The sequence below is a fragment of the Actinokineospora sp. NPDC051303 genome (assembly GCF_055586285.1).
Genome location: NZ_JBVJIN010000021.1, coordinates 57,315 through 114,985, shown reverse-complemented (window position 1 = coordinate 114,985; position 57,671 = coordinate 57,315). Strand labels below are relative to the sequence as shown.

Here is a 57,671-nt window from a genome sequence, read left to right as displayed (position 1 = left end):
TTCCGCCGCCGAACGGCCCGCACGGCGACCACAACCGCCCCCACGACGACCAGGGCGCCCAACAACTGAAGCCCCGGCGAGTCGTCAGCTTCCCCGTACACGACGCCCGCAAGACCTATCGCGATGGCAAGGGCGGCAAGTAAGTACCTCATCCATCGAGCCTCGCTGACTATCTATCGAATGTCAATAGATCTCGGGGTCACCAGCCGCGCGAACGCCACTCGTCGAGCTTGGGGCGCTCGGCTCCGAGGGTGGAGTCGTCGCCGTGGCCGGGGTAAAACCAGGTGTCGTCCGGCAGTTCGCCGAAGACTCGGGACTCCAGGTCGTCCATGAGGCTGGTGAAGTCTTCGGGGCTGGTGGTTCGGCCGGGGCCGCCGGGGAACAGGGAGTCGCCGGTGAACAGGTGAGGGGCGCCCTCGGGGTCGCGGTAGAGGAGGGCGATGGAGCCGGGGGTGTGGCCGCGGAGGTGGATCACCTCACACGTGACCTCACCCACCTCGATCGTGTCGCCGTGGGTGACGAGGCGGTCGGGAGGAACCGGGAGCGGGGCTGCGTCGGCGGGGTGGGCGATGGTGTTCGCGCCGAAAGCGCCCGCGACGGCGCCGAGGGCCTGCCAGTGGTCGCCGTGCTGGTGGGTGGTGACGATGGTGCGCAGGGTGGGGCGGTCCTGGCCGTAGCCGATGACGTCGGACAGCCGCTCCGGGTCGTTGGCCGCGTCGATGAGCAGGGCTTCCCGGGTGGTCCTGCAGGTGAGCAGGTAGGCGTTGTTGTCCATGGGGCCGACGGACACCTTGGTGATCGTCAGCGCGCCCAGGGTGCGGCGGGCGGCCGGGCCGCCGGGGTCGACATGGCCGGAGTAGTCGAGAAGGTCCACGGTCGCTGACGGTAGTCTGCGCGCCACCGCTTGTCCGCACCCAGGCCTGCGGGGCGCGCCGTGAGGCCCTACCCTGTTACCCGAGCGTGACCTGAACCGACCCCCTGTCGCCCAACACCTGTGAGCTCGTGCAGACCACTGAGACAGCGAACCAGAAGCGGTCCCCGCGCAAGATCAGCTGGGACGTGATCCGGGTGCTGGCCGTGTACTCGGTCGTCATCCAGCACATCACCCACCAGTCGCCGATCAACCACGCCGAGTTGGGGCCGTACCCGTTCGTGCTTCCGCTGCAGTTCGGCGCGAGCACCCTGTTGGTGATCTCCGCCTTCTTCATCTGCGTGACCGTCCGCAGAGGACGGACCGGACACTGGCTGTGGAGTCGGCTGGCCCGGCTGCTGCCCGCCTACCTGGTGGCGGTGGTGGTCACCTACGGCGTCTCCCGCGCCGTCGCGCCCGCCTTCGGCTGGTACCTGCCCACGCACACCGACCTGCTGGCGAACCTGACCCTGGTGCAGGCCTGGTCGCCGCGGTTCCACTGGATCGACGCCTCGTACTGGACGCTTCCGGTGCAGGTCATGGCTTTCCTGGTCGCCGCGCTGCTGTGGCCGAGGGGGTGGGTCCGCGGCTCCCGGATCCCGGTGCTGCTGTGGACGCTGCTGCTCACGCCGCTGGTGATCCGGTTCCTCTGGCGCCAGGACGACGCGCAGCAGTGGGTGAAGTCGGTGTTCGACGGGCTCGCCCTGCACCGGGTCGCGCTGTTCGGGGTGGGCGTGGCGATCTGGCTGTGGACCCGCAAACGCCTGTCCGGCAAGCATCTGGCCGCCTACCTCGTCGCCGCGCTGGTCGCCCAGGACGCGCATTCGTACTTTGTGGACACTCCGTCGACCATCGCGTTCGGGGTGATCCTGGCGGGCATCGTGGCCGCAGCGGGCGGGCCGGACTGGGACATCCCCGGCCTGCGCTCGCTAGCCCGGCCGATCCGGTGGCTGGGCGGGATCTCGTTCGGGGTCTACCTGGTCCACCAGGAACTCGGCTTCGTGCTCGCCCGGTTCCTGCTCGACGCGGGGGTCGGCGCCTGGAGCAGGCTCGTCCTGTGCGTGGCGATGGCCGTGCTGCTCGGCTGGGCGATGACCAGGCTGGTGGAGCGGCCAGCGCACCGCTGGCTCACCGAGTCCGGGCCTGTCGTGGCGCGGCGCGTGCTGAGCACGCTCGCCGCGACCCGCGAGGCGATCCGCGAGTTGCCGCAGGTGCCCGCTCAGCCCCAGGCGGCTAGCTCGGGCGGCGTGCCCACCAGGCCGGTGCCGTCGCCCCGGCCGGTCAGCCAGCCCAGGACCGCCGCGGCCGACCCGCTCAGCTCCCGCGAGCTGGAGTGGGTGGCGATGGCCAGCTCCCAGGTCCGCTGACGCCCGTCGGGCAGGTCGGCGGCCAGCCGCAGCGGCTCGCCGTCCGCGCGCGCCCGGTGCGGTCGCACGGCCAGGTCGAGCAGCCGGTCGAGGTGCGCGGCAGGCACGTCGTCAAAGGTGACGCCCGCGTCCAGGTCGACCAGGTGGTTCCACGCCTCGAACAGCGCCAGCTCGGGCACCTCGGCCGCGGGGAACCAGCGGCCGGACGTGTGCATGATCTGGGCGTCCCAGTCCGAGTCACTCAGACGTGTGATCGCGGTGTGAAACCGGTCACAAGCTGCGTAAAGATCCTCCCGGATGACCTGAGGCAGACGCTGCGCGCCCGCCTCGATGTCGGCGTCCCGGTCGGCGAGACTGGCGTACGCCGCGTGCTCGATTCCGGTCCGCGCCCAGGTCAGGAGGTTGACGAGCGCGTCGGCGTTGCGCGCGAGGTGGCTCACCACGTGCCCGCGCGTCCAGCGGGGCAGCTTGCTCGGCGCGGCGTAGTCGTCATCGGCGAGACCGGCGACCCGCTCGTGCAGCACGACCCACGCCGCCCGCACCGCCTGGTGCGCCGCCGCGGCCCGGGCCGCGCCGCTGGAGCGGCGCTGACCAGGCAGACTCGCCTGGTCTACCGGCGCGTTGGCGGCCGTGCCCGAACCACTCATGCTGACTCCCGGCCTTGGGGGAAGTGAACGGCGGCGATGTGCTCCGACCCCCAGCGTAGGCTGGTCTGGTTACTGGCGGGTACCGCTTCGTGGGTGCATCGCTGTTCCCGCGCCGTCGAGAATTGTCGGTGGCCCGTCCTAGCATGAGCGGTGCCATCGCCGTGGCCGCTCACCCAGCCAAGCAACCCGGCGCACCGCCGCCGCGCCCTGCTCGGCTGACGCCACGCCCGGCAGGCCCGCACGACCCATCAGCACCACCGCGACACCAGCAATGCCAGCGATACCAGCGATACCCCAGCACCAGGCGATACCCGAATACCAGGCAACCCGAGCAACACCGCAGTACCCGCACAGCCTCATGGGCGTGCGACCTCAGCCGTAGCACCGCACAAGAGAGCACTACCGAAGGGACTTCAGTGGCCGACCGCCTCGTCGTTCGCGGCGCCCGGGAGCACAACCTGCGCGGAGTCGACATCGACCTGCCCAGGGACAGCCTGATCGTGTTCACCGGCTTGTCCGGCTCGGGCAAGTCCAGCCTCGCGTTCGACACGATCTTCGCCGAGGGCCAGCGCCGCTACGTCGAGTCGCTGTCGGCCTACGCCAGGCAGTTCCTCGGCCAGATGGACAAGCCGGACGTCGACTTCATCGAGGGCCTCTCGCCAGCGGTCTCGATCGACCAGAAGTCGACCAGCCGCAACCCGCGTTCGACGGTCGGCACGATCACCGAGGTCTACGACTACCTGCGACTGCTTTACGCGCGCGCGGGCAAGCCGCACTGCCCCACCTGCGGCGAGCCGATCAGCAAGCAGACCCCGCAGCAGATTGTCGACCAGGTCCTCGCCATGGAGAACGGCGTGCGCTTCCAGGTCCTCGCGCCGGTCATCCGCGGCCGCAAGGGCGAGCACGTCGACCTGTTCGCCAGCCTGCAAACCCAGGGCTACTCACGCGCTCTAGTCGACGGCACCGCCTACTCGCTGGCCGACCCGCCGAAGCTCAAGAAGCAGGAAAAGCACCACATCGCGGTGATCGTGGACCGGCTCGCGGTGAAGGCGAGTTCCAAGCAGCGCCTCACCGACTCGGTGGAGACCGCGCTGCGCCTGGCAGACGGCCTGGTGGAGCTGGACTTCGTGGACCTGCCGGAGAACGACCCGCACCGGGTGCGCGGCTTCTCCGAGAACCTGGCCTGCCCCAACGGGCACGCCCTCGGCCTGGAAGACCTTGAGCCGCGCTCGTTCTCCTTCAACTCGCCCTACGGCGCGTGCCCGGAGTGCACCGGCATCGGCGTGAAGAAGGAGGTCGACCCGGAACTGGTGGTCCCCGACGACGAGCTGTCCCTTGCCGATGGAGCGATCGCGCCGTGGGCGGGCGGGCAGACCGCCGAGTACTTCGTCCGGCTGCTCACCTCGCTGTCCGAGGCGCTCGGGTTCCGAATGGACACCCCCTGGCGCAGGCTGCCCGCGAAGGCGCAGAAGGCCGTGCTGCACGGCGTGAACGAGCAGGTGCACGTCCGCTACAAGAACCGCTACGGCCGCGAGCGGTCGTACTACGCGGCCTACGAGGGCGTCATCCCGTTCCTGGAGCGGCGCCAGGAGCAGACCGACTCCGAGTACATGCGCGAGAAGTACGAGGGCTACATGCGGGAGGTCCCGTGCCCGGCGTGCCGGGGCAGCAGGCTCAAGCCCGAGATCCTCGCGGTGACCCTGGAGCACGCCGAGCACGGCGACAAGTCGATCGCCGAGGTGTCGGCCATGTCGATCGGGGAGTGCTCGGCGTTCCTCGACGGCCTGACGCTGGGCAAGCGCGAGGCGATGATCGCGGGCGCGGTGCTCAAGGAGATCCAGGCGCGCCTGCGGTTCCTGCTCGACGTCGGCCTGGACTACCTCTCACTCGACCGCGCGTCCGCCACCCTGTCCGGCGGCGAGGCGCAGCGCATTCGGTTGGCCACCCAGATCGGCTCCGGCCTCGTCGGCGTGCTCTACGTGCTGGACGAGCCGTCGATCGGCCTGCACCAGCGCGACAACCACCGGCTCATCGAGACGCTCACCCGGCTGCGCAACCTGGGCAACACGCTGATCGTGGTCGAGCACGACGAGGACACCATCCGCGCGTCCGACTGGGTGGTCGACATCGGGCCGGGCGCGGGGGAGCACGGCGGCAAGGTCGTGCACAGCGGCACGTTCAAGGACCTGCTCAAGAACAAGGACTCGCTGACCGGCGCCTACCTCGCGGGCCGCAGCGAGATCCCGATGCCCGCCGTCCGCCGGGGCGTCGACAAGAAGCGGCAGCTCACCGTGGTCGGCGCGCGGGAGCACAACCTGCGCGGCATCGACGTGGCGTTCCCGCTTGGCGCGCTGGTCGCGGTGACCGGGGTGTCCGGGTCGGGCAAGTCCACCCTGGTCAACGACATCTTGGCCACCGTCCTGGCGAACAAGCTCAACGGCGCCCGGCAGGTCCCCGGCAGGCACACCCGGGTCAAGGGCCTGGAGCACGTCGACAAGCTCGTCCAGGTCGACCAGTCGCCGATCGGCCGCACCCCCCGGTCCAACGCGGCCACCTACACCGGCGTGTTCGACCACATGCGCAAGCTGTTCGCCTCCACCACCGAGGCCAAGGTGCGCGGCTACCTGCCGGGCCGGTTCTCGTTCAACGTCAAGGGCGGCCGCTGCGAGGCGTGCGCTGGCGACGGCACCATCAAGATCGAGATGAACTTCCTGCCGGACGTCTACGTCCCGTGCGAGGTCTGCAAGGGCGCCCGGTACAACCGGGAGACCCTGGAGGTGCACTACAAGGGCAAGACCATCGCCGAAGTCCTCGACATGCCCATCGAGGAGGCGGCCGAGTTCTTCGAGCCGATCAAGGCGATCCACCGGCACCTCAAGACGCTGGTCGACGTCGGCCTCGGCTACGTCCGGCTCGGCCAGCCCGCGCCGACCCTGTCCGGCGGCGAGGCGCAGCGGGTGAAGCTCGCGAGCGAGTTGCAGAAGCGCTCGACCGGCCGCACGGTCTACATCCTGGACGAGCCGACCACCGGCCTGCACTTCGAGGACATCCGCAAACTCCTCGGCGTCATCAACGGCCTGGTCGACAAGGGCAACACGGTCATCGTCATCGAGCACAACCTCGACGTGATCAAAACGGCGGACTGGATCATCGACATGGGCCCGGAAGGCGGCTCCGGCGGCGGCATGGTGGTCGCCGAGGGCACCCCGGAGGACGTGGTGAAGGCCGAGGGCAGCTACACCGGGGAGTTCTTGGCGCACGTCATGTGACCAGGGCACATGACCTCTGGACAGGGTGTATCCCGGTCCGCGAAGCTCGCTCCTACCTCGTAGGCGCGGGTAAGCGCGCACGTGGACGAGGAGGACGACGACATGCCCGACCCCAGGCGTCCTGAGGCCCGGACACCGCGCCACGACTTCGTGGCGCGGCTCAGCGGGCGGGTCGAGGGCGCTGCCGAGAAGATCGGTTCGGTGCGTGGGGCTTGATCAGACGCCGGACCGCACGGCCCGGACTGCCGCACCACAGGCGGCAGCCCTCGTCCGCGACCGGCTCAAGCAGGAGTTCGGCGACGAGGTGGCAGTTTTCGCGGGCCCCGGCCGTCCGCTCGCGCCGACCGTCCGGCTGGCGGTGGCGGTGGGGGAGAGCCGGGAGTTCGCCCGCTGGGCCCGCGCGGCGAAGCTGACCGCCCTGACCGTGGTCCTGGGCGGCGACACCGCCCCGGACACGGTCCTCGTCGGCCCCCTCGCCGTCCCCGGCAGGCCAGGCTGCGCGGAATGCGCCCGCGCCCGCAGAGTCGCCGCCGCGGCCCTCGACGCGACCTCGCCCGCCTGCTCCTTCCACACGGGCGTGACGTCCGCCCCCGGCACCCTGAAACCGGCGATCACACCCAGCCAAGCCTGTGACCCCGGCCCTCAGGACCCCCGCCTACTCGCGGCGGCCGTTTCCCCAGCCAAGCCGCCCGCGACTGTCCCGACGCCCGACGCCGACGACACGATGCGACTGAACCCAAGGGCCGCCAACGGCACCAGCGAACCGTCGCCCACTCGGCCGCCGCGAGCGGCTTCGGCGTCGGGCAAGGATGTCCGGAATCGGGTGCCGTCGTCAGGTGATGCCGAGGACACGACTCGGGGTGACGCTGCGGTCGCGGAAGGCATGAGCGAACCGGGGCTTGGCGGTCAGTCGCTGCGTGCGCCTTCGGTGGCGGTCGAGGACGTCCGGAATCGGGTGCCGTCGTCAGGTGACGATGCTGAGGACACGACTCGGGTCGGTGCTGCGGTCGCGGAAGGTGCGAGCGAGCCGGGGCCTGCTCGGTTGCCGGGGGCGGCTTTGGTGGCGGGCGAGGATGTCCGGAATCGGGTGCTGTCGTCAGGTGACGATGCTGAGGACACGGCTCGGGTCGATGCGGTGGTCGCGGAGGGTACGAGCGAGCCGGGGCTTGGCGGTCAGTCGCTGCGGGCGCCTTCGGTGGCGGGTAAGGATGTCCGGAATCCGGAGCTGTCGTCAGGTGATGCCGAGGACACGGCTCGGGTTGACGCTGCGGTCGCGGAGGGTACGAGCGAGCCGCGGCCTGCTCGGGTGCCGGGGGCGCCTTTGGTGGTGGCCGAAGGGGCTCGGAGCTCGGTGCTGTCGTCAGGTGATGTTGAGGTCACGGCTCGGGTGGAGGCGGTGGTCGTGGAGGGCGCCTGCGAGCCGGGGCCTGCTCGGTTGCCGGGGGCGGTTTCGGTGGTGGCCGAAGGGGCTCGGAACTCGGTGCTGTCCTCCGCTGACGTGGAGGACACGACCCGGGTCAACGCGGCGGTCGCTGGAGGCGTAGGCGAACCGGTGTCCGGTGGTCGGTCGGTGCGGGCGGCTTTGGTGGCGGGCGAGGACATCCGGAGCGCTCGGAACTCGGTGTTGTCCTCCGGTGATGGTGAGGACACGACCCGGGTCGACGCTGGGGGCGTAGGCGAACCGCCTGCGGCCGTGATCGGGCGGGCGCTTGATCAGCTTGTCGTGCTGGTGCGGGACTTTCTGCGCGCGGACGCCCGCGAACTCATCGACCACGTCGCCGAGTTGGGTGGGGTGGAGCCGGTGTGGCACCGGGTGATCCCGCTGCCCGCCTGCGACGTGTGCGGGGGTGCGACCGGTGGCGGCGCGGTGGCGCTGCCCGACACCGACGACGACCCGGCGGCGTTGCTGGCGGCACTCGCGGGCTGGGTCGACCCGGTGACCGGTGTCATCCCCTGGGTCGAGTTGCACCAGCCCCTGGGGGAGTCCGGGCCGCACACCGCCACCGCCGCGGCTCCGCACCTGCTCGACGCCGACGGGGTGCCGCGGGCGATGCCGATCGGGTGGGGCAAGGGGATGACCCGCTGCGCGGCGATCGAATCGGCGGTGGGGGAGGCGATCGAGCGGTACTCGGCGTCGCTGCCCGACGCGGATCGGCTGGTGTGGGCGCGGCCGGCCGACCTCGACGGGGAGATCCTGGACCCGCGCGAGTTCGCCCTCTACGAGCCCGAGCAGTACGCCGCGGCCGGGTTCCCGTGCGTGCCGTTCGACCGGCGGGTGGACCATCCGTGGGTGCGCGGCGTCTGGCTCGGGACCGACACCCCGGTCTGGGTGCCCGCCGTGTTCGCCTACCTCACCATGACGGTGCTCCCCGAGCACGTGATCTGCCAGGGCACCTCCAACGGGCTCGCCGCGGGCGCCGACGTCGACACCGCCGCCGTGCGGGCGACCCTCGAACTGGTCGAACGCGACGCGATGATGGCCGCGTGGCTCACCGGGGAGCGCGGCCGGTTCGTGGAGTTGGACGAGACCCTGGACGACGACGTCCACGCGGTGATCGAGGCGCTGCAAGCGCAGGGGCCCTCGGTCGAGGTGTACCTGCTGCCCACCTCCACCTACGGCGCCACCGCCGTCGCGCTCGCCATCGGCGACGGTCGGCGCTGGCCCGGGGTCGCCCTCGGCCTCGGCGCCGACCGCTCGCCGCGCGCGGCCATCCGCGCGGCCGTGCTCGAACTCGCCCAGACCGCCCCGCACCTGGCGACCCTGCTGCGCGAGCGCGCGCACCCGGTGCCAACGCGGCCGCACGGCGTGCGGGAGATGCTCGACCACGCCGCCTACTACTTCCCCGTCGAGCGCATCGACGCGTTCGACCGGCTGCGCTGCGGCGGCACCTCCCGGTTGCGCGACCTGCGCGAGCCCGCCCTGGACACCTCCATGACCGACCTGTCCGGCACGCTCGGCGCGACCGGGGTCCGGGTGGCCGTGGTGGACGTGACCAGCGCGGACGTGGCGACCGGCCCGTTGCGGGTGGTCCGCGCGGTGAGCCCGGACCTGCAGCCGCTCAGCTACGGCCACGGCAATGACCGCGCGCTGGTCGCCCGGCTGCGCCGCCGCGGCGTCCGCACCCGGGCGCTTATTCACCCAATCTGGTGATCAAAAGACGTTCACTCACAGTCCAGGCCACCGTCATCCGCACTCGGCAGGCTGCCGCGCATGCGCGTGACAAAGATCGCTTCAGCCGCCTTAGGCTCCCTGGTCCTGCTCGCTCTCGCCGTGGCCCCGGCCGAGGCGAGCCTCCCCTCGGTCACTGCCGAGTACGAGACGCCCCCCAACTTCGATGACGACGAGGGCGGCAACGCCGACGCCGACGACCCGGCCATCTGGGTCAACAAGGCCCGGCCGGAAGGCAGCGTCGTCGTCGGCACCCTCAAGAACGGCGGCCTCGCCGTGTTCGACCTGCGCGGTCGGGAGATCCAGCGCTTCGCGACCCCGCCAGCGCCCACCCCCGAGGCCGAGGCGGGCCGCTTCAACAACGTCGACATCATCCAGGGCGCGCGGATCGGCGGTCGGACCCTCGACCTCGCCGTGGTGTCCGACCGGGGCCGGGACCGGATCAGGGTCTACGCGATCGACGCCCGCGGCGTGCTCACCGACGTCACCACCGCCACCCCGCCGCGGGTGTTCAGCGCCTCCGAGCCCGAGGTTGACGAGCAGCGCACCGCCTACGGCCTCGCCGTCGCCGCCGACCCGGCGGGCGGCGCCCCGTGGGTGGTCGTGAGCAGGCGCCACGAGACCCGGCTGGGCGTGTTCCGCCTAGCCGACGACGGCGCGGGCCGCGTCACCTATGTCCCGGCCGACACCGTCGACCTGCCCGAGTCCTTCCCGGTCGACGGCGGCACCTGGACCCCCTGCGCCGAGCCGGGCGAGCGCCCGCAGGTCGAGGGCATGGTGGTCGACCCGGCCGCGGGCGTGCTCTACGCCGCCCAGGAAGACGTCGGCATCTGGCGCGTCCCGCTGCGCGCGGGCGCGTTCGGCGCCCCGGCGCTGGTGGAGCGGGTGCGCGAGTTCGGCAGGCCAGCGGTCTACGACGAGGCCACTGAAGAGTGCGTGTTCACCGGACCGCCCTCCGCCTCGGCGGGCGAGCACCTGTCGGCTGACGCCGAGGGGCTGACCATCGCCAACAGCGGCGGCGAGAAGCTGCTGCTGGCCTCCAGCCAGGGCGACAGCACGTTCGCGGCGTTCGAGATCGAGCGCGGCGGCATCGACCACGAGGGCGGCTTCGCGGTGGCCGACCGGTCCACTGTGGACGGCGTCCAGCACAGCGACGGCGCGGCGGTCGTCACCGTCCCGCTCGGCCAGGACTTCCCGCGCGGCCTGCTCGTCGTCCACGACGGCGAGAACGTCCCCGCGGGCGACCGGGAGAGCACCAACTTCAAGCTGCTCCGCTGGGACCGGGTGGCCGCCACGATCGACTAGCCGGGCCGCAAGGCCCCGATAACCGACTGAACCGCCCGACCGGGGGCATCGGAAGGGCGGTTCAGCCGGTTCAACGACCGTCACGGCCGTCGGCTTGGGGGTTACTTCTTCGGTTGCTGGTCTCCTGAGATCGGCTGTTCGTGCAGCGTGCGCTGCTGGGGGATGGCGACCGGCCCGGCGGCCGGGGCGGTGCTCGGGCTGGGCGAGTGGTCGTCGGTGAGGGTGGCCTCGTCAAACGGGGCCCGGCCGGTGAGCACCAGCCCAGCCTGGGCGCGGTCGAACTGCCTGGTCCAGGTGCCGATGAGGACGGTGGCCACCGCGTTGCCCGCGAAGTTGGTCAGCGCCCGCGCCTCGGACATGAACCGGTCGATGCCGACGATCAGCCCGACGCCGTCGACCAGGTCCGGCCGGTGCGATTGGAGGCCGCCCGCCAGGGTGGCCAGGCCCGCGCCGGTGACCCCGGCGGCGCCCTTGGCCGCGATGACCATGAACAGCAGCAGCGAGACCTGCTCGCCCAGCGAGAGCGGGTCGCCGGTCGCGTTCGCCACGAACAGCGTCGCCATCGTCAGGTAGATCGCGGTGCCGTCGAGGTTAAACGAGTACCCGGTCGGGACGGTGATGCCGACGACGGTCCGGCTCACCCCCAAGTGCTCCATCTTGGCGATGAGCCGGGGCAGCGCGACCTCCGAGGACGAGGTCGACAGGATCAGCAGGAACTCCCGGCCCAGGTAGCGCAGCAGGGAGAACAGGTTGACCCGCGCCACCGCCCACAGCAGCAGGCCCAGGACCGCGACCACGAACACCACGCAGGTCGCGTAGAAGCCGAGCATGATCACCGCGAGGCTGCGCAGCGCCGTCAGGCCGGTCTCGCCGACCACGGCGGCCATCGCGCCGAACGCGCCAAGCGGTGCCACCCACATGATCATCGCCAGCACCCGGAACACGAGCTTCTGCAGGTGCCCGATGCCGCGCAGCACCGGCTCGGCCTTGGCGCCCATGGTCTGCAGCCCGAACCCGACCAGCAGCGCCACCAGCAGCGTCTGCAGGACCTCACCCTCGGTGAACGCCGAGACGAGCGTCGTCGGGATGACGCCGAGGACGAACTCGATCGTGCTCTCACTGCCCGCGGCGGCTTGCCTCTCGCCGCTGGCGCGCGCTGCCTCGGTGAGTTGCAGGCCGTCACCGGGGTGCAGGAGGTTGCCCACGACCAGGCCCGCGACCAGGGCGATGGTCGACATGACCAGGAAGTAGCCCAGCGCCAGGCCGCCGATCTTGCCCACGCTCTTGGCCTTGGCCACCGCGCCGACGCCGAGCACGATCGTGCAGAAGATGATCGGGCTGATCATCATCTTGATCAGGGCGACGAAGCCCGTGCCCAGCGGCTTGAGCGCCGACCCCGCCGACGGGAACAGCAGGCCGACACCGATGCCGAGGACGACCGCGACGATGACGGCGAGGTAGAGGTAGCGGGTCCGATCCTGGCGTGGGGACTTGGTAGTCGACACTGGGCCTCCGGGGAGGGGACCGCGACACCGCGATCCCGGATCGCCGCCGAGTCTCCGGTACCGCTGTGGCCCCGGTCACGATTGCGTTCATTACGTTCATGGGCCCCGGCCGTCACACTTACCGGCATGACCGGTCGCAGACAGTGGAGTTTGGCCCACCAGCTCTTGGTGCTCCAGGTGGTGATCGTCGGCGTGCTGGTGACTGGCGGCGCGGTCTTGGTCTGGATCGATGTCGCCGAGCGGGCCAAGGAGTCCAGCGCGGCCACCGTGAAGACGCTGGCCAGGGCCATCGCGGACTCGCCGTCGGTGGTCGAGGCGGTCACCGGCCCGGACCCCAGCGGCGTGTTGCAGCCCTACGCGCACACCGTGCTCGCCGACACCGGCGTCGACTTCATCACGATCATGGACGTGGACGGCCTCCGCTACACCCACCCGAACTCGGCGGAGATCGGCAAGAAGTTCATCGGGAACACCAAAGAAGCCCTCGCCGGTCGCGCGTTCACCGAGATCTACGAGGGCACGCTGGGGCCGACGGTCCGCGCGGTTGTCCCGGTCTTCGACGCGGAGCACCGGGTGGTGGCGCTGGTCAGCGCGGGAATCAAGTTATCGGCCATCAGCGAGCAGGTGGCCGAGCGGGTGATCCCGCTGATCGGCGTCGCGCTCTTGGCGCTGGCGGTCGGCGGGCTGGGGACCTACCTGGTCAGCAGGCGGCTGCGCAGGCAGACCGGCGGCCTCGCCCCAGCCCAGCTGACCCGGATGATCGAGTACCACGAGTCCATCCTGCACGCCGTCCGCGAGGGCCTGGTGCTGGTCGACCCCCAGCACCGGGTCACCCTGTGCAACGACGGCGTGCGGGTGCTGCTCGACCTGCCGTCCGACGCGGAGGGCAAACCGGTCACCGAGCTGGGGCTGCCGACCGGGCTGGTCCAGCGGCTGCTCTCGGGCACGGAGATGCGCGATGAACTGCATCTGACCGACACCCGCGTCCTGGTGGTCAACTCCTCCACGGTGCGGTTCGACGGCCGGGTCCTGGGCACGGTGGTGACCGTCCGCGACCACACCGACCTGCAAGCGCTCACCGGCGAGCTGGACACCGTGCGCGGCTTCGCCGAGTCGTTGCGCTCGCAGGCGCACGAGGCGGCCAACCGCCTGCACACCGTGGTCTCGCTGGTCGAACTCGGCCGCGCCACCGAGGCCGTCGAGTTCGCCACCGGCGAGCTGGCCATCGCGCAGCGGCTCACCGACCAGGTGGTGGCCGCGGTGTCGGAGCCGATCCTGGCCGCGCTGCTGCTGGGCAAGGCGGCCGACGCCAGCGAGCGCGGCGTCGAGCTGCTGGTCAGCCCGGACACCGAGATCGCCGACTACGCCTTGGGCGACGACGGCCCGGTGACCCCGCGCGACCTGGTCACCATCCTCGGCAACCTGATCGACAACGCCGTCGACGCCGCCGTCGAGGGCGCGGACGCGCACCGCCCCACGGTCGAGGTCTCCGCGAAGACCAGCCCCCGCGAACTCGTGCTGCGCGTCGCCGACAGCGGCCCGGGCATACCGCCGTCCGCCCTGGACAACGCCTTCCGCCGCGGCTGGTCGACCAAGGGCGGCGCGGGCCGGGGCCTCGGATTGGCCCTGGTGGGTCAAGCCGTCCGGCGGGCAGGTGGCACGATCGATGTGGGCCGCGATGTCGGCGCGGTGTTCACCGTGCGGCTGCCGGTGCGGATGGGGGAGCGCGGGTGATCAGTGTCCTGGTGGTGGAGGACAACCCGGTGGCGGCGGACGCCCACCGGCACTACGTCGAGCGGGTGCCCGGCTTCCGGGTCGCGGGCGTGGTCCACTCCGGCCGCGACGCGCTGCGTTTCCTCGACGCGACCACCGTCGACCTGGTCCTGCTGGACCTCTACCTCCCCGACGGCCACGGCCTCGACGTCGTCCGCGCCCTCCGCGCCGCGGGCCGCACCGCGGACGTGATCACGGTGACCTCGGCCAGGGACCTGGCGATCGTCCGCGCGGCCGTCTCCGCTGGCGTCGTCCAGTACCTCCTCAAGCCCTTCACCTTCGCCACCCTGCGCGACAAACTCAACGGCTACGCCAAGTTCCGCGCCCGAGTCAGCGGCCACGGCGAAGCAGCGGGCCAAGCGGAAGTGGACGAGGCCTTCGGCGCGCTCCGCAGCACCGAGAACCTGGCCCTCCCCAAGGGAATGAGCAGGCAAACCCTCGACGCCGTCATCGAAGCCGTCCGCACCTCCGACGGCGGCCTCTCCTCCGGCGCCGCAGCCGACGCGGTGGGCGTCTCCCGCGTCACCGCCCGCCGGTACCTGGAATACCTGGCGGACACCGGTTTAGCCGCCCGCCGCCCCCAATACGGCGCCGTGGGCAGACCCGAAGTCTGGTACCGCTGGGCAGGCTGACCGCCTCTGGCCGATGGCTGCGCCCGCCAGGTCCCACCCGGCGGGCGCGAGCGGCCAAGGCTAGTCGGCATTCGGCTGGGCGTACCCCTTCAAACCACCGAAGTCGATGATCGTGCAATCCTCGTCACCAAGAGTCCACGCATCGTGACCAGGCGGAATATGGACCGCGTCACCAGGCCCGACCTCGCTCTCCCGGCCATCGTCCATGACCACCTTCATCCGCCCGGACAACACATAGCCGATGTGCTCCACCTGGCAGCTGTCCGTGCCAGCCAACGGCTTCACATCATTCGACCACCGCCAGCCAGCCTCGAACGTCCCGAGACCAACCGGCCCACTGTCCAGATTCACCAGATCCACATGCCCGTGCCCAGGAAACGGCCGGACCTCGTCAGGTGCTGTGAAGTTCTTACTCTGCAACTCGCTCATCTGTGGCACTCGCTTCCACTGTGAGGTATTCCGGCGACCCTCTTCAGCTGCGCTGACACCAGAACAAGCAACGGTAATAACCACCACAGCCCCGGACTAGAGCACTTCTGCTCTGTACGCCCAGTCACCCCACGTGTCCACTGTGGTCAAACCGACCAGCCAGGCCGCATCCGGGCCAAACCGCCCTCCACGAGGGCCGAACCAGCGCTCGCCCAGTGCTCGATGGGGTGGAGTGGTTTCTTTGGGGGAGAAGGAAGATCCCTAAACTTGCCGTGGTCGTGGGGCCGAAGGCTCCCCACCCGTCTTTCCCACGACGGGATCTTCCTTCGTAGGGGCCCCAAAGAAACCACTCCACCCCATCGAGCAGACCCCGGAACCCAGCCCGGGAGCCACTCCGCCCCACCGAGCAACCCCCAGAACCGACCCCTCAGTACACCGGCCCCGTGTACTTCTCCCCAGGCCCCTGCCCAGGCTCATCCGGAAACGCCGACGACTCCCGAAACGCCTTCTGCAACGACTGCAACCCGTCCCGAATCGGCGCGGCATGCGGCCCCAGGTACTCCACCGACGCGGTCACCAGCCCAGCCAGAGCCGTGATCAGCCGCCGAGCCTCGTCCAAGTCCCGATGCGGGCTGCTGTCCGGATCGGGATCAGCCAACCCAAGCCGCTCAGCGGCGGCGGACATGAGCATGACCGCGGCCCGGCTGATCACCTCCACACTGGGAATATCAGCGAGGTCGCGGCTGTTGAGATCGTCGCCGGTGGCGGATCCGGGCGTTGCGGAAGCTTCGTTCACGGTCTGCTACCCTTGCACGTGCGACCAGCCCCCGTTAGCTCGGGGGCGGCAAAGTGGAGCCCCCGCTCCCACCCGAGTCACCTGACGGCGGCCGGGTCCGGTTGCCAGGGCCTCACTGTCGTGGGGTCATGGTGTCTCGGCGCTTGTTGTCGGGCAATCGGTCGGAAGCGGGCCCCGTGTGCCATCAGGCAGCGGGGCTCGAAGCAGTTTTGGGGACCTCACGTGCCGCGCACGTCAGGCGAGTGACCGCATTCGCCGGGCGCGTCTGCCCGCCTGGGCAGGCGAGGATCGCAAACGGACCAAGGAGGCCCCATCAGCACGGAGACACGCATCAACGACCGCATCCGCGTGCCGGAGGTCCGACTCGTCGGACCCAATGGCGAGCAGGTCGGGATCGTCCGCATCGAGGACGCGCTCCGGCTCGCGCAGGAAGCGGATCTTGATCTCGTCGAGGTCGCACCACAGGCACGCCCGCCGGTTTGCAAGCTCATGGACTTCGGCAAGTTCAAGTACGAGAGCGCGCAGAAGGCCCGCGAGTCCCGGCGCAACCAGGTGCTCACCGTCATCAAGGAGCAGAAGCTCCGGCCGAAGATCGACTCCCATGACTACGAGACCAAGAAGCGCAACGTGGTGCGCTTCCTTGAGCACGGGAACAAGGTCAAGGTCACCATCATGTTCCGCGGCCGCGAGCAGTCCCGCCCCGAGTTGGGCTTCCGACTGCTGCAGCGGCTCGCCGAGGACGTGCAGGAGCTGGGCTTCGTGGAGTCGTCCGCCAAGCAGGACGGCCGTAACATGATCATGGTCCTGGCGCCGCACAAAAACGTGAAGCCGAAGCCGAAGACGACCGCGGCGAGCGCGAACTCCGACGAACCGAGCGAGAGCTCCACCGAGGAGTGACCGGACCGGGGGCCACTCGCCCCCGGTCGAAGAACACCCCCGAATGCCGCCGTGGGCGCCACTGGCCCTCCGGCGGCACGAGACGAGGATCGAACATGCCGAAGATGAAGACCCACTCCGGGACCTCGAAGCGCGTCCGGGTCACCGGCAAGGGCAAGCTTCGCCGCCAGCAGGCGGGTCTGCGCCACAAGCTGGAGAAGAAGCCGACGTCGCTGACCCGCAGGCTCTCGGGTACCGCCGAGGTGGCCAAGCCGGACGTCGCGCGCCTCAACAGGCTTCTCGGCCGCTGAGGCCACCCCACCCCGATGACCACCCGGGCGCGGTGTTGCACCGCGCCCACTAGATCGACAGGACGGACCCGTGGCACGCGTCAAGCGGGCGGTAAACGCCCAAAAGAAGCGCCGCACGACTCTTGAGCTCGCCAGCGGTTACCGCGGCCAGCGCTCGCGGCTGTACCGCAAGGCCAAGGAGCAGGTGCTCCACTCGCTCAACTACGCCTACCGGGACCGTCGTGCCCGCAAGGGTGACTTCCGCAAGCTGTGGATCCAGCGGATCAACGCCGCTGCCCGGCAGAACGGCATGAGCTACAACCGCTTCATCGAGGGCCTGCGGGTCGCCGGTGTCGAGGTCGACCGCAAGATCCTCGCCGAGCTCGCGGTGAGCGACCCGACCGCGTTCACCGCGCTGGTCGACCTGGCCCGCGCGAACGCGGGGACCCAGGGCAAGGCCGCTTCCTGAGCACGCGCTCCCAGCGACCCGGGGCAGAGCCGTTCACCGAACGGACGCCCCGGGTCGCTGCCGCTCGGCACCTGACCCGCCGCCCGGGCCGGGAGAAGGCGGGCCGGTTCCTGGCCGAGGGCGCCCAGGCCGTGCGCGAGGCCCTGACGCACGGGCGCATGCACGAGCTGTTCGTCACCGAGGCCGCCGCAGCCCGCAACCAAGACCTCATGCTGCGCGCCGACGAGCGCGGGCTGCCGATCTCCGTGGTCACCGACAAAGCCGCCTCCGGTCTGTCGGAGACGATCACGCCGCAGGGGATCGTGGCGGTGTGCGACCTGGTGGACCGGCCGCTGGCCGAGGCGTTGGCCGGGCCGCCGAGGCTGGTGGCCGTGCTGGTCGGCGTGTCCGACCCGGGCAACGCGGGGACTGTCACCCGGGTCGCCGACGCGGCCGGGGCTGGGGCTGTGCTGTTCGCGGGCGACACCGTTGACCCGCACAACGGCAAGTGCGTGCGCGCGTCCACCGGCAGTGTCTTCCACCTGCCGATAGCCCGCTCCCGTGACATCGCCGAAGTGTTCGCCGCGTGCCGGGCGGCCGGTCTACGGCTGGTCGCCGCCGATGGTCACGCGAAGGCCGACCTTGACGACGCGGCGGACGCGGGCGAACTCGCGGCTCCGACGGCCTGGGTGTTCGGCAGCGAGGCGCACGGCCTCGCCGACGACGTCCTGTCCGCTGTGGACGCCGTGCTAAAGGTCCCGCTTTACGGCGCGGCGGAAAGCCTCAACCTCGGCACCGCCGCCGCCGTGTGCCTCTACGCCTCCGCGCGAGCCCAGCGCCGATAAAGCCGATAAACCCGACGCCGCTGGAGCCGCTGGTCAGCGGTCCAGGTGGGTCGTGAGCGAGCGGATCACGGGGTCGGTGTCGACGGGCTTTCCCTGTTCCTCCAGCGTCCGCGCAAGGGTGCCCAGGATGGAGCCGATCATGGCCGCGTCCGACTCCTCGGTCACCAGGGCCGCGGCCCGCCGGGCGTCGGACTCCGCGCCCGCCACGTCGTCCAAGTCCAGGCGCAGGCGGGCGGCGCGGCCCGCCAGGAACGCGTGCCAGTCGCTGTTGCCCAGGCACACGGCGTACTCCTCGGCGAGCTGGTTCATGGCCAGCGCCTCGCTGAACTGCTCGTGGTGGGCCAGCAGGGCGACCCGGAAGCCGACCACATCGGCCAACTGGTCCAGCGCGCCCGGCGCCGACTCGTCCGCGAGCAGCGCCCCGGCCTCCTCCAGCGCCGCCATGCCCGCGGCCAGGTCGTCAAGGCCGATCGCGTGCGCCAGCTTGACCAGCGACTCGCTGGCCGCGACCGGTGTGTCCGCGGCCAGCCAGTTGTCCGCCGACGCGCGGAACGCCGCGGCGGCCTCGGCGTAGTCGCCCAGTTGCAGTCGGGAGTCGCCCAGCTGGAACAGCAGATGCCCGCGCAGCCCGTGGTCGTCGTCGGCCGAGGCCGAGGCCACCGCGGCGAAGTGCGCGGCCGCGGTCTGGTGCTCGCCAAGATTGCGGCAGGCCAGCCCAAGTCGGTAGCGGATATCCGACACAGCTTCCTGGTAGTCGGCAGGCATCAGCCGCAGCGCCTCTTCCAGCGTCTCGGCGGCCTCCAGGTCCCGACCGGTGGCCAGGTAACCCGCCGACAGGTGCAGGCACGCTTGCGCGACCCCGCCCGGTGGCAGGTGCCTGCGCGCCTCGGCGACCGCGTCGAGCAGCACCGGCAGGTGCTCGCCCGCGATGCCCGCCTGGTCGACCAGGCTCGCGTACTGCATCAGCGCCTCGGCGACCCACGGGCCGGGGTAAGTGCGCGCCAGCGCCACGAACCGGTCGAACTGGGCCAGCGACTCCGTCACCCGTCCCAGGTTGGCCAGCAGCCGGGCGTGGTGTCCGCTCACCGCGAGCCGGGTCGACTCCGGCCACGGGCCGGTCTCCTCCAGCTTCACCACGATCGCCAGGGCCGTCTCCAGCTCGCCCGCGTGGCCGTGGATCTCCGCACGGGTGTTGCCGACCGCGCCCAGCCGCTGCGGGGCCCGCTCGGCCGCGATCCGCTCGGCCACGTCCACCTCGGCGAGCGCGGCGGCGATGTCGGTGTGCACCAGCAGGTCCGCCGACGCCAGGTGTCCGCGCAGCGTGGCGACCGGGTCGTCCAGCCGCCGCGCGCCGATCCGGGCGAGTTCGGCGTGCGCCGCGGCCCGTTCGGACTCCTCCGCGGAGTCGAGCAACTCAGCCAGGAAAGCGTGCAGGCGGACCGTGGCGGCGTCCTCGCCCGCCGTGGCCAGCCGGTCCAGCAGCGGCAGCAGCGCCTCGGCCAGCTCGGCGGGCGCGCCCCGCTGCACCAGCCAGACGCGGTGCACGGCCAGCCGGGCGGCGAGGCCGTCGGGCAGCACCGCGTCCAGGTCGGCGGGCAGGGTGGCCAGCAGCCGGGCTCCGGTGAACAGCTGCCCGTCGTCCAGCGCCGCGCACGTTCGCCGGGCCACCTCGACCGGGTCCCCGACTGGTTCCGGCGTCGCGGCGACGGGCTTGGCCGCCGCGGTGGCGGGCACGGCCACCAGCACCGGATCGGCGTCGGCCAACGCCAGCGTGGCCGCCACCCGGCCGCTCACCGCGTCCGTCCCGTTGCGACGGTCGAACTCCGCGGCGGTCGCCAGCGCCGTCGCGACGCAGTGCGCCCGCAGCGCCTCGCCGTCTATGCGTCGCGCGCCCAGCGTGAACGACAGCGTCTCGCGGTCCGGCAGCCTGCTCAGCAGCAGCGCGGCCGCGGCGGCGAAGTCCTGGCCCACCCTCGGGCTCGGCGGGTCGGTGAGCACGTCGAGGTTGTCGGCGAGGATTTCCAGCCCGCGCTGCCCGTTGCCGGTGACCGCGCAGAACCGCAGGTGCGCGTGCAGCGCGGACTTGCCCTGCGGGGTGCCGCGCACGACCCGGTAGGCCACCAGGTGCGCCCGGGCCGCCTCGGCGAGCTTGCCGGTGGCCAGGTAAGCCTCCAGCAGCGAGGTCAGCACCCCGTGCGGCTGCTCGGCGCACTCCGACGGCGCGTCGAGCACCGGCTGGGCGACCGCGATCGCGTCCTCGAACCGGCCGCGCGCGACGAAGTAGCCGACCTGGCTGTCCACCACGCACGCCGGGCAGTCGCTCATGTCGTCGGGCTCCGCGGCCCGCCACGCGGCGAAGTGCGCGTCGGCGGCCGCGGTGTCGCCGACGTGGTGGGCGAGCGCCCGCCGCTTGTCGTGCACCGGATGCAGCGAATAACCGTGCAGCCGGTAGCGCTCTTCGAGCTGGTCCACCAGCGCGGTGATCTGCGCCAGGGTGAACCGGGGATCGCCGAGCAGGCCGGTCGGCAGCCACTTGTGCATCCAGCTGAACTGGTGCACCGCCCACGGGTCGAACGCCTCCGGCGCGCGCCGCTCGGCCGAGCGCAGCCAGGCGAACGGGGCGAGCATCAGGTCGTACCGGCGGATCTCCCGGTAGGCGTTGATCAGGATCAGCCGCGCCGCAACGCCCAGCTCGGCCAGCCCGGCGCCGTCCGCGGTGCGCACGGCGCGCTCCAGCGTCTCGCACTTCGACCGCCCGGCTGGCAGGTCGTCGGCCTGGTGCAGCAGGTGCGCCAACCGCTCGCGCAGGTCGTCCGGGTCCGGCGTCGGCTCCGACACGGCGTGTTCCTTCCGGGGAGTGGTCAGCGCCCGATGGCGCGGTCGAGCAGGTCCAGGAACGACCCGGTCAGGGCAGCGGTGTCGACGGGGCGCAGCGGCCGGTGCGACTGGAGCAGCGCGTGGACGTAGAGCGCCCGCACCGCTGACTCCAGCAGCCCGGTGTCCGACACCGCGGCCAGCCGCGCCACCAGCGGGTTGCGCGAGTTGAGCACCAGCGTCTGCGCGGCCCCGGACCCCGCGTCGACCAACTGCCCCAGCATCTCGCTCCACAGTGGATCGGCGTCCGCGCGGGCCTCGGCCGCGTCCCGCCTGCGCGCGCCGTCGGCGTCGGCGACCAGCAGCGCGGGCAGCGACCCCGGGTCGAACTCGCGCAGCGTCGGCTCGCAGTCGTGCGCGTCGAGCACCGCCGCCGCCGCGGCCATCGCGGCGGCCAGGGCGAGCTCGGTCTCCGCGCTCGGGCGGCCCAGCGCGGCCAGCAGCTCGCGCGGGTCGACCCGGCGGGCGGTGTCCGGGCCGTCGCGCTCGGCCAGTCTGCGCAGCAGGTCGGTGTCGTAGGCGTAGCCCGCGTTGACCAGGCCGATGTTCTGCGCCCGCGCGACCGGGGCGAGCTGGCGGAACTCGTCAACGTCCGGGGTGTAGAGCACGGTCGGGTGCGTGCGGCGGAACTGGCGCAGCGGCAGCGCGCCGCGCGTGGTCTCGTACGGCAGCCACCGCTCGGCCAGCCGCAGCAGCTCGTCGTCGACCAGCGCGAGCGACTTGATCCCCAGGTGGTGCGCGGCGAGCAGCGCGCCCGCCCGGTCCGGCTCGGTGGCGTCCAGGCGCACCAGCCAGTCCCGCAGCCGGGTCCCCAGCGCGTCGCGCACCGCGAGCAGCGTCTCGTCCTCGTAGAGCGCCTCGCGGCTCGCCGTGGGCCGCAGCGCCGAGGTGTCCACCACGCACCGCACGAAGTACGCCCAGTCCGGCAGCAGCCCCTCGACGGATGTGCCGACCAGCATCCGCTTGAGGTACACCCGGTGCGACTGCCGCCCGCCCGGGTGCGCCCCGGCGGGCAGCACGAACGCGGCCCCGGTGAGCCCGGCCGCGCCGAACTCCAGCGGCACCACGTCGAACGGCTCGAAGCCCAGGGTCTCGCGGCAGTACGCGGCCAGCCGCGCGCGGTGCCCGTCCACCGGCTCGCCCGGCGCTCGGGTCCACGGCAGCCCGTCCCCGGTGACCACCCGGCGCCCGGAGCCGCCGACGACGCGCACCTCGTAGGGCAGCAGCGAGCCGAACTCCTCGGCCAAGGCGGCCACCGTGTCGTGCTCGGTCCAGTGGTCGCAGTCGCGGCGCGGGACCAGGGTCACCGTCGTGCCGACCGCCGACCGCGCGGACTCGTCCACCTCGACGGTGTAGGTGCCGTCGCCGCGCGCGGCCCAGGACACCGCTGGCCCGCCGTGCGCCGACCGGCTCACCAGCCGCACCTCATCGGCCACCAGGAAGCAGGACAGCAGACCCACGCCGAACTGGCCGAGGAAATCCCGCCGGGCGAAGCCCAGTTCGTCCCGTTTGGACGTGCCGCCCAGCGTCGAGAGCAGCGCGTGCACCTCGGCCTCGGTCAGGCCGACGCCGGTGTCGGTGATCCGCAGCGTGCCGTCGCCGGTGTGCTCGGGGCACTCGATGGCGATCTCGGCGGGCGCGGCCGGGTCGAGCAACCGCCGCGCGGTCACCGCGTCGACCGCGTTCTGCAGCAGTTCGCGCACATACACCCGGGGGCTGCTGTAGAGGTGGTGGCTGAGGAGATCGATGACGCCGCGCAGGTTGACACCGAATGTCTGGGCCAAGGTGTGCACCTCTGCGCGGGAGACTGGGCGGGCGAGCGGAAAGGCGGCCACGGCACGATCGACCTGCCGGTGTCACCGTACATGTGTCCTGTTGGGCCGGTGCCCCCTTCACCCGCCCGAGCCAAGGCGTGCCGCCACATGGCGCAGCGCCGGGGCGGGCGCGGGGAAACCCGCGCCCGGGGACCCGCCGCGCCGTGGACGTAACTCGCTGCGGGCGCGGAGGGGGGATCACCTAGGATCGACCTGTTCACCCGGCCCGACCGGGTGTGCCGCCTGGCCGCCACAGGACCCCCGGGGAGCTGTCCACCAACCATGTCCGGAGCCAACGACTCGTACGACCCCAAGGAGGTCGCGGCGCTCGCGCCGGACCTCCTCCAGGCCGCGGTCGAGAAGGCCCGCGAGGAGTTCTCCTCCGCGGCCGACCTCGACGCGTTGGCCGCGGTCAAGCCCGCGCACCTCGGCGAGAAGTCGCCGCTGCTGCAGGCCCGCCGCGAGATCGGGGCGTTGCCGCCGAAGGCGCGCGCCGAGGCGGGCAAGCGGGTGAACGAGGTCCAGCACCTGGTCAAGGCGGCCTTTGACGAGCGCCGCGCGCAGTTGCAGGCCGAGCGCGACGAGCGGGTGCTGCGCGACGAGGGCGTCGACGTCACCCTGCCGTGGGATCGTCAGCCCGTGGGCGCCCGGCACCCGCTGACGATGATCTCCGAGCGGATCGGCGACGTGTTCGTCGGCATGGGCTACGAGGTCGCCGAAGGCCCCGAGCTGGAAGCCGAGTGGTTCAACTTCGACGCGCTGAACTTCAAGAAGGACCACCCGGCGCGCACGATGCAGGACACCTTCTACGTCGCGCCCGAGGGCTCCGGCCTGGTGCTGCGCACGCACACCTCCCCGGTCCAGGTCCGCGCGCTGATCGAGCGCGACCTGCCGGTCTACGTCGTCTGCCCCGGCCGCACGTTCCGCACCGACGAGCTGGACGCCACCCACACCCCGGTGTTCCACCAGGTCGAAGGGCTCGCCGTCGACAAGGGCCTGACCATGGCCAACCTCAAGGGCACCCTCGACGCGTTCGCCAAGGCGATGTTCGGCGAGCAGGCGCACGTGCGGCTGCGCCCGTCGTACTTCCCGTTCACCGAGCCCTCCGCCGAACTCGACGTGTGGTTCGAGGAGAAGAAGGGCGGCGCGGGCTGGGTCGAGTGGGGCGGTTGCGGCATGGTCAACCCCAACGTGCTGCGCGCGTGCGGCATCGACCCCGAGGTCTACTCGGGCTTCGCCTTCGGCATGGGCCTGGAACGCACCCTGCAGTTCCGCAACGGCATCCCGGACATGCGCGACATGGTCGAGGGCGATGTCCGGTTCACCCTTCCCTTCGGCACGGAGGCGTAGTGCGGATCCCCGTCAGCTGGCTGGTCCAGCAGCTTGAACTCACCGAGCAGTACCGGGAGCTGTCCGCCCAGCAGGTCGCGGACGCCTTCGTGCGGGTCGGCATGGAGGTCGAAGAGGTCACCGACCTCGGCCCGGTCACCGGCCGGGTCGTGGTCGGCCGCGTCGCCGAGATCGAGGAGCTGACCGAGTTCAAGAAGCCCATCCGCTTCTGCACGGTCGAGATCGGCGAGCCGGAAGACCCCGACGACGCCGAGCCGGAGACCACGCAGGTCATCTGCGGCGCGACGAACTTTGTCGAAGGCGACCTGGTCGTGGTGGCGCTGCCCGGCGCGGTGCTGCCCGGCGGCTTCGCCATCTCCGAGCGCAAGACCTACGGCCGGATCAGCCGCGGCATGATCTGCTCGGCGCGCGAACTCGGCCTCGGCGACGAGCACGCGGGCATCCTGGTCCTGCCCACCGGCGAAGAGGCCGCGCCCGGGGACGACGCCATCGACCTGCTCGGGCTGACCGACTCGGTCATCGAGCTGTCGCTGACCCCCGACCGGGGCTACTGCTTCTCGCTGCGCGGCCTGGCCCGTGAGCTGGCGTGCGCGCTCGACGTGCGGCTGATCGACCCGGCCGCGATCGACGTGCCCGCCGCGGAGGGCGAGTCCGTCCCGGTGACGGTCGCCGACGCGCAGGCCTGCCCCCGGTTCGTCGTGCGTCGGGTGACCGGGGTCGACCCGACCGCGCCGACCCCGTGGTGGATTCGGCGTCGGCTCATGCTCGCGGGCATCCGGTCGATCTCGCTGGCCGTGGACATCACCAACTACGTGATGCTCGAACTGGGCCAGCCCATGCACGCCTACGACACCGCCCGGCTGAGCGGCGGCATCACGATCCGCCGCGCCGAGCCGGGGGAGAAGCTCGTCACCCTGGACGACATCGAGCGCGCGCTCGACCCCGACGACATCGTGGTGTGCGACGAGTCCGGCCCGATCGGGCTCGCGGGCGTGATGGGCGGGGCGAGCACCGAGGTCCGGGCGGACAGCACCGACATCGTGCTGGAGGCCGCGATCTGGGACCCGGCCTCGATCGCCCGCGCCGTCCGCAGGCACAAGCTGCCCAGCGAGGCGGCCAAGCGCTTCGAGCGCGTGGTCGACCCGGCGCTGCCGCCCGCGGCGCTGGAGCGCGCCGCGCGCCTGCTGCGCGAGTACGGCGAGGGCAGCATCCACCCCGGCCGCACCGACGTGGGCAGGCCGACGCTGCCCGCGCCGGTGGTCATGCCGATGGACCTGCCCGACCGGGTCGCCGGAATCCGCTACCAGCGCGGCGTCACCGTGAGCCGGTTGCAGCAGATCGGCTGCCAGGTGGACGTCGGCACCGCCGAGGACGGCACGCCGGTCGTCACCGCGCTGCCGCCGAGCTGGCGCGCCGACCTGAACCAGCCCGCGGACCTGGTGGAGGAGGTGCTGCGGCTCCAGGGCTACGAGACCATCCCGTCGGTGCTGCCCGCCGCCCCCGCGGGCGCCGGGCTCACGCCTGCGCAGCGCCGCAGGTGCCGGGTGTCGCGCTCGCTGGCCGAGCACGGCTTTGTCGAGGTGCTGCCGTTCCCGTTCGTGTCCGGCGCGGTGTGGGACGCCTTCGGCCTCGGCCCCGACGACGCGCGGCGGCGCACTGTGAAGGTGCTCAACCCGCTGGAGGCCGAGCGCGCCGAACTGGCCACCACCCTGCTGCCCGGCCTGCTGGAAACGGTGTCCCGCAACGTGTCCCGGGGCGCGCGCGACCTGTCGCTGTTCCACATCGGACAGGTCGTGCTGCCGCGCACCGAGCAGGTGCCGATGCCCGAGGTCGGCGTCGCGGACCGCCCGAGCGACGCGGACATCGCCACCCTCAAGGCCGCGCTGCCCAACCAGCCGGTGCATGTCGCCGTCGTCCTCACCGGCAACCGGCGGCCGCCGGGCTGGTGGGGGCCAGGTGAGCAGGCGAGCTGGGCGGACGCGGTGCAGGCGGCGCGGCTCGTCGCCGAGGCGGCCGGGGTCGAGCTGACCGTGGCGAAGGGCGACCTGCCGCCCTGGCACCCGGGCCGCTGCGCGCGGCTGAGCGTCGGCGGCTTCCCGGTCGGCCACGCGGGCGAGCTGCACCCGAAGGTGGTCGAGGCGCTGGGCCTGCCGCAGCGCACCTGCGCGATGGAACTGGACCTCGACCTGCTCCCGCTGGTCGAACGCAGGCCCGCGCCCTCGGTGTCGCCGTACCCGCCGGTGCTGCTCGACGTCGCCCTCGTGGTCGACGCCGACGTGCCCGCAGCGGAGCTGACCCGCACCCTGCGCGGCGGTGGCGGCGACTTACTCGAAGACCTGCGCCTGTTCGACGTGTTCACCGGCGAGCAGGTCGGCGAGGGCAAGCGGTCGCTGGCGTACTCGCTGCGTTTCCGCGCGCCGGACCGGACGCTCACCGTCGAAGAGGCCACCGCCGCGCGCGACACGGCGGTCGCGGCGGCGGCCGAGCGACATGGCGCCGCGCTGCGCGGCTGAGCCGAACAGACCACGATGATGGCGGGCGCCCAGGCGCCCGCCATCATCGTCTCGGCGCTATCCGATCCGAAATCAGACTCGACCCGGTGCCACGGTCAGCCGCTTTCCCCACCGGAGCACATCCGCGCGGACGACCACGACGAAAAGGGGCATGAGTGAAGAGAATCGTGGCGGTAGTCGCCGCCGCCGTCACCGTGGCCGCTGGTGCGGCCATGGCGCCCGCGGTGCTGGCCGCGCCAGGGGAAACCTCGCCGGGCCAGGTGGCTTACGACCCCGCGCCCATCGCCTGGGCCAAATGCGCGAGTCCAGCTTTGTCGCGGCGCGGCGCGCAGTGCGGTTTCCTTGAGGTCCCGTTGGACTACGCGCGCCCGGACGGACCCAAGATCAAGCTCGCGGTGTCGCGGATCAAGGCCAAGGTCCCCGCCGAGCAGTACCAGGGCGTCGTGGTGACCAACCCGGGCGGTCCCGGCGGGGCGGGTGTGATGCTGTCGGTCCTCGGCGAGTTCGTGCCCAAGCAGGCGGGCCTGGCCTACGACTGGATCGGGTTCGACCCGCGTGGCGTCGGCGCCAGCCAGCCCGCCCTCGCCTGCGCGGGCGACCACTTCGGGTACAACCGGCCGCCCTACGTGCCGGTCACCAAGGAGTTGGAGCGGACCTGGCTGGCGCGGTCGGCGAAGTACGCCGCCGCGTGCGACGCCGCGGGCGGCGATCTGCTGGACCACGTGAAGACAGTCGACACGGTCAACGATGTCGACGCTCTCCGCAAGGCGCTGGGACAGGAGCAGATCACCTACTACGGCTTCTCCTATGGCACGTACCTCGGGCAGGTCTACAGCACCCTCTACCCCGAACGCGTGCGCCGGATGGTCCTCGACGGCAACATCGACGCCCGCAAGGTCTGGTATCAGGCGAACCTCGACCAGGACGTCGCCTTCGACCGCAACATCAAGATCTACTTCGACTGGGTCGCCAAGCACGACGCCGTCTACCACCTCGGCGCCGACGGCGAGGACATCGAGCGGCTGTTCTACGCCGAGCAGAAGCGGCTCATCACCGAGCCCGCGGGCGGCGTCATCGGCCCCGACGAGTTCACCGACGTCTTCTTGAAGGCCGGGTACTACGTGTTCGGCTGGACGGACGTGGCCGCCGCGTTCTCCGCCTGGGTCAACGAGCGCGACTTCGCTCCGCTCAAGAAGCTCTACGACGACGCCAACCCCCAGGGACCGGGCTCGGACAACAGCTACGCCATGTACCTGGCGACCCAGTGCACCGACGTGCAGTGGCCGACCAAGTGGAGCCGCTGGCGCGCGGACAACTGGCGGACCTTCCTGCGCGCCCCGTTCGAGACCTGGGGCAACGCCTGGTTCAACGCGCCCTGCCTGACCTGGGGCGCGGGCGCGGGCAAGCCGGTGGAGGTCAACGGGTCGAAGGCCCCGGCCATCCTGCTGATCAACGAGACCCTGGACGCCGCCACCCCCTATCCGGGCAGCCTGGCCACCCGTGACCGCTTCCCGAAGTCGGTGCTCATCGAGGGCGTGGGCGGCACCACGCACTCCGGCTCGCTGAACGGCGTCGCCTGCATCGATGACCAGATCGCCGACTATCTGGCCACCGGCAAGCTGCCCGCTCGCAAGCCGGGCCGAGGGTCGGACAGCCAGTGCGACCCGGTGCCCCAGCCGGACCCGGCCGCGGCCGGGCAGCAGCGCACCGCCGCCTCGGAGTCGGGTGACCTCACCCGCGCGGACCTCCAGCGGATCATCGTCGGCGCGCGCGGCTGAGGAGCGGTCAGCTCAGGTGCTTAAGCGCCTCCCGGCGGGAGAGCGGTGACAGCCCGGGGTGGGTGTCCACGAAGTGGCGCACCCACCCCGGTTCCGTTTTCGCGAACTCGCGCAGCGCCCAGCCGATCGCCTTGCGCAGAAAGAAGTCCTGGTCGTCCATAGTGGACTCGATGGTGGCGGCGAGCAGGTCCGTGTCGGTGTCCGACCTGGCGCCGAGCTGGCAGATCACCGAGGTGCGCCGCTTCCACCGGTCCGGATCGGTCGCCCAGTCCCGCAGGACCGGCGTCAGCGTTTCCCGGTTGGCGCGTAACAGCGGTCCGACGTGGCGCGCGGCCAGTTCGTCCACGAAGTCCCACCAAGCCCCGGTGACGATCAGCTCCTCGTGCAGCGGCAGCAGGTCGACCGCGACCCAGTGCGCGTACCGCTTGTGCCCCAACAGATCGAGCGCGACATAACGCTCCTCTCGGAACTCGGCGCCGCGCCACAGCGCGGTGACCGCGTCGAGCCACTGGCCGCGGTCGGCCACAGCGTGCTCGGCCACCAGGTCGCGCACGAGCGCCGCCCGCGCGGGCTTGGGCACACCGCGAAACGGCATGTCCGACTTCATGTACCGCCGCATCTCCGGCGCCTTCACCGGGTCCGCGACCGCGGCCAGGCCCCGGCGCGCCGCTTCGACCAACTCACTGTCCACACTGGGCAAGCTACTCCCCAGGACCGACAGTCGCGGAAACGCGAAAGCGCCCCACCGGTGGGGCGGTGGGGCGCTTTCGTCGTCCGTGGCCCGATTTCGGGCCGCTCACGCCGCCTTGCCGCGCCTGCCGGTCACGCCGAGCAGGACCAGCGCGGCGGCGATGAGAACGATGTTCTTGAGGACGAACTCACCGGTGGTGGTGAGCAGTAGCGGATTTCCGTCGGTCATCACCAGCGTCGGAGCCTGGATGAACACGAGGAAAGTGCCCGCGAGGTGTGCCGCGACGACGACCAGCGCCAGCCGCCGCGGCTTCCCGATCAGCAGGGCCACCCCGAGCAGGATCTCGAACCAGCCGAGAACGGGCATCAGCACGCTCTCGTCCAGCCAGGGCAGCGTGGCGTGCACGATATCGGCGACCGGTGAGTCGCCGGTCGCTTTCAGCACGCCGAACCAGAGGAACACCAGGCCGAGCGAGACGCGCAGGGCGGGCAACGCGACCTGCCCCAGCACTCGCTCGACCCGGGGCCATAAACCTTCCGGTGATTCCGGTCTGCTTTCCTCGACCTCAGTGTGGTGTGTGATGGACATCGACAGCTCCCTGATCCGTGTGGAAATTTCCTGACGCGGGGGAGTCGATGGAGAGGACGGGCTGCTGTCAGTCGCCGAGAGGGTTGAGCAGGTCTGCCTTGCCCTCAAAAGCGAACAGCAGCAGATCGGTCATGCGGAACGTGTTGCTGTCCGGGCCGAGCGTGGGTCGCCACGACGGCTCGCGGACGATGGAGGTGCGGCTTCCCTCCATGGCGCGGTGGAAGACCTCGGCGACAATGCGGCCGCCGACCGCGCCGAGCTTTCCGTTGTTGAACTCGGCTTCCCGCAGGATGTAGAACCACAACGGGGTCGCCGTCGTGATCGCCGTTTCCTGCTCGTCGGTGAGCGGGCCGATGTCCGCGCCCTGGTTGCCCTGCAGAAGCTGCTCGGCGGTCAACGGCGGCACACCGAAGAGTTGCGCCATCTGCTGTCCGGTGGCCAGGCGGACCATGTTGGCCCGGGTCAGGTTGCGGAAAGCGAGATTGCGCTGAATCTCCGGGAACGTCGTGCCCCGGCCGTCGAACGTGCCCGCGGGCAACTGCGTCAGCGGGTTCACCAGGAGGCTGTCGATCCGCTTGGCCACGTTCCCGCCACCGGTGGCGGCCGGGGCGGCCAGGTCTGGACGGCCCGCCTCGGTGAAGTCGTAGAGCCTGCGGAAGTCCGCGATCCAGTTGGTGGGCAGCCGGTCCAGGGTCCCCGAGTTCGGGTCGTCCAGTTGCGCTGGCGAGCCACCCTGGAAGTTGCCGCTGATGCCGGTGAAGGCGAACAGCAGGTCCAGCGTGGCGATGGGGCCGCGGCCGCCACTGCGGAACACCCGGTTCCATTGGTACGCGCCCCGGACCATGCTGTGGCCGAAGCGGTAGGCCGCGACCGCGAACTCGATCGGCATCGTCGGGCGCAGCCCGCGCGGGAACCCGCCGCGGCCGGGCACCTCGAAGAAGCGACGGCCGTTGGTGAACACGTCGTCCACGATCGCTGGATCCACGATGCGCGGCAGGTGGTCGGTGCGCAGCATCCACTGGTAGTGGCGCACGACCTGCCCCCGGGCCATCTCGAACAGCCGCCGCTCGGAGACGCCCTTGAGGGCCAGGTCATCCACCACGCGGTTGTGGAACCGGATGAACGCCAGGTGCGTCTGGGCGACCACCAGGTTCTCGTCGTTGCGGGTGTCGGGGATCAGTGGCTTGCGCCGGTCCGCGCGCGTCCCGGTGTTGCCGCCGACCCGAGGCAGGTCGAAGCCCTCCATGTCAATCCGGACCCCGCCGTCGCCCTCTGGGAAATCCACTCCGGCCGTCGTGCCCATCTTGAGCTTCACGCCGTCCGCGGCGTAGAACTTGCGGTCGTCCCGGTCGGTGGGGCCGCGGCCATACACCGAGTCCAGGTCGAGCGCGGGCGAGCGGCCCTGCATCAGCTCGTCGAGGGTGACGTCCTCGCCAAGCTGCGATTCGGTGCGGTCCAGCGTCAGGTCGTGGTCCACGAACTGGCCGAGGTAGGTGAATCCCGCCGGGACCGCCGGGTCGTCCAGTTGCGTGCCCCCGGCGGTGATGGCGGTGGCCAAGGCGATCCTGGTCGCCTCGTCGGTCTGCGGGCCCTCGGGGCCGAGCCGGGAGAAGCGGAAACGCCGCAGCTCCTCGGCGGTCGAGGGCTGCGATGCCGTCGGCTCGCCATTGGCGTCGAACTCAAGCACTCCTTCGCCGACGACGAAGAAGCTGTCGCGCCCGTGTTTTCTCATAAAACCCCCATCATCAATTCTGGGCACGCCAAATAAGCGCTCGCCCAGAGCGCGTCCTGTTTCACCCGCGAGGATGGCAATTGGAGACGGGGATGCGCGGCCGACCTGTGCGACCTTTCCCTGTCGACTGCCTGAAGAGTCCGGTTCCCTCCCCAGGAAACCGGTCCTTCCCCCTTGCTGAATCCTCCCGATGCCAAATAGTACCAAAAGTTGCGGTGTGGCGTTGGGGATGTTAGAAGCTGTCGCGATTCCGCTGGCTTCCGTTGCCCGTGATCAGGCGCGACCGGTCGGCGGCCGCAGCCGCGACAGTCGCAACGCGACGTCGACCAAGTCGGTCCGGTCCAGCGTGGCCACCTCGGACAGGTCGACCCAGGCCGCCATGTCGGTGGAGCCGTTCTCCTCGAAGCGAAGCTCGCCGCCGGTGATCCGGCCGGAGTAGACCACCCGCAGGCCGTGCCAGTCGGTGGCGACGCCGTCCCGGCTCAGCGCCTTGCGCAGACCGGTGCGCAGGAAAGTGCGCCGCACGGTGTCGATGCCCAGCAGCGCCTCGATCTCCACCTGGTAGCCGGTTTCCTCGGCCACCTCGCGGACCGCGGCGTCCAGCGGGTCCTCGCCGTGGTCGATGCCGCCGCCGGGCAGCGTCCACTTCTTGCCGGTGCGGCCGACCCAGCGGGCCAGCAACACCTTCTCTTCCTCGACGCACACGGCGTAGGCCGCCACCCGCATCGACCGCTTCACCGCGCCGCCAGGCGCCGGACGGCCTTCGCGCGGATCCTCTCGGGCAGATCGTCCGCTTCGAGCAGTCGGGGGAGCAGGTCCGGTTCGAGGGTGACCGCGCGGAACACCAGCCCGACCGTGATCCCGTGGGCGGGCCGGTCGACCACCTCGACCCGGTCGCCCGCGCGCACCGCTCCCGGCCGCAGCACCTCGAAGTACGCGCCGGGCACCGCGGCCTCGGTGAAGGTCTTGATCCACCCCTGGCGGTCCAGCCACACCGCGAACGTCCGGCACGGCACCCGCGGCGCGGTCACCCGCAGCAGCAGATCGTCCCCGACCCGCCACCGCTCGCCGATCACCGCCCCGGTCACGTCCAGTCCGCAAGTGGTCAGGTTCTCCCCGAACGACCCGGACGTGAGCGTGCGGTCCAGTTCCGCTTCCCAGCGGTCGAGGTCTTCGCGCGCGTACGCGTAGACGGCCTGTTCCGGGCCGCCGTGGTGCTCGGCGTCGCAGATGGCGTCGCCGCGCAGCCCGCTCGCGCCGCGCGCTCCTGGGGCAAACACCTCGACCGGGCCGTCGACCGGGCGCTTGTCGATGGCGCTGAACCCGGTCTTCGCGGTGATCGGCCGAGGAACGCCGACGTTGACGGACAGGACCCGCGGTGGCTCGGTCATCACGTCTCCGAACCTACCGGCCACGGGACCCCGCTGGTAGCGCGCTTATGCTGTCTACCTGTGTCGAACGCTCCCATGATCGCCCCCAGCATCCTGTCCGCCGACTTCGCCCGCCTCGCCGACGAAGTCGCCGCCGTCAAGGGCTCGGACTGGCTGCACGTCGACGTGATGGACGCGCACTTCGTGCCGAACCTGACCCTCGGCCTGCCGATCGTGGAAGCCCTGCTCAAGGTGACCGACATCCCGATGGACTGCCACCTGATGATCGAGGACCCCGACCGCTGGGCCGTCGGGTACGCCGAAGCGGGCGCGCACAACGTCACCGTCCACGTCGAGGCGGCCGCCGACCCGGTCAAGATCGCCCGGGACCTGCGCGCGGCGGGCGCCAAGGCCGGGCTGTCGATCAAGCCCGGCACCCCGATCGAGCCGTACGTCGAGGTCCTCAAGGAGTTCGACACGCTGCTGGTCATGTCCGTCGAGCCCGGTTTCGGCGGGCAGAGCTTCATCGCCGACGTCCTGGGCAAGGTCCGCACCGCGCGGAACCTGGTCGACACCGGCCACCTCACGCTGCTGGTCGAGATCGACGGCGGCATCAACGCCGACACCATCGAGCAGGCCGCCGAGGCGGGGGTCGACTGCTTCGTCGCGGGCTCGGCCGTCTACGGCGCCGACGACCCGGCCAAGGCCGTCGCCGCCCTGCGCGACCAGGCCCGCAACGCCAACCACCGCTTCGCCTGATCTTCGGCGGCCGAACGCGGCTCGGCGGGCGGCTGCGAGGGTATCGCCGGGTCCTGCGAGACTGTCGGGGTGGAGGAAAGCCTGGCCGCGGTGATGCGGACCGCGGTCGCGCGCGCCGAGCGGGCGCGCGGGCTGACCAGTCCGAACCCGCCGGTCGGCTGTGTCGTGCTCGACGCCAGCGGCCAGGTCGCCGGGCTGGGGGAGACCCAGCCCCCCGGCGGCCCACACGCCGAGGTCGTGGCCCTGCGCGCGGCGGGGGAGCGGGCCAGGGGCGGCACCGCGGTGGTCACCCTGGAGCCCTGCGCGCACTACGGGCGGACGCCGCCATGCGCCGCGGCGCTGCTCGCCGCGGGCGTCGCGCGGGTGGTCTACGCGGTGTCCGACCCGCACGCGGTCGCGGCGGGCGGGACGAAGGTACTCGCCGACGCGGGAGTGGCCGTCACCGGCGGGCTCTTGGCCGAAGAGGTCGCGCGTGGGCCGCTACGCGCCTGGCTGCACCACATCCGCACCGGCCGCCCGCACGTGACCTGGAAGTACGCCGCGACCCTGGACGGCCGGGTCGCCGCCGCCGACGGCACCAGCCGCTGGATCAGCTCCTCGGCGTCCCGCGCCGAGGTCCACGACCTGCGCCGCAAGGTCGACGCGATCATGGTCGGCCGCGGCACCGTGCTCGCCGACGACCCCGCGCTGACCGCCCGCGCCGAGGATGGAACACCCGCGCCCCGGCAGCCGTTGCGGGTGGTCGTGGGACACGGAGACCTGCCCGCCGGGGCGAAGGTGCTCGACGACGCGGCCGAGACGCTGCGCGCGCGCACCCACGACCCCGCCGAGGTGCTGGCCGAGCTCGCCGCACGCGGCGTGGTCGACGTGCTGCTGGAAGGTGGCCCGACGCTGGCGGGCGCGTTCGCCGAGGCGGGCGCGATCGACCGGATCCTGGCCTACGTCGCGCCGGTCCTGCTCGGCGCCGGGCCTGTGGCGTTGGGCGCATCGGGCGTGTCGACCATCACCGGGGCGCACAAGTTCGCCGTCGAAGAGGTCACCATGTGCGGGCCGGACGTGCGGATCTCCGCCGTGCCAGCGAGGAATCAGCAGAACCAGCAGAACCGCGGAACTAGAGGAGGAGCCGGTGTTCACGGGCATCGTCGAGGAGCGCGGTGAGGTCGTCGCCGTGCGGGACCTCGCGGACGCCGCGCGCGTCACCATCGCGGGGCCGCTGGTCACCAGCGACGCCAAACAGGGCGACTCGATCGCGGTCAACGGGGTCTGCCTGACCGTCGTGGAACTGGGCGACGGCGCGTTCACCGCCGACGTCATGCGCGAGACGCTGGTTCGCAGCAGCCTCGACAAGGTCGCCGAGGGCGACGTGGTCAACCTGGAGCGCGCCGCCGCCGTCGGCCAGCGCTTCGGCGGCCACATCGTGCAGGGCCACGTCGACGGCACCGGCGCGCTGCTTTCCCGCGAACCGTCCGAGCACTGGGACCTGGTCCGGATCAGCCTGCCCGCGCACCTCGCGCGGTATGTGGTGGAGAAGGGCTCGATCACCGTCGACGGCGTGTCCCTTACCGTTGTCGAGGTAGGACCGGACTGGTTCACCGTGAGCCTGATACCCGAGACGCTCCGGGCGACCACGCTCGGCGTCCGCAAGCCCGGCGACAAGGTCAACCTTGAGGTCGACGTCATCGCCAAGTACGTGGAGAAGCTGGCAGGCCCGCACCTGTCCGCCCCGCCCCGGGGGGACACTGGGGACAGCACCGAGCAACAGGAGACCCCGGGTGAGTGACTTCGCCGCCATCGAGCGCGCCATCGCCGACATCGCCGAAGGCAAGGCCGTCGTCGTCGTGGACGACGAGGACCGCGAGAACGAGGGCGACCTGATCTTCGCCGCTGAGAAGGCGACGCCGGAGCTGCTGGCCTTCATGGTCCGCTACACCTCCGGCTACATCTGCGTCCCGCTGCCCGAGTCCGTCTGCGACCGGCTCGACCTGCCGCCGATGTTCCACACCAACCAGGACGCGCGCGGCACCGCGTACACCGTGACCGTGGACGCCCGGGAAGGCGTGAGCACCGGCATCTCCGCCGCCGACCGCGCGCACACCATCCGGCTGCTCGCCGACGAGGCGTCGACGGCCAAGGACTTCAACCGGCCCGGCCACGTCGTCCCGCTGCGCGCCAAGGAGGGCGGCGTGCTGCGCAGGCCCGGCCACACCGAGGCGGCCGTCGACCTGGCCAGGATGGCCGGGCTCGGCCCGGCGGGCGTGCTCTGCGAGATCGTGTCGCAGAAGGACGAGGGCGACATGGCCCGCTACGACGAGCTGCTGGTCTTCGCCGCCGAGCACGACCTCGCGCTGATCACCATCGCCGACCTGATCGCCTACCGCAGGCGCACCGAGAAGCAGGTCGCGCGGGTCGCCGAGGCCCGCATCCCGACCGCGCACGGCGTTTTCCGCGCGGTCGGCTACGACAGCCTCTTGGACGGCATCGAGCATGTCGCCCTCGTCTACGGCGACATAGAGGACGGCCAGAGCGTCCTGGTCCGCGTGCACTCCGAGTGCCTCACCGGCGACGTCTTCGGCTCACTGCGCTGCGACTGCGGCCCGCAGCTCGACGCCGCCCTGGAGGCCGTCGCCGCCGAGGGCCGCGGCGTCGTGCTCTACATGCGCGGCCACGAGGGGCGCGGCATCGGCCTCATGCACAAGCTGCAGGCTTACCAGCTTCAGGACGACGGCGCGGACACCGTGGACGCCAACCTCGCGCTCGGCGTGCCAGCCGACGCCCGCGACTACGGCACCGGCGCGCAGATCCTGGCCGACCTCGGCGTGAAGTCGATGCGGCTGCTGACCAACAACCCGGCCAAGCGGGTCGGCCTGGAGGGCTACGGGCTGGCCGTGGTCGACCGGGTGCCGCTGTCGGTCTGGCCGAACCCGGAGAACCTGCGGTACCTGCGCACCAAGCGCGACCGCATGGGCCACGAGCTGGGCAACCTGGAGCACTACGAGGGCAGCGCCACCGGGGCCGCGGGCGCGGGCGGAGAGGACAAGGCGTGAGCGGCGAAGGCAGGCCGAAGCCGGGGGTGCCCCGGTGCGAGGGCGTCCGGCTGGCCGTCGCGGCCACCAAGTGGCACGCGGCCATCACCGACAAGCTGCTGGAACGCGCCCTCGTCGCGGCGGGCGAGGCGGGCATCGCAGAGCCGACCGTGGTCCGGGTGCCCGGCGCGGTCGAGCTACCGGTCGTCTGCCAGGAACTGGCCAAGCACCACGACGCCGTCGTCGCGCTGGGCGTGGTCATCCGCGGCGGCACCCCGCACTTCGAGTATGTCTGCGACGCGGTCACCGCCGGTCTCACCCGGGTCTCGCTGGATGAGTCGACGCCGGTGGGCAACGGCGTGCTGACGGTCAACACCGAGGAACAGGCGCTCGACCGGTGCGGCCTGCCGGACTCGACGGAGGACAAGGGCTACGAGGCGTGCGCGGCGGCGCTGGAGACCGCGCTGGTAGTGCGCGGCGTGCGCCAGCCGTGGACCGAGCGGGGCTTCCAGTGACCGCGCGTCCCCGCAAGGTCCGGTTCGTCTCCGCCGCGTTCGCCGTGGTGTTCGTCGCGGTGTTCACCGTGGTCGCCGTGCTGCTGCGCAACACCCCGACCGGGGTGTACTTCCAGCTCTCCGACCAGATCGCCATGGCGGGCATCGGCGTCCTGCTGGCCTGCGGGGCGCTGTGGCTCACCCGGCCCAGGGTCAGCGCGGACGCCGAGGGCGTGACCGTGCGCAACCTGCTGGGCAGCACCCGCTACCCCTGGTCGATCGTGCAGTCGGTGAGCTTCCCCGACGGCGCGGCGTGGGCCAGGCTGGAGCTGCCGGACGACGAGTACGTGCCAATCATGGCCGTGCAGTCGATCGACGGCGAGCGCGCCGTCACGGCCATCCGGGAGCTGCGCAAACTCCACCGCGCCGCGCAGTGGCACGTCCAGTCCCACCCGGAGTAGCATCGTCAGTATGAAACTCAGTGTGAGCCTTCCCGAGGACGACGTCCGCTTCATCGACGAGTACTCGTCGCGCATCGACGTGTCCAACCGCTCGTCGGTGATCCAGATCGCCATCAACCTGTTGCGCGAGTCATCGATGCGCGACGAGTACGCCCAGGCGTTCGAGGAGTGGGAGTCCTCCGGAGAAGCGGAAATCTGGGCCGTCACGGCGGCGGACGGCCCGGCCGATGCGCCGAGGTGACATCCACCTGGTGGACCTCAACCCCACTCTCGGCTCGGAGTCGAACAAGGTCCGCCCCGCCGTGATCGTGAGCAACGACGCCGCCAACCAGGTAGCCCAGCGCACCGGCCGCGGCGTGGTGACCGTCGTCCCGATCACGTCGAACACCAGTCGCGTCTTCCCGTTCCAAGTCCTGCTCCCGGCCGCGGACTGCGGCCTCGTCACCGACTCGAAGGCCCAGGCCGAGCAGGTCCGCTCCATCGCCACCGCCCGCCTCCGCCGCCGCCTCGGTCGCGTCCCGCCCGCCCTGCTGGCCCGCCTGGACGACGCCCTGCGGACCCATTTAGGGCTCTGAGGCACCCGCCCGCTTTCGCCTCCGCGCGGCGCCGTGTTCCCCCGGGGCGACCGTTTGGCCACCTCGCCTGCCGCTTGGTTCGCCTGCCGCTGTCCGCCAAGCCGACTCGCGCCGCGGGTTCGCCACGCTGGTGCCTCGGTGCCCTTTTTGGCGGGTGCGTTATCCGTGACCTGCCTCGATGCCTTTTTCTGACGTCGGGCGGCCGAATGGCATTGTTAATTGCGCGTATCGGGTGAACCGTCCCGCGCCCGTTCGCGTAGCCCCCGGTGTAACCCTGTTCTCTCCCGTTCCCGAGGAGGCTAGGCGTGACTGCTGTCGACACCATCACAACCGACCCGACACCGTCCGTGCACCCCGAACCGCATTCCCGCAGGCAGGTCCTCTGCGGCCTGGCGGTGGCCCTGGTCGCCCCCGCCGCGGTTGTCGCCGCGTGCGGCAGCGACACCGGCTCGGCCCCGACCACCACGACCACCACCGGCGGCGGCGCGCCCGGTTCGGCCACCCAGGGCGGCGGAGCCCTCACGGCACTGGCGGACGTCCCCGACGGCGGCGGTGTCCTGGTCGACGGCCCGTCCGGCAAAAAGGTCCTGTTGGTGCGCTCCGGCTCGACCGTCAAGGGCCTCGACCCCACCTGCCCCCACAAGGGCGTCACGGTGGCCGCTCCCGCGGGCGGCACCATCACCTGCCCCGCCCACGGCAGCAAGTTCGACGGCGCCACCGGCGCCCTCAAGGGCGGCCCGGCCACCACCGGCCTCAAGGAAATCCCGGTCAAGGTGGACGGCGCCAACGTCGTCCTCGCCTGACCCGGCGCTTTACCCGGCACCCATCGGTGGCCTCCGGGACAATCCGGCTCTCGGAGGCCACCGACATCCCCTCGAATTGCCCTTGATTTTTCCCGAAATCCCCTGAACCGGGACGTGTAATCCGCCCACGGCGGTTCCCCGAGTGAGATTCCGCCGAGACAATGGCTTCCCTGGCTTCCCTGGCTTCCCTGGCTTCCCTGGCTTCCCTGGCTTCCCTGGCTTCCCTGGCTTCCCTGGCTTCCCTGCGGAAATCAGTGGCCCAGCTTGGCGACGATGTGCGCCGCGAAGCCGCTGGTGACCGGTGGCCTGGTCGCCCTGATTCTCGGTATCTGCGCCCTGAACGACCGCAAGAACGGCGGCTGGTGGGCGCTGATCGGCGTCATCCTGCTCGCGGCGGCGGTCGTGAGCTTTGCCCTGCTCCGGTCAGCGGGGTGACCGACCACGCTCGGCGCCGGGCTCCTGCGTCGCTGAGGGGCCGTTGTCTTCGCCGTCGCATCGCGGAAACGTCGGGAGTGGGCGCGGGTGGCGACCCGACGCCGTTGGTTGTCGGTGGTCGGCCGTAGGGTTGTCGGTGTGGCCGACCCGTCCACCTACCGACCGTCTCCCGGCACCATCCCGGACGCGCCTGGCGTGTACAAGTTCCGTGATCCTGGTGGCCGGGTCATCTACGTTGGCAAGGCGAAAAGCCTGCGGGGCAGGTTGAACTCGTACTTCGCCGACGTCTCGTCCCTGCATCCGCGCACCCGGCAGATGGTGACCACCGCGGGCGCGGTCGAGTGGACCGTGGTGTCCACCGAGGTCGAGGCGTTGCAGCTGGAGTACAACTGGATCAAGGAGTTCGACCCCCGGTTCAACGTCCGCTACCGCGACGACAAGTCGTACCCGGTGCTGGCCGTGACGATGCACGAGCAGTATCCGCGGCTGCACGTCTACCGGGGGCCGCGCAAGAAGGGGGTGCGCTACTTCGGGCCGTACGCGCACGCGTGGGCCATCCGCGAGACGCTTGACCTGCTGTTGCGGGTGTTTCCGGCGCGCACCTGCTCGGCGGGGGTGTTCAAGCGGCACGGCCAGATCGGGCGGCCGTGCCTGCTCGGCTACATCGACAAGTGCTCGGCGCCCTGTGTGGGCAAGGTCGACGCCGATGAGCACCGGGCGATCGTGGTGGACTTCTGCGACTTCCTCTCCGGCAAGACCGACGCCATGGTGCGCCGGTTGGAAAAGGAAATGACAGCGGCCTCCGACGCCTTGGAGTTCGAGCGGGCCGCCCGGCTGCGCGACGACGTGGCCGCGTTGCGGCGCGCCATGGAGAAGCAGGCCGTCGTCCTCGGCGACGGCACCGACGCCGACGTGGTGGCTTTCGCCTTCGATGAGCTGGAAGCGGCCGTGCAGGTGTTCCACGTGCGCGGTGGACGGGTTCGCGGCCAGCGCGGATGGGTGATCGACCGCATCGAGGACGCCGACGAGGAAACCCCGGTCTCCGGTCTGGTCGACCGGTTCCTCAGCCAGTTCTACGGCGACCAGGCCGAGATGACCGAGACCGACGGCAGCCCGGTGCCGCGCGAGGTCCTGGTGCCCGAGCTGCCCGAGGACGCCCCGGCCATCGCCGACTGGCTCAGCGAGCTGCGTGGGGCGCGGGTGGCGCTGCGGGTGCCGCAGCGCGGCGACAAGCGGGCGCTGATGGAGACCGTGGAGCGCAACGCCAAGGAGGCGTTCACCCAGCACAAGCTGCGCCGCGCGGGCGACCTGACGGCCCGTTCGGCGGCGTTGCAGGAGTTGCAGGACGCGCTGGGGCTCGACACCGCGCCGCTGCGCATCGAGTGCGTCGACATCAGCCACATCCAGGGCAGCGACGTGGTTGCCTCGCTCGTGGTGTTCGAGGACGGCTTGGCGCGCAAGTCCGAGTACCGGCGCTTCGCCATCCGCGAGGCGGCCACGGAGGGCGATGTCGCCTCGATCGCGGAGGTGGTGCGCCGCCGGTTCGCCCGGCACGCGGGGGAGTCCGGCCAGCGGCAGGACCCGACCCCGGGGATCGACCCGGAGACCGGCAAGCCGCGCCGTTTCGCCTACCCGCCGAACCTGCTGGTGGTCGACGGAGCCGGACCGCAGGCCAACGCCGCCGCCGATGTCCTCGCCGACCTCGGCGTCACCGACGTCGCGGTGATCGGGCTCGCCAAGCGGCTGGAAGAGGTGTGGCTGCCCGCCGAGCCGGAGCCCGCGATCCTGCCGCGCACCAGCGAGGCGCTGTACCTGCTGCAGCGGGTGCGTGACGAAGCCCACCGGTTCGCGGTCGCCTACCACCGGCAGAAGCGGTCCAAGCGGTTGACGACCTCGGTCCTTGACGACATCCCCGGCCTCGGCCAGACCAGGAAGTCGGTTCTGATCAAGCATTTCGGCTCGCTGAAACGCCTGCGGGCGGCGAGCATCGACGAGATCGGCGAGGTGCCCGGCATCGGCCCGGGCACCGCGCAGGCAGTGCACAGCGCGCTCGCGGGAGACTCCCCGGGGGCAGGGAAGGCAGAGGGAACGCAGTGAGCGAGCTTGCGAGCGAATCATTGGCACAGTGCGTTGGCGTGCGGAGCCGCCGGACTTGTGGGGTGGCTCGGTGAACACCGAACAGGCCGGGCCCGGTATCGAGGTCGCGGTCGTCACCGGGCTCTCGGGCGCGGGACGGAGCACGGCGGCCAAGTGCCTGGAGGATCTGGGCTGGTTCGTCGTGGACAACCTGCCCCCGGAGCTGATCTCCACCATGGTCGAGCTCGGCTCGCAGGCCAGGGGGGCGATCACCAAGGTGGCGGTCGTGATGGACGTGCGCAGCCGCGCGTTCACCGAAGACCTCTCCGCCATCATCAAGGACCTCGACGCCCGCGGCTACCGGCCGCGCGTGCTGTTCCTGGAGGCCACGACCGAGGTCCTGGTCCGCCGCTTCGAGCAGGTCCGCCGGGGCCACCCGTTGCAGGGCGAGGGCAGGCTGATCGAGGGCATCGCCAACGAGCGCTCGCTGCTCATGCCGCTGCGCGAGGAGGCCGACCTGATCCTGGACACCTCGACGCTGTCGGTGCACCAGCTGCGCGCCAAGATCGAGGACGCGTTCGGCACCGAGTCGAGCACTGGCACGCGGGTCACCGTGCTGTCCTTCGGCTACAAGTACGGCCTGCCGATGGACGCCGACCTGGTCATGGACGTGCGCTTCCTGCCGAACCCGTTCTGGATCCCGGAGCTGAAGGACCAGACCGGCCGCGACGCCGACGTGCGCAACTACGTGCTCAGCCAGGAGGGCGCGGACGAGTTCCTCGACCGCTACCACGAGCTGCTGCGCCTGATCGGCGCCGGTTACCGCCGCGAGGGCAAGCGCTACCTGACGCTGGCCGTGGGCTGTACGGGCGGCAAGCACCGCAGTGTCGCGATCTCCGAGGAGCTTTCCCGCAGGCTCGCGGACGAGGACGGCATGGCGGTCAAGGTCGTGCACCGCGACCTGGGGCGCGAGTGAGCGATTCGTTGACCGACCGCGCACGCGAGCGGGGACACCGGACGAGCGAGGTGGCCCGGTGAGGGGACATCGCGAGCTGATCAGTGCCGCGCCGCGGCGGCGGGTGGGGCCTGCCCGCCGAGTGGGTGGCCTGCTGCGGGATTTCGCCAGCGGATCTTGGGCGCGGGGCCACCGGATGAGCGAGGTGGTTCAGTGAGCGCACCCGCGGACGGGCCGCCGCTGGACCGGCCGCTGCGCGCGGTCGCCCTCGGCGGGGGCCATGGGCTGCACGCCACGCTGAGCGCGCTGCGGCGGCTCACCGACGACGTCACCGCGGTGGTGACCGTCGCCGACGACGGCGGCTCGTCCGGCCGGTTGCGCCGTGAGCTGGGCCTGCTTCCGCCGGGTGACCTGCGCAAGGCGCTCACCGCCCTGGCCGGGTGCGGCGACCAGCCGTGGCGGGAGGTGTTCGAGCACCGGTTCGGCGGCTCCGGCGCCCTCGCGGGCCACGCGGTGGGCAACCTGGTGCTGGCGGGCCTGCTGGAGGTGGTCGGCGACCCGGTCGCCGCGCTCGCCGAGGCCGCCCGGCTGCTCGGGGTCACCGGGCGGGTGCTGCCGATGTCGACCGAGCCGCTGGACATCGAGGCCGACGTGACCGGGCTGGAGGAGGACCCGACCACGGTTCGCCGCATCCGCGGCCAGGTCGCCGTGGCGACGACCCCTGGCCGGGTGCGCCGCATCCGGCTGCTGGGCGCCGCCCGCCGCACCGAGCGCCCCTCGGCCTGCCCGGAGGCGGTCGCCGCCGTCCTCGCCGCCGACGTGGTGCTGCTCGGTCCGGGGTCCTGGTTCACCAGTGTCCTGCCGCACCTGCTGGTCCCCGACTTGCACGACGCCATCGTGCGGACCGAGGCGACCCGGGTCGTCGTGTTGAATCTTGTCCCCCAACCGGGGGAAACCGCGGGCTTCTCACCGGAGCGGCATCTGGACGTGCTGTCCGAGCACGCGCCCCGGCTGCGGGTGGACGCGGTCATCGCCGACGCGGACTCGGTTCCCACGCCGGACCGGCTCCGACGTGCGGCTGCCGCCCTCGGGGCGGACATGCTGCTCGACGCGATCGCGGCCGGTCCGGTGGCGGGCAGGCACGATCCTGACGCCCTCGCGGCGAGCCTGCGGCGGGCGATCACCTCGGTGAGGGGACGCTGAGCCGATCGGGCCGTCGTGATGGGATGTACCCGGGGAAGCCCTAGCTGGGCCGGAGAGGAGGACCCGTGGCGATGACCGCCGCAGTCAAGGACGAGCTGAGCAGGCTCGCGGTGTCCAAGACCTGTTGCAGGCGCGCCGAGGTGTCCTCGCTGCTGCGCTTCGCTGGCGGGCTGCACATCGTGGCGGGCCGGGTCGTGGTCGAGGCCGAGTTGGACACCGGATCGGCCGCGCGGCGGCTGCGCAAGGAGATCCACGACCTGTACGGCCACCACGCCGACGTGCACGTGATCACCTCGGGCGGGCTGCGCAAGGGCACCCGGTACGTGGTGCGCGTGGTCAAGGACGGCGACGGCCTGGCCCGGCAGACCGGCCTGCTCGACCCACGCGGCAGGCCGGTGCGCGGGCTGCCCGCGCCGGTGGTGTCCGGCGGGGTCTGCGACGCGGAGGCCGCCTGGCGCGGCGCGTTCCTCGCGCACGGCTCGCTCACCGAGCCGGGTAGATCGTCCGCGCTGGAGATCACCTGCCCCGGCCCGGAGGCGGCGCTGGCCATCGTCGGCGCGGCGCGCCGGATGGGCATCCAGGCCAAGTCGCGCGAGGTGCGCGGCGCCGACCGGGTGGTCGTGCGCGACGGCGACGCCATCGGCGCGCTGCTCACCCGCCTCGGCGCCCACTCCAGTGTGCTGGCCTGGGAGGAACGCCGGATGCGCCGCGAGGTGCGGGCCACCGCCAACCGCCTCGCGAACTTCGACGACGCCAACCTGCGCCGCTCGGCCCGCGCCGCGGTCGCCGCCGCCGCGCGGGTGCAGCGGGCGATGGAGATCCTCGGCCCGGACGCCCCGGAGCACCTGACCGCGGCGGGGGAGCTGCGGCTGAAGAACAAGCAGGCGTCGCTGGAGGAGCTGGGCCAGCTTTCCGAGCCGCCGATGACCAAGGACGCGGTGGCGGGCCGGATCCGCAGGCTGCTGGCGATGGCCGACAAGCGCGCCAAGGACCTCGGCCTGCCCGACACCGAGTCCGCTGTCACCGCCGACATGCTCGACGCGGACGCCTGACCAGCGCGAACACCGCTGTGGCTGACGCTGACCGACTCCTGGCGAGCACGGAAAGTCACTCACCACCACCGTAGATGTGACCTGAGTCTCATTCAGTATCTGTCACCCTCGCGGGCGCCTCTTCACTACTGGGAGCGCGGGCGCCGCTTGGGGGAGGGGCGCCCGCGGGGGGAAACGGAGTGGAGTCCGCCCGGCGTGGGGGCAGGCGGACTCCACTCCGTTGTCATGTCCCGAGTCGTCACCGAGCGGTCTTACCTGGCGGTGTCGCCGGGTGCGGGTTCGTCACTGATCGGGTTGTCATTCCCGGTTGTCACTACGGCTCGGCCGCGGGCGTGGTTGTCGCCCGCCGCTGGGAGTATCCGGAAAATCCGCGGTGATCTTGTTCGAGCGAGACAATCCGTCCCCTACCGGGACTTGCCACTGGCGGTCACCGTCATGATCTGATTCGATAAAGAGACCCCGCTGACCTCCTGACCTGCGAGTGGCCGCCTGGACGCTAGGGTTCGGTGGATAGGCGGAAAATCTTGGGCCCCAGGGCCCGTTACTACGAGTCGCAACGAGGAGACACAGGTGACGGTTCGCGTAGGTGTCAACGGTTTCGGTCGGATCGGTCGCAACTTCTGGCGAGCCGTGCAGGCGAGCGACCACGACATCGAGATCGTGGCCTTCAACGACCTCGGTGACGTGGCGACCATGGCCCACCTGCTCAAGTACGACAGCATCCTCGGCCGGTTGCCGCAGGAGGTCTCGGTGACCGACGAGGGCATCAAGGTCGGCGACCAGACCATCAAGGCGCTCGCCGAGCGCGACCCGGGCAAGCTGCCCTGGAAGGACCTCGGCGTCGACGTCGTGGTCGAGTCCACCGGCTTCTTCACCAAGGCCGCCGACGCGCGCAAGCACGTCGACGAGGGCGGCGCGAAGAAGGTCATCATCTCCGCGCCGGCCAAGGGCGAGGACCTGACCGTCGTCCTCGGCGCCAACGAGGACAAGTACGACGGCTCGCAGACCGTCATCTCCAACGCGTCCTGCACCACCAACTGCCTCGCGCCGCTGGCGAAGGTGCTGCACGACGCGTTCACCGTCGAGCGTGGCCTGATGACCACGATCCACGCCTACACCCAGGACCAGAACCTGCAGGACGCCCCGCACGCCGACCTGCGTCGGGCCCGGGCCGCCGCGCTCAACATCGTGCCCACCTCGACCGGAGCCGCCAAGGCCATCGGCCTGGTGCTGCCCGAGCTCAACGGCAAGCTCGACGGCTACGCGCTGCGCGTGCCGGTGCCGACCGGCTCGGCCACCGACCTGACCGTCACCCTGGGCCGCGAGGTCACCCTGGACGAGGTCAACGCCGCCTACAAGGCCGCGGCGGACGGCCCGCTCGCGGGCATCCTGCGCTACAGCACCGACCCGATCGTGTCCTCGGACATCGTCACCGACCCGGCGTCGTGCATCTACGACGCGCCGCTGACCAAGGTCACCGGCAACCAGGTCAAGGTCGTCGGCTGGTACGACAACGAGTGGGGCTACTCCAACCGCCTCGCGGACCTGACCGCTCTCGTCGCCTCGAAGCTCTGAGGACCGCCCCTGTGAAGACTCTCGACGACCTGCTCGCCGAGGGCGTGGCGGGTCGGCGCGTGCTCGTGCGCGCCGACCTCAACGTCCCCCTCGACGGCGACACCATCACCGACGACGGCCGCGTCCGCGCGTCGCTGCCCACGATCAGCGCGCTCACCCAGGCGGGCGCGCGGGTCGTGGTCGCGGCGCACCTGGGCAGGCCCAAGGGCGCGCCGGACGCGAAGTACTCCCTCGCGCCGGTCGCCAAGCGGCTCGGCGACCTGCTCGGCGCGCCGGTCGCGTTCGCCGCCGACGTGGTCGGCCCGTCCGCGAAGTCCACTGTGGACGCGCTCGCCGACGGCGGCGTCGCGCTGCTGGAGAACGTGCGCTTCGACCCACGGGAGACCAGCAAGGACGCCGCTGAGCGCGGCGCGTTGGCCGAGGAGTTCGCCGCGCTGGCCGACGCGTTCGTCTCCGACGGTTTCGGTGTCGTGCACCGCAAGCAGGCCTCGGTCTACGAGATCGCGACCAAGCTCCCGGCGTACGCGGGCGGTCTCGTGCTCGCCGAGGTCGAGGTGCTGCGGCAGCTCACCGGCGAGCCGAAGCGGCCGTACGTGGTGGCGCTGGGCGGCTCGAAGGTCTCCGACAAGCTCGCGGTCATCTCCTCGCTGCTGCCCAAGGTCGACGCGATCCTGGTCGGCGGCGGGATGTGCTTCACGTTCCTGGCCGCGGAGGGCCTCGGCGTCGGCGACTCGCTGCTGGAAGCCGACATGATCGACACCTGCAAGCGGCTGCTCGCCGAGCACCCGGAGAAGATCGTGCTCCCAGCGGACGTGGTCATCGCCGACGAGTTCTCCGCCGAGGCGAACACCCAGACCGTGCTCGCGGCGAACATCCGCGAGGGCTGGAAGGGCCTCGACATCGGCCCGATCACCGTCGAGCGCTACGGCGAGATCCTCGCGGGCGCGGGCACGGTGTTCTGGAACGGCCCGATGGGCGTGTTCGAGCTCGCCCCGTTCGCTGATGGCACGCGCGGCGTGGCGCAGGCGATCGTCGACGCGGACGCGTTCAGCGTGGTCGGCGGCGGCGACTCGGCGGCGGCCGTGCGGCTGCTGGGCCTGCCCGAGGACGGGTTCTCGCACATCTCGACCGGCGGCGGCGCGTCGCTGGAGTACCTGGAGGGCAAGGAGCTCCCCGGCGTCGCGGTGCTGGAGGGCTGAGCCATGGCACGACAGGTCCTCATCGCGGGCAACTGGAAGATGAATCTGAACCACCTTGAGGCGATCGCCCTGGTGCAGAAGATCTCCTTCTCGCTGCCGGAGAAGTACTTCGCCAAGGTGGAGGTGGCCGTGCTGCCGCCGTTCACCGACATCCGGTCGATCCAGACCATGGTCGACGGCGACAAGCTGCTGATCCGCTACGGCGCGCAGGACATCTCCCGGTACGACTCGGGCGCCTACACCGGCGAGGTCTCTGGGCCGATGCTGGCGAAGCTGGGCTGCACGTACGTGACCGTCGGCCACTCCGAGCGCCGCGAGTACCACAACGAGACCGACGAACTGGTCAACGCGAAGGTGAAGGCCGCTCTCAAGCACGGGCTCATCCCGATCCTGTGCCTGGGCGAGCGCGTCGAGGTGCGCGAGGCGGGCGAGCACGTGCCGCACTGCACCGAGCAGCTCGTCGCCGGGCTCAAGGGGCTCAAGGCCGAGCAGGTGGCCAAGGTCGTCATCGCCTACGAGCCGGTGTGGGCGATCGGCACCGGCAAGGTGGCCACCTCCGCCGACGCGCAGGAGGTCTGCGCCGCGCTGCGCAAGACCCTGTCGGACAAGTACGGCGACGAGGTCGCCGCGACCGTCCGCGTGCTCTACGGCGGCTCGGTGAAGTCGGGCAACATCGGCGAGCTCGTCGCCCAGGAGGACGTCGACGGCGCCCTCGTTGGCGGCGCGAGCCTGCAAGCCGACGAGTTCACCAAGTTGTGCGCGCTGGCCGCGGGCGGACCGCTGCCGTAGGCGATCCGGGCCGCGATCGGCTCGTGAAGGCCCTTCCCGCCGGGTTAGCCCTGGTGGGAGGGGCCTTCGGCGTTCCTGGGCGTGCGGCTGCACGTGCTGACGACTCGGGCGTGCGCGGCGGCGGCGAATCTGGTAAGCGCCATCGGCGTGGCGCGCCGGGGCGGTGGTCGTGAATACCAACATCACCAGGTAGCCTGTGACTTCAATCGTTCGACAGCGAGGATGACATGGTTCTGACCCTGCAGATCGCCCTGATCGTCACCAGCCTGCTGCTGATTCTGCTGGTGCTGCTTCACCGGGGTCGCGGTGGCGGCCTCTCCTCGCTGTTCGGCGGCGGAATGCAGTCCAGCCTGTCCGGCTCCAGTGTGGTCGAGAAGAACCTCGACCGGGTGACCCTGTTCGTCGGCGCGGTCTGGATCATCTGCGTCATCGGTCTCGGTCTGCTGGTCAAGGTCGGCTGATCCGGCTCCCGCCATCCGGGTGGAAGGCGGGTCCAAGGTGTCTCGACAGTGACGCGGCGCGATCAAGGCGCCGTGTAACCACGTGGTGGGGGTGTGAACATCAATGGCCGGTGGTAACGCGATCCGGGGTACCCGGGTCGGTGCTGGTCCCATGGGTGAGTCCGAGCGCGGCGAGTCCGCGCCTCGGCAGCGGGTGTCCTACTGGTGCGCGAACGGACACGAGTCCCGTCCGTCGTTCGCGCTGGACGCCGAGAAGCCGGAGTCGTGGGACTGCCCGCGCTGCGGCCTGCCCGGCGGCCTGGACGAACAGGCGCCGCCGAAGGCGCCCCGCAACGAGCCGTACAAGACGCACCTGGCTTACGTGAAGGAGCGGCGCTCCGACGCCGACGGCGAGGCCATCCTCGCCGAGGCGCTGGCCAAGCTCCGCGCCCGGCGCGAAGGCTGACCCAGCCCGACGCCAAGCGTCCCTCGGGCCCCGCTCCCACCAGGAGCGGGGCTCGAGGCATTTCTCAGTTCGCCAGCGGGTACCGGGCGCGCACCGAGAACCCGCCCTCCGAGGTCGGGCCCGCGTCGAAGCTGCCGCCCAGCAGGCCCGCGCGTTCCCGCAGGCCGAGCAGCCCGTGTCCGCCGGAGGGCAGGCCGGGCGACCGGGTGCTGGGCCGGTCGTTGCTGACCTCCACGACGAGCACGTTCTCCCGCGTCTGCACCCGCACCGACGCCCGCGAGCCCGCCGCGTGCTTGCGCACGTTCGTCAGCGCCTCCTGGACGGTGCGGTACGCCGCCCGCGAGACCGGCGCGGGCAGCCGCTCCGGCTCCGCGTCGATGGCCAGCGCCACGGCGACGTCGGAGCTGTGCACCAGGTCGCCGATCTCCTCGACCCCCGGCTGCGTGTCGGCGTCGTCGCCGCCGGAGCGCAGCACGCCCACCAGTTCCCGCAGCTCTTCGAGGGTGCGGGTGCTCAGCGTGCGGATCGTCTCGGCCGCCTCGCGGGTCTCCTCGTCCTGGCAGCCCACCTTCAGCGCGCCCGCCTGCATCGCGATGAGCGTGACCTGGTGGGAGACCACGTCGTGCATCTCGCGGGCGAGTTTGGCGCGCTCGGCGGCCCGGACGGCGGCCGCGTGCAGCCGCTGCTCCCGCTCCCGGCTGCGGGCGAGTTGCCGGATGCGGGTCGCCAGTTCGTGCCGCAGCGAGATGAGCATCCCGATCGCGACCGGCATCCCGGCGACGAGCACCCCGTAGAGCGCGTCGAGGAAGTGCTGGCGCCAGGTCAGGGCCAGGAACTCCGACCACGGCCACAGCACGAACCGGGACAGCCACACCAGCACGGCCCCGGTGATGGTGCGCCAGTCGAACAGGCGGCGTCGGGCGAGTGTGCCGAGCGCGATCATGGCCGCGAGCTGCGCCCAGCCCGCGAAGAAGCCCGGAATGGTGAGCAGCACGGCCAGGAACGGCACGTGCCTGCGCAGCAGCATCGCCGGGACCGCCGCCCAGGACAGCCAGATCGAGTAGCTGGGCGCGTTCTCCGGGATGACCAGCCAGACGTCGAGGACGGCCACGACGACGGCGAGGACGTCCGACGAGACGGCCCGCACGCGCCGGTTCGCGCGCAGCGCGGCGTACCAGCGCGGCGCCCGAAGGCGGGTTTTGCCCGGGGTCGCGGCGGGCACGAGGTTGTCCGGGGAGAGCGTCGGCGCGGCCACGGCGGCACCTCCTTGTTCTCCGCCGGTGCTGGACTCAAGCTGTTCGTGCAGCTCAGGCCGGTCGTGTGCGCCCGCTCGCTGCTGGGGCACCTCGTCCCGGGTTGTAGCATTCTTGCGGTCCTGGGCAGGCCTGCGCTGTCGCTGTGGCATGAATCGCCCTTCCTGCGGCGATGTGCTGCACGGTGCTCGTCACCAATGAAGACAGACATCGCCCTGCTCGGGACGGGGTGTGCCGAACTTCTGTGCGAGAGCAAATCCACAGTAGCCGCTATGCAGTGAGGGAAAGGAGTCCGCAGGTGCGCACGCTGATCATCGACAACTACGACTCCTTCACCTACAACCTCTACCAGGCGCTCGCCGCCATCGACGGCGCCCGGCCGACGGTCGTGCGCAACGACGAGGACTGGGACCTGGGCGAACTGGCCGAGTTCGACAACGTGGTGATCTCCCCGGGACCCGGCCACCCCGGTGTGCGCCGCGATTTCGGCCTCAGCCGCGCCGTGCTCGCCGCGGCCCGCCAGCCGCTGCTCGGCGTCTGCCTCGGGCACCAGGGCCTGTGCCTGCTGGCGGGCGCGCGGATCGCGCACGCCCCCGAGGTCCGGCACGGCAGGCTCTCCTCGGTCCACCACGCCGGGACCGACCTGTTCGCCGGGCTGCCCTCGCCGCTGCGGGTCGTGCGGTACCACTCCCTGGCGGTCGAGGACCTGCCCGACCACCTGGTGGCCACCGCGTGGAGCGACGACGGCGTGCTCATGGGCGTCCGCCACCGCGACCGGCCTGCCTGGGGCGTGCAGTTCCACCCCGAGTCGGTCGCCACCGAGCACGGCCGCGACCTGCTGGCCAACTTCGCCGCGCTGACCCGGTGCTGGCGGGCCGAACACCCGAGGGAAACCGTGGTCGCCGGGTCCATCCCGCCGCTGCCCGACCCGCCAGAGCCCGCCGCGGAGGCGGCCCGCGTGCTCGTCAAGCGGCTGACCGTCGCCGTCACCGCGGAAGAGGCGTTCGACGCGCTCTACCGAGACTCGCCCCACGCGTTCTGGCTGGACAACTCCGCGGGCGGCGGCTTCTCCTTCCTCGGCGACGCGAGCGGCCCACTGGGCAGGGTCGCCGCGGCCGACGTGTGGACGGGCACGGTCACCGTCACCTCCGCTGCAGGCGTCGAGGTCGTCACCAGCGACTTCCTCGGCTGGCTCGACGCCGACCTCGCCGCGCGCCGGGTGGTCGTGCCGGACCTGCCGTTCGACTTCGCGCTCGGCTGGGTCGGCTACCTCGGGTACGAGCTCAAGGCCGAGTGCGGCGGCGCCAAGGCGCACCGGGCCGCCGACCCCGACGCGCAACTGGTCTTCGCCGACCGCGCCGTGGTGTTCGACCACGCCACCGGAGAGGTCTACCTGCTCGCTCTCGCGGGCGACGAGCCCGCCGCCCGCGAGTGGCAGGCCGCTACCGCGGCCCGTCTCGTCGCCCTCGCCGCCGACCCCGCGCCCACCGCCCCGGTCACGCCGGGGGTCGTCGCGGGGGAGTTGACTCCGCGCCACGACCGGGCCGACTACCTGGCGATGGTGGCCCGCTGCCAGGTCGCGATCGATGACGGCAACACCTACGAGGTCTGCCTCACCAACGAGTTGACCGCCCCTGCCGCCGTCGACGTCTGGCAGACCTACCGCTACCTGCGGCGGGCCAGCCCCGCCCCGTTCGGCGCGCTGCTGCGCTTCGGCGACCTGTCGGTGCTGAGCACGTCCCCCGAGCGGTTCCTGTCCGTCTCGGCGACCGGCGCGGTCGAGTCCCGCCCGATCAAGGGCACCCGCCCGCGCGGCCGCACCCCCGAGGAAGACGAGGCGCTGCGGCACGACCTGGCCACCGACGAGAAGGACCGCGCCGAGAACCTGATGATCGTGGACCTGGTCCGCAACGACTTGGGCGTGCACGCCGAGGTCGGCTCGGTGCACGTGCCCGCCCTGTTCGAGGTCGAGACCTACGCGACGGTGCACCAGATGGTCAGCACGATCCGCGCCCAACTCGCCGAGGGGATCTCGGCGGTGCGGTGCGTCCGCGCGGCTTTCCCCGGCGGCTCGATGACCGGCGCCCCCAAGGTGCGCACCATGGAGATCATCGACCGGTTGGAACGCGGCCCCCGCGGCGTCTACTCCGGCGCGATCGGGTTCTTCTCCCTGACCGGCGCGGCCGACCTGAGCATCGTCATCCGCACCCTGGTCGTGCGCCCCGGCTCAGTCTCCTTCGGCGTCGGCGGCGCGGTCATCGCCCTGTCGGACCCGGCGGGGGAGTTCGAGGAGACCGCGGTGAAGGCCACCACCATGCTCACCCTGCTCGACGCCGAGTTCCCCGGCCGCGTCCCGGCCACCGGCCGCTAGCCGGGTTGGTTCGTGGCCTTCCGACGGGCTTGTTCGGTCTGGCCGCTCGCCCCGCTGCTGGTCCGGCGTTCACGCTGATTCGCGGTCTGGTCGTTTCACTCTGACCGTTCGTCCCTGTCGCTTGGCCTGCTGCCTGGCTCGGTCCGGTGGGTCAGCCGATTTCCGGTCCGGCCGTTCACCTGGTCGTTCACTCTGCCGTCATGGCCTGTCCCCTTCCGGTTGCCACCATCCGGCTATGACCCGATCCCTGTTAGCCCGGGCGGCCGCGGCGGCGCTCACCTGCGTGCTCGCCGCGCCCCTGACCGCGGCGGCGGCCGAGACCGACCACCGCGGGCGCACGTTCGACCTGCAAGCCCATCGCGGCGGCCTTGGCCTGCGCGTGGAGAGCAGCCTCAGCGCCTTCGGCAACGCCCTGCGGCTGGGCGTGAGCACCCTGGAACTTGACGTCCAGATCACCGAGGACGGCCAGGCCGTGGTCACCCACGACCGCAGGGTCGACGCCCGCAAGTGCCGCGACACCGCACCCGCGACTCCCGGCGACGCCGAGTACCCCTATGTCGGCAAGTTCGTCCACACGCTGACGCTCGCCCAGGTCCGCACCCTCGACTGCGGCTCCATCCGCCTCGCCGACCGCCCGGACCAGGAACTGGCTCCCGGCTCCCGAATGCCGTTGCTGCGCGACGTCTTCGCATTGGTCCACCGCTACGGCGCGACTGATGTCCGGTTCAACATCGAGACCAAGGTCGAAGCGGGCGCCCCGCACGAAACAGCGCCGCGCGAGCAGTTCGTCCAGATCACCGCCCGCGAGATCGAGGCGGCCGGGGTGGGCGACCGGGTGAGCATCCAGAGTTTCGACTGGGGCGCGCTGATGCGGATGCGCCAGGTCGCCCCCCGGCTTCCGTTGGTCGCCCTGACCAACTACGACTTCCTCCAAACCGGCAAGGACGGCGCCTCTCCCTGGCTGGGCGGCCTGGACATTGACGATTTCCACGGTGATCCCATCGCCGCCATCAAAACCTTCGGCGCGACCACCTTCTCCCCGGTGCACGGCTTCCCCCAGGGCGGCTCAGTCCAAGACCCCGCCTACCGTCCTTATGTGACCGCCGAAATGGTGCGCCACGCGCACCGCAACGGCATCAAGGTCGTCCCGTGGACCGTCAACGACGTCCCCACGATGGCCAAACTGATCGACGACGGCATCGACGGCCTCATCACCGACTATCCCGACCGCCTTCGGACTCTGTTGGCGCAGCGCGGATTCCGCCTTCCGCGGGCGTACGCGTCCCCGTTCGACATCCAGGGCCACCGAGGTGCCCGCGCGGTGCGCCCGGAGAACACCCTGGCGGCTTTCCGCTACGCCCTGGCGAATCCGGATGTGTCCACTGTGGAGCTGGACACCGGAATCACCGAAGACGGCCATGTCGTGGTCATCCACGACCGCACGGTCAACGGCTCCCACTGCGTCGACACCACCCCGGCCACGCCCGGCGACCCGGAGTTCCCCTACGTGGGCAAGCGAGTCCACGACCTCACGCTGGCCCAGCTCAAGACGATCGACTGCGGCTCCAAAACCCTCCCGGAGTTCCCCGAGCAGGTGGCCGCCCCCGGTGAGCGAATCCCCACCCTCGCGGAGGTTTTCGCCACCGTCCGCGCCAGTGGCCGCCCGGACGTCCGCCTGAACATCGAGACAAAGATCAGCCCGACCGCCGACGACACGGCCCCCTACGAGGTGTTCACCCGCAAGGTGGTCACCGAAATCGCCCGAGCGGGCTTCACTTCCCGAACGACTCTCCAGTCCTTCGACTGGCGCACCATCATTCTGGCCCGCAAGCTCAACCCGCACCTGGAAACCGTCGCCCTGGTCTGGCAGTACGGCCCAGCCGAATGCGCAACCCTGGCCGACGAATGCTCACTGCAAGCCGTCTACGGCGACCCGGCCACCAAGAGCCCGTGGACCGGCGGCCTGGACTGGTGGAAGAGCCAAGACCTGGCCAAGTTGGTCCGCCAATCCGGCGCGACCACCGTCTCGGCCAACTGGCAGGTCCACGACCCGAACCAGACCACAGTGGACAGTGCGGACTGGTACCTGCGCCAGAACCCGGCCTACTTCCATGGCCCCGATGTCGCTGGCCTGCACCGCAAACACCTCAAAGTCGTTCCCTACACGGTGAACGACGAGCCGACGATGAACCGGGTCATCGCCCTGGGAGTCGACGGCCTGATCAGCGACAACCCAGACCTCCTGGTCCGCGTAGCCAAACTCCACGGCCTACGCTGACCTGACAGGGGTGGAGCGGTCCCCGCCAAGGAACCGCTCCACCCCCGTCGAGCCCGTGCGATCTCAGGGCGCGGCGGCCGAATCCAGCAGCCACAGAGTCCGCGACCGCCCCCGGGCGCCCGCGGCCGGGAGAACGACCTCGTCGGCGCCGTCCAGCGCCTGGCCCACGGCGGCGGCCTTGCTCGCCCCCGTGGTCATCAGCCAGACCTCAGCGGAATGCCGAGCGGCGGCCAGCGTCAAACTCACCCGAGTAGGGGGCGGCTTGGGGCAGTTCCGCACCGCCACCACCGCCCGCTCGGTCTCGTGGACGGCGGCCGAGTCGGGGAAAACCGACAGCGTGTGCCCTTCCTCCCCGACCCCCAGAAGGCAGACATCGAACGTGGGCACGGCCGCGCCCGAGGCGCGGTTGGCGAGCAGCGAGGCATAAGCCGCCGCGGCGGCGTCCGGGTCGTCGCCGTAGGCGCCATCGGAAGCCGCCATCGGGAAGACTCGATCTGGGTCGACCGGCACGTGATCGAGCAACGCCGCCCGAGCCTGCGTCTCGTTCCGCTCCGGGTCCCCGGCGGGAAGAAACCGCTCGTCGCCCCAGAACAGGTCCACCCGGGACCAGTCCACCGCGTCCCGGGCAGGACTCGCCCGCACCTGCTCCAGCACGGCGATCCCCGTCCGCCCACCGGTCAGCACCAGCGACGCGGATTCGCGCGCCGCCTGCACGTCGACCAGCCGGGTCACCAGGCGCGCCGCGGTGGCGGCGGTCAGCAAGCCCGCGTCCCGGTACACCACCACTTCAGGCGAACTCATGAGCCTGCCTTGCCATTCTTGCCGGGCTTCGCCGCGGCTTTCGCACTGGCCGCCTTCGCACCGGCGGTCCTGGCGGGCACAGCCTTCGCGGTGGGCTTGGCCGCGCCCGACTTGGCCGCCGACTTCGCCCGGGTAGCCGGATCGGCGCCATTGCCCGCCGCCACAGCTTCGGCCTGCGCCGCCGAAGGCTTGGGCTCACCCGTGGGCAGAGCCGCCTTCCCGGAACCAGCCCGCGCCGAGGACACCCGCCCGCGCACGATCTTCGACAGCCCCTTCAGCGTCGCCTCGTAAGGCTCGTCCGGGTCAAGCCGCCGCAGTTCCTCGGCCAGGCAGTCCCGGATCTCCCGCCGCTGGAGGGCGACCCGCCGAGCGGGCTGCCCAGGCTGGGTCAGCGTGCCGACCTTCCCGTCCGGTCGCTCCAACTCGATCGTGCCCGACTTCCGCTCCAGCGCGACGGAAACGATGCCCTCGCCGTTGGTCGCCTTCACCCGCTTCACCGGAATCCGCAGCCGCGCCGCCAGCCAGCCAGCCAGCAGGTCGGTCGACGGCGAGTCGGCCTCACCGGTCACCGACGCCCCGGTCACCTTCTCGTACGGCGGCAGGTCCAGCGACGCCGCCAGCACGGCCCGCCACAGCGTCAGCCGGGTCCACGCGAGATCGGTGTCACCCGCCGCGTAGTGCTTCTGGCGCACCTCCAGCGCCCGGATCGGGTTGCGCTCGGCGGCCGAGTCGGTGATCCGCCGCTGCGCGAGCCGCCCGATGGGGTCGTCCGCCGGTCGCGCGGGCGCCTCGAACGGCCACCACGCCACCACGGGCGCGTCGGGCAGCAGCAGCGGGATCACGCACGTCGCGCCCTCGTCGGCCAGCGCGCCGTAGAGGCGCAGCACGACGACCTCGCTGGCGCCCGCGTCGCCGCCGACGCGGATCTGGGCGTCGAGCCGGGCCGCGGCCTTGCGCGCGCCCCTGGCCACCACGATCACCCGGCACGGGTGCTCCCGACTGGCGTCATTGGCGGCGTCTATCGCGTCCTCGGTGCGCGCCCCGTCATCGGTGACGATCACCAGGGTCAGCACCCGCCCCAGCGCGGTCGCCCCGCCCTGCTCGCGGATCTGGACGAGCTTGGTATTGACCTGTGATGTCGTGGTGGATGGCAAATCAATGATCACGGTCGCCTCCAATGACGGCCGGTGCGGGACATCATCGCGTCAGCGGACTCCGGGCCCCAGGTGCCCGCCGGGTACCCCTCTGGCTTGCCCGCCGACTTCCAGTACTTGAGGACCGGTTCCAGGATCTCCCAGGACAGCTCGACCTCCTGGTTGACCGGGAACAGCGACGGCTCGCCGAGCAGCACGTCGAGCAGCAGCCGCTCGTAGGCCTCCGGGGACGACTCGGTGAACGCGTGGCCGTAGCTGAAGTCCATGGACACGTCGCGCACCTCCATCGAGTTGCCCGGCACCTTGGACCCGAACCGCATGGTCACGCCCTCGTCCGGCTGCACCCGCACCACCAGGGCGTTCTGCCCCAGCTCCTCGGTGGCGGTGTCGTCGAAGGGCAGGTGCGGCGCGCGCTTGAACACGACCGCGATCTCGGTGACCCGCCGCCCGAGGCGCTTGCCGGTGCGCAGGTAGAACGGCACGCCCGCCCAGCGCCGGGTGTTCACCTCCAGGGTGATCGCGGCGAAGGTCTCGGTGG

At 71.4% G+C, this 57,671-nt stretch carries 49 protein-coding genes and 2 pseudogenes (1 of these 51 only partly in view); 35 read left to right on the top strand and 16 right to left on the bottom strand.

What is annotated here, in order from left to right; genetic code table 11:
- Nucleotides 1-199 precede the first annotated feature (199 nt).
- Complete coding sequence (locus tag ACZ6SD_RS18200) at nt 200-874, bottom strand: MBL fold metallo-hydrolase (protein ID WP_465318090.1); 675 nt, start codon at nt 872-874, stop codon at nt 200-202.
- A gap of 128 nt (nt 875-1,002) precedes the next feature.
- Here ACZ6SD_RS18200 and ACZ6SD_RS18195 point away from each other — a divergent pair, with 128 nt between their 5' ends.
- Nucleotides 1,003-2,277 carry an acyltransferase family protein gene (locus ACZ6SD_RS18195; RefSeq protein ID WP_465318089.1) on the top strand — a complete coding sequence of 425 codons (1,275 nt, stop codon included), beginning with the start codon at nt 1,003-1,005 and terminating at the stop codon, nt 2,275-2,277.
- Here ACZ6SD_RS18195 and ACZ6SD_RS18190 read toward each other — a convergent pair.
- A pseudogene (locus ACZ6SD_RS18190) lies at nt 2,244-2,924 on the bottom strand (maleylpyruvate isomerase N-terminal domain-containing protein); the annotation flags it as partial. The gene ACZ6SD_RS18195 and the pseudogene ACZ6SD_RS18190 overlap by 34 nt on opposite strands.
- Before the next feature lie 416 nt (nt 2,925-3,340).
- Between ACZ6SD_RS18190 and uvrA the strand changes: the two are divergent.
- From uvrA to ACZ6SD_RS18175, 3 genes are all read left to right on the top strand, one after another.
- Nucleotides 3,341-6,193 (top strand): excinuclease ABC subunit UvrA, encoded by a 2,853-nt coding sequence (gene uvrA / locus ACZ6SD_RS18185; protein WP_465318088.1) that lies wholly within the window; start codon nt 3,341-3,343, stop codon nt 6,191-6,193.
- A gap of 205 nt (nt 6,194-6,398) precedes the next feature.
- A complete protein-coding gene (locus ACZ6SD_RS18180; RefSeq protein WP_465318087.1) occupies nt 6,399-9,344 on the top strand; it encodes a YcaO-like family protein in 2,946 nt (981 codons plus the stop codon).
- Between the two features lie 60 nt (nt 9,345-9,404).
- Nucleotides 9,405-10,667, top strand: a complete 1,263-nt coding sequence (locus ACZ6SD_RS18175) for a phytase (protein WP_465318086.1) — start codon at nt 9,405-9,407, stop codon at nt 10,665-10,667.
- A gap of 101 nt (nt 10,668-10,768) precedes the next feature.
- Here ACZ6SD_RS18175 and ACZ6SD_RS18170 read toward each other — a convergent pair whose 3' ends face one another.
- Nucleotides 10,769-12,172 carry a cation:dicarboxylate symporter family transporter gene (locus tag ACZ6SD_RS18170; RefSeq protein ID WP_465318085.1) on the bottom strand — a complete coding sequence of 468 codons (1,404 nt, stop codon included), beginning with the start codon at nt 12,170-12,172 and terminating at the stop codon, nt 10,769-10,771.
- A 126-nt stretch (nt 12,173-12,298) separates the two neighbouring features.
- Between ACZ6SD_RS18170 and ACZ6SD_RS18165 the strand changes: the two genes are divergently transcribed.
- The gene (locus tag ACZ6SD_RS18165) at nt 12,299-13,906 is read left to right on the top strand and encodes an ATP-binding protein (RefSeq protein WP_465318084.1); all 1,608 of its coding nucleotides are present in this window, start codon (nt 12,299-12,301) and stop codon (nt 13,904-13,906) included.
- On the top strand, nt 13,903-14,577 hold the full coding sequence (locus tag ACZ6SD_RS18160; RefSeq protein ID WP_091447425.1) for a response regulator: 675 nt from the start codon (nt 13,903-13,905) through the stop codon (nt 14,575-14,577). The genes ACZ6SD_RS18165 and ACZ6SD_RS18160 overlap by 4 nt, the downstream gene beginning before the upstream one ends.
- Nucleotides 14,578-14,637: 60 nt before the next feature.
- Here the strand turns inward: ACZ6SD_RS18160 and ACZ6SD_RS18155 are convergent, their stop codons facing one another.
- Together ACZ6SD_RS18155 and ACZ6SD_RS18150 are read right to left on the bottom strand one after the other, a co-directional pair.
- The gene (locus tag ACZ6SD_RS18155) at nt 14,638-15,006 is read right to left on the bottom strand and encodes a cupin domain-containing protein (RefSeq protein WP_465318083.1); all 369 of its coding nucleotides are present in this window, start codon (nt 15,004-15,006) and stop codon (nt 14,638-14,640) included.
- A gap of 427 nt (nt 15,007-15,433) precedes the next feature.
- Nucleotides 15,434-15,802 carry a DUF1844 domain-containing protein gene (locus ACZ6SD_RS18150; protein WP_465318082.1) on the bottom strand — a complete coding sequence of 123 codons (369 nt, stop codon included), beginning with the start codon at nt 15,800-15,802 and terminating at the stop codon, nt 15,434-15,436.
- Between the two features lie 273 nt (nt 15,803-16,075).
- Between ACZ6SD_RS18150 and infC the strand changes: the two genes are divergently transcribed.
- The 4 genes from infC to ACZ6SD_RS18130 all read left to right on the top strand — a co-directional run bounded on the left by infC (nt 16,076) and on the right by ACZ6SD_RS18130 (nt 18,261).
- Nucleotides 16,076-16,699, top strand: coding sequence for a translation initiation factor IF-3 (gene infC / locus ACZ6SD_RS18145; RefSeq protein WP_465318114.1), 624 nt, complete (start codon nt 16,076-16,078; stop codon nt 16,697-16,699).
- Between the two features lie 95 nt (nt 16,700-16,794).
- Nucleotides 16,795-16,989 (top strand): 50S ribosomal protein L35, encoded by a 195-nt coding sequence (gene rpmI, locus ACZ6SD_RS18140; protein ID WP_091447419.1) that lies wholly within the window; start codon nt 16,795-16,797, stop codon nt 16,987-16,989.
- A 70-nt stretch (nt 16,990-17,059) separates the two neighbouring features.
- A complete protein-coding gene (gene rplT, locus ACZ6SD_RS18135; RefSeq protein WP_465318081.1) occupies nt 17,060-17,437 on the top strand; it encodes a 50S ribosomal protein L20 in 378 nt (125 codons plus the stop codon).
- Nucleotides 17,434-18,261, top strand: coding sequence for a TrmH family RNA methyltransferase (locus ACZ6SD_RS18130; protein WP_465318113.1), 828 nt, complete (start codon nt 17,434-17,436; stop codon nt 18,259-18,261). The genes rplT and ACZ6SD_RS18130 overlap by 4 nt, the downstream gene beginning before the upstream one ends.
- Before the next feature lie 33 nt (nt 18,262-18,294).
- Here ACZ6SD_RS18130 and ACZ6SD_RS18125 read toward each other — a convergent pair whose 3' ends face one another.
- Nucleotides 18,295-21,099, bottom strand: a complete 2,805-nt coding sequence (locus tag ACZ6SD_RS18125; RefSeq protein WP_465318080.1) for a hypothetical protein — start codon at nt 21,097-21,099, stop codon at nt 18,295-18,297.
- Between the two features lie 23 nt (nt 21,100-21,122).
- Nucleotides 21,123-22,928, bottom strand: coding sequence for an HSP90 family protein (locus tag ACZ6SD_RS18120; RefSeq protein WP_465318112.1), 1,806 nt, complete (start codon nt 22,926-22,928; stop codon nt 21,123-21,125).
- A 303-nt stretch (nt 22,929-23,231) separates the two neighbouring features.
- Between ACZ6SD_RS18120 and pheS the strand changes: the two genes are divergently transcribed.
- From pheS to ACZ6SD_RS18105, 3 genes are all read left to right on the top strand, one after another.
- The gene (gene pheS / locus ACZ6SD_RS18115) at nt 23,232-24,299 is read left to right on the top strand and encodes a phenylalanine--tRNA ligase subunit alpha (RefSeq protein ID WP_465318079.1); all 1,068 of its coding nucleotides are present in this window, start codon (nt 23,232-23,234) and stop codon (nt 24,297-24,299) included.
- Nucleotides 24,299-26,812 (top strand): phenylalanine--tRNA ligase subunit beta, encoded by a 2,514-nt coding sequence (gene pheT, locus ACZ6SD_RS18110; protein ID WP_465318078.1) that lies wholly within the window; start codon nt 24,299-24,301, stop codon nt 26,810-26,812. Before pheS ends, pheT begins: the two co-directional genes overlap by 1 nt.
- A 155-nt stretch (nt 26,813-26,967) precedes the next feature.
- Nucleotides 26,968-28,590 (top strand): alpha/beta hydrolase, encoded by a 1,623-nt coding sequence (locus ACZ6SD_RS18105; RefSeq protein WP_465318077.1) that lies wholly within the window; start codon nt 26,968-26,970, stop codon nt 28,588-28,590.
- A 7-nt stretch (nt 28,591-28,597) separates the two neighbouring features.
- Here the strand turns inward: ACZ6SD_RS18105 and ACZ6SD_RS18100 are convergent, their stop codons facing one another.
- The 5 genes from ACZ6SD_RS18100 to ACZ6SD_RS18080 all read right to left on the bottom strand — a co-directional run bounded on the left by ACZ6SD_RS18100 (nt 28,598) and on the right by ACZ6SD_RS18080 (nt 32,992).
- Nucleotides 28,598-29,290, bottom strand: a complete 693-nt coding sequence (locus ACZ6SD_RS18100) for a DNA alkylation repair protein (protein WP_465318076.1) — start codon at nt 29,288-29,290, stop codon at nt 28,598-28,600.
- 96 nt (nt 29,291-29,386) lie between these two features.
- The gene (locus ACZ6SD_RS18095; RefSeq protein ID WP_465318075.1) at nt 29,387-29,791 is read right to left on the bottom strand and encodes a DoxX family membrane protein; all 405 of its coding nucleotides are present in this window, start codon (nt 29,789-29,791) and stop codon (nt 29,387-29,389) included.
- A gap of 145 nt (nt 29,792-29,936) precedes the next feature.
- Entirely contained in the window at nt 29,937-31,601 is a 1,665-nt protein-coding gene (locus ACZ6SD_RS18090) for a peroxidase family protein (protein WP_465318074.1), read from the bottom strand.
- A 273-nt stretch (nt 31,602-31,874) separates the two neighbouring features.
- Nucleotides 31,875-32,327 carry an NUDIX hydrolase gene (locus ACZ6SD_RS18085; protein WP_465318073.1) on the bottom strand — a complete coding sequence of 151 codons (453 nt, stop codon included), beginning with the start codon at nt 32,325-32,327 and terminating at the stop codon, nt 31,875-31,877.
- 8 nt (nt 32,328-32,335) lie between these two features.
- A complete protein-coding gene (locus tag ACZ6SD_RS18080; protein ID WP_465318072.1) occupies nt 32,336-32,992 on the bottom strand; it encodes an MOSC domain-containing protein in 657 nt (218 codons plus the stop codon).
- A gap of 75 nt (nt 32,993-33,067) precedes the next feature.
- Here ACZ6SD_RS18080 and rpe point away from each other — a divergent pair, with 75 nt between their 5' ends.
- From rpe to ACZ6SD_RS17985, 19 genes are all read left to right on the top strand, one after another.
- On the top strand, nt 33,068-33,730 hold the full coding sequence (gene rpe, locus ACZ6SD_RS18075) for a ribulose-phosphate 3-epimerase (protein WP_465318111.1): 663 nt from the start codon (nt 33,068-33,070) through the stop codon (nt 33,728-33,730).
- 93 nt (nt 33,731-33,823) lie between these two features.
- Entirely contained in the window at nt 33,824-34,888 is a 1,065-nt protein-coding gene (gene ribD / locus ACZ6SD_RS18070) for a bifunctional diaminohydroxyphosphoribosylaminopyrimidine deaminase/5-amino-6-(5-phosphoribosylamino)uracil reductase RibD (RefSeq protein ID WP_465318110.1), read from the top strand.
- Nucleotides 34,857-35,510 (top strand): riboflavin synthase, encoded by a 654-nt coding sequence (locus ACZ6SD_RS18065; protein WP_465318071.1) that lies wholly within the window; start codon nt 34,857-34,859, stop codon nt 35,508-35,510. Before ribD ends, ACZ6SD_RS18065 begins: the two co-directional genes overlap by 32 nt.
- Nucleotides 35,503-36,774: a bifunctional 3,4-dihydroxy-2-butanone-4-phosphate synthase/GTP cyclohydrolase II gene (locus ACZ6SD_RS18060; protein WP_465318070.1), complete on the top strand. Its 1,272-nt coding sequence runs from the start codon at nt 35,503-35,505 to the stop codon at nt 36,772-36,774. Before ACZ6SD_RS18065 ends, ACZ6SD_RS18060 begins: the two co-directional genes overlap by 8 nt.
- On the top strand, nt 36,771-37,268 hold the full coding sequence (gene ribH, locus ACZ6SD_RS18055) for a 6,7-dimethyl-8-ribityllumazine synthase (protein ID WP_465318069.1): 498 nt from the start codon (nt 36,771-36,773) through the stop codon (nt 37,266-37,268). Before ACZ6SD_RS18060 ends, ribH begins: the two co-directional genes overlap by 4 nt.
- The gene (locus tag ACZ6SD_RS18050) at nt 37,265-37,708 is read left to right on the top strand and encodes a PH domain-containing protein (RefSeq protein WP_465318068.1); all 444 of its coding nucleotides are present in this window, start codon (nt 37,265-37,267) and stop codon (nt 37,706-37,708) included. Before ribH ends, ACZ6SD_RS18050 begins: the two co-directional genes overlap by 4 nt.
- Before the next feature lie 10 nt (nt 37,709-37,718).
- A complete protein-coding gene (locus ACZ6SD_RS18045; RefSeq protein WP_465318067.1) occupies nt 37,719-37,949 on the top strand; it encodes a ribbon-helix-helix domain-containing protein in 231 nt (76 codons plus the stop codon).
- On the top strand, nt 37,936-38,283 hold the full coding sequence (locus ACZ6SD_RS18040) for a type II toxin-antitoxin system PemK/MazF family toxin (protein ID WP_465318066.1): 348 nt from the start codon (nt 37,936-37,938) through the stop codon (nt 38,281-38,283). The genes ACZ6SD_RS18045 and ACZ6SD_RS18040 overlap by 14 nt, the downstream gene beginning before the upstream one ends.
- 305 nt (nt 38,284-38,588) lie before the next feature.
- Nucleotides 38,589-39,086, top strand: a complete 498-nt coding sequence (locus ACZ6SD_RS18035) for a Rieske (2Fe-2S) protein (protein ID WP_465318065.1) — start codon at nt 38,589-38,591, stop codon at nt 39,084-39,086.
- A gap of 273 nt (nt 39,087-39,359) precedes the next feature.
- Complete coding sequence (locus ACZ6SD_RS18030; RefSeq protein WP_465318064.1) at nt 39,360-39,521, top strand: hypothetical protein; 162 nt, start codon at nt 39,360-39,362, stop codon at nt 39,519-39,521.
- Between the two features lie 138 nt (nt 39,522-39,659).
- Nucleotides 39,660-41,618 carry an excinuclease ABC subunit UvrC gene (gene uvrC / locus ACZ6SD_RS18025; RefSeq protein WP_465318063.1) on the top strand — a complete coding sequence of 653 codons (1,959 nt, stop codon included), beginning with the start codon at nt 39,660-39,662 and terminating at the stop codon, nt 41,616-41,618.
- Nucleotides 41,619-41,688: 70 nt separating this feature from the next.
- Nucleotides 41,689-42,573: an RNase adapter RapZ gene (gene rapZ, locus ACZ6SD_RS18020; protein WP_465318062.1), complete on the top strand. Its 885-nt coding sequence runs from the start codon at nt 41,689-41,691 to the stop codon at nt 42,571-42,573.
- Nucleotides 42,574-42,804: 231 nt separating this feature from the next.
- Entirely contained in the window at nt 42,805-43,755 is a 951-nt protein-coding gene (locus tag ACZ6SD_RS18015; protein WP_465318109.1) for a gluconeogenesis factor YvcK family protein, read from the top strand.
- A gap of 65 nt (nt 43,756-43,820) precedes the next feature.
- Nucleotides 43,821-44,807 (top strand): DNA-binding protein WhiA, encoded by a 987-nt coding sequence (whiA, locus tag ACZ6SD_RS18010; RefSeq protein ID WP_465318061.1) that lies wholly within the window; start codon nt 43,821-43,823, stop codon nt 44,805-44,807.
- A gap of 570 nt (nt 44,808-45,377) precedes the next feature.
- The gene (gap, locus tag ACZ6SD_RS18005) at nt 45,378-46,382 is read left to right on the top strand and encodes a type I glyceraldehyde-3-phosphate dehydrogenase (RefSeq protein WP_465318060.1); all 1,005 of its coding nucleotides are present in this window, start codon (nt 45,378-45,380) and stop codon (nt 46,380-46,382) included.
- Between the two features lie 11 nt (nt 46,383-46,393).
- Complete coding sequence (locus ACZ6SD_RS18000) at nt 46,394-47,581, top strand: phosphoglycerate kinase (RefSeq protein WP_465318059.1); 1,188 nt, start codon at nt 46,394-46,396, stop codon at nt 47,579-47,581.
- 3 nt (nt 47,582-47,584) lie between these two features.
- Nucleotides 47,585-48,370 carry a triose-phosphate isomerase gene (tpiA, locus tag ACZ6SD_RS17995; protein ID WP_465318058.1) on the top strand — a complete coding sequence of 262 codons (786 nt, stop codon included), beginning with the start codon at nt 47,585-47,587 and terminating at the stop codon, nt 48,368-48,370.
- 227 nt (nt 48,371-48,597) lie between these two features.
- Nucleotides 48,598-48,831 carry a preprotein translocase subunit SecG gene (gene secG, locus ACZ6SD_RS17990; RefSeq protein ID WP_465318057.1) on the top strand — a complete coding sequence of 78 codons (234 nt, stop codon included), beginning with the start codon at nt 48,598-48,600 and terminating at the stop codon, nt 48,829-48,831.
- A 103-nt stretch (nt 48,832-48,934) separates the two neighbouring features.
- A complete protein-coding gene (locus ACZ6SD_RS17985; RefSeq protein ID WP_091447367.1) occupies nt 48,935-49,276 on the top strand; it encodes an RNA polymerase-binding protein RbpA in 342 nt (113 codons plus the stop codon).
- Nucleotides 49,277-49,340: 64 nt separating this feature from the next.
- On the opposite strand, the gene ACZ6SD_RS17980 is transcribed toward ACZ6SD_RS17985, so the two are convergent.
- On the bottom strand, nt 49,341-50,531 hold the full coding sequence (locus ACZ6SD_RS17980) for a sensor histidine kinase (RefSeq protein WP_465318056.1): 1,191 nt from the start codon (nt 50,529-50,531) through the stop codon (nt 49,341-49,343).
- A gap of 296 nt (nt 50,532-50,827) precedes the next feature.
- On the opposite strand from ACZ6SD_RS17980, the gene pabB reads away from it, so the two are divergent.
- The 3 genes and pseudogenes from pabB (at nt 50,828) to ACZ6SD_RS17965 (ending at nt 55,178) form a co-directional block, all read left to right on the top strand.
- Entirely contained in the window at nt 50,828-52,900 is a 2,073-nt protein-coding gene (gene pabB / locus ACZ6SD_RS17975) for an aminodeoxychorismate synthase component I (RefSeq protein WP_465318055.1), read from the top strand.
- Between the two features lie 235 nt (nt 52,901-53,135).
- Nucleotides 53,136-54,179: pseudogene (locus ACZ6SD_RS17970) on the top strand (glycerophosphodiester phosphodiesterase family protein); the annotation flags it as partial.
- 15 nt (nt 54,180-54,194) lie between these two features.
- Complete coding sequence (locus tag ACZ6SD_RS17965; RefSeq protein WP_465318108.1) at nt 54,195-55,178, top strand: glycerophosphodiester phosphodiesterase family protein; 984 nt, start codon at nt 54,195-54,197, stop codon at nt 55,176-55,178.
- 63 nt (nt 55,179-55,241) lie between these two features.
- On the opposite strand, the gene pgl is transcribed toward ACZ6SD_RS17965, so the two are convergent.
- The 3 genes in view from pgl to zwf are tightly spaced (each overlapping or abutting the next) and all read right to left on the bottom strand, a layout consistent with a single transcriptional unit that may run on beyond the window.
- Nucleotides 55,242-55,979 (bottom strand): 6-phosphogluconolactonase, encoded by a 738-nt coding sequence (gene pgl / locus ACZ6SD_RS17960; protein WP_465318054.1) that lies wholly within the window; start codon nt 55,977-55,979, stop codon nt 55,242-55,244.
- Complete coding sequence (gene opcA / locus ACZ6SD_RS17955) at nt 55,976-57,145, bottom strand: glucose-6-phosphate dehydrogenase assembly protein OpcA (RefSeq protein WP_465318053.1); 1,170 nt, start codon at nt 57,143-57,145, stop codon at nt 55,976-55,978. Before opcA ends, pgl begins: the two co-directional genes overlap by 4 nt.
- On the bottom strand, nt 57,142-57,671 hold the end of the coding sequence (zwf, locus tag ACZ6SD_RS17950; protein WP_465318052.1) for a glucose-6-phosphate dehydrogenase. The gene runs 1,003 nt beyond the window's last position; 530 of the gene's 1,533 nt are visible here — the last part of the coding sequence; its start codon lies off the right edge, out of view; the stop codon is at nt 57,142-57,144. The genes opcA and zwf overlap by 4 nt, the downstream gene beginning before the upstream one ends.

Coding starts and splice junctions, on each gene's coding strand:
- ACZ6SD_RS18175 (WP_465318086.1), top strand. CDS start 9,405: ATGCGCGTGACAAAGATCGCTTCAGCCGCCTTAGGCTCCCTGGTCCTG.
- ACZ6SD_RS18165 (WP_465318084.1), top strand. CDS start 12,299: ATGACCGGTCGCAGACAGTGGAGTTTGGCCCACCAGCTCTTGGTGCTC.
- ACZ6SD_RS18155 (WP_465318083.1), bottom strand. CDS start 15,006: ATGAGCGAGTTGCAGAGTAAGAACTTCACAGCACCTGACGAGGTCCGG.
- rpmI (WP_091447419.1), top strand. CDS start 16,795: ATGCCGAAGATGAAGACCCACTCCGGGACCTCGAAGCGCGTCCGGGTC.
- pheS (WP_465318079.1), top strand. CDS start 23,232: ATGTCCGGAGCCAACGACTCGTACGACCCCAAGGAGGTCGCGGCGCTC.
- ACZ6SD_RS18090 (WP_465318074.1), bottom strand. CDS start 31,601: ATGAGAAAACACGGGCGCGACAGCTTCTTCGTCGTCGGCGAAGGAGTG.
- ACZ6SD_RS18085 (WP_465318073.1), bottom strand. CDS start 32,327: ATGCGGGTGGCGGCCTACGCCGTGTGCGTCGAGGAAGAGAAGGTGTTG.
- ACZ6SD_RS18080 (WP_465318072.1), bottom strand. CDS start 32,992: ATGACCGAGCCACCGCGGGTCCTGTCCGTCAACGTCGGCGTTCCTCGG.
- rpe (WP_465318111.1), top strand. CDS start 33,068: ATGATCGCCCCCAGCATCCTGTCCGCCGACTTCGCCCGCCTCGCCGAC.
- ribD (WP_465318110.1), top strand. CDS start 33,824: ATGCGGACCGCGGTCGCGCGCGCCGAGCGGGCGCGCGGGCTGACCAGT.
- ACZ6SD_RS18045 (WP_465318067.1), top strand. CDS start 37,719: ATGAAACTCAGTGTGAGCCTTCCCGAGGACGACGTCCGCTTCATCGAC.
- ACZ6SD_RS18040 (WP_465318066.1), top strand. CDS start 37,936: ATGCGCCGAGGTGACATCCACCTGGTGGACCTCAACCCCACTCTCGGC.
- ACZ6SD_RS18030 (WP_465318064.1), top strand. CDS start 39,360: ATGTGCGCCGCGAAGCCGCTGGTGACCGGTGGCCTGGTCGCCCTGATT.
- tpiA (WP_465318058.1), top strand. CDS start 47,585: ATGGCACGACAGGTCCTCATCGCGGGCAACTGGAAGATGAATCTGAAC.
- secG (WP_465318057.1), top strand. CDS start 48,598: ATGGTTCTGACCCTGCAGATCGCCCTGATCGTCACCAGCCTGCTGCTG.
- ACZ6SD_RS17985 (WP_091447367.1), top strand. CDS start 48,935: ATGGCCGGTGGTAACGCGATCCGGGGTACCCGGGTCGGTGCTGGTCCC.
- pgl (WP_465318054.1), bottom strand. CDS start 55,979: ATGAGTTCGCCTGAAGTGGTGGTGTACCGGGACGCGGGCTTGCTGACC.